Raw genomic sequence first — 57671 nt, forward strand, 5'->3', positions numbered from 1 at the left:
GAACTTTAAGACGACCCATGAAGGGCTTTGTGAATCTTTAGTCATAGTCAAATATTCTTCTTAGTAGATAAAGTTACGACTTCAAAATGAATTTATTACCGCAATATGGGCAGTGCCCCTGGTTGTCCTTTATAGGAATATACACTCGTGGGTGCTGACTCCATAAAGTAACGTCGGGCATGGGGCAACTTAAAGGCAAGTCATCGGAAGTAATCTCGATAACCTGATGCTGTTCTTTCTGCTCGGAACCTTTTTCGGTGGCGTCTTTATTTACACTAGCGTTATCCACGGTTGCTCCCTAAATTTCGTTTAAAATCATTGTACCTTGGCGTTTTTAAAAGTCGAATTCCATAGCTCCAAAACTTGCTCTCTTTCAAAGCGTAACTCACTCGTTGCGATTAGCTGTGGCTGACTTTGGAGTACATTCCGGTTGGCGATATCACGGAAAGTTCGATAATTATCTATCAGCTGGTCACGCACATCTTGCGAGATAAAGCCATGTTTCGCTAACAACTGTAGCCAGTCGACATTATTAAAAGGAAGCTGTGTCTTAGGATCAGTATCCATGATTTGCTGTGAGTGCTTTAGCGCCCAATATTGCACTAAAAACTCAATATCCACTAAGCCACCCTTGCCTTGCTTTATATCCCACAGCTTTGAATCCGTTTTATCAAGATTGGCGCGCATTTTTTGGCGCATAGACACAACATCTTCGGCCAGCTCTGAGTTTTGCGTTTGTGGAGATTCAGGCTTAGCCAATATCTGGGCTCTTAAATCCATGTATTCGCCTGTTAGCGGTTCATCGCCTGCAATTGGTCGCGCGCGAACCAAAGCCTGATGCTCCCAGGTCCAAGCTTCGTTATGTTGATACTTCTTAAAAGCTTCAATATGACTCACTAACATGCCAGCACGCCCAGAAGGCCTCAAGCGAGTATCGACTTCATACATGATGCCCTGCTGCGTGCGGGTTCCTAAATAATGCACCAAACGCTGCGCCACGCGTGTGTAAAACTGATGCAGCTCCAATGATTTTTGGCCAGAATGATCACGCCCAGACGTTTCCGACTGAGGATCACCTTGATATAAAAACACCAAATCTAAATCAGAGCCATAACCCAGCTCATCGCCACCTAACTTACCATAACCAAGCACTAAAAAGCCCGAAGCAAGCGTTTCGTTACAGTTAGGTGGTGCGCCATATTTAGCTACGGTTTCACGCCATGCATACTGCAATAAATATTCGACGATAACTTCCGCCAGGTCGGTTAGTTGCTGTGACACGGCACTTATATCAAAGCGCTCGGTTAGATCGCCCGCAGCTATTTTAAACTGGCTAGATTGTTTAAAACCGCCTAATGCAACTAATTGGCCTTCCAAGTCCTCAACTTCAACTCGAATTAATGATTGACGAAGCTGGTTAGCGAGATCACTTTTACTCAACTGCTTACCAAAGTTGCTCGGAAACAATAGTTCATCGAGCAACGAGGGATAAATAGATACCTGTTTTGCGAGCCACCTAGAGCGCCCGACTAGTTGTACTAAAAACTCTAACACCGGCAAGTTTTCAGCCAGCATTTCAAAATAAGCGGTGCGTCGCCCAATCCCCTGCAACAACTCAACACAGCGCTGCAAAGTAGTTTCCGGCTCAGGCTGACGGCAAGCTTCTAAAAGCAAATGCGGTAACAGTTGGTCTAACCGATTAAGGCCGCGACTGCCTATCTTGCGCTCGGAAAATTCCGCACGAAACTGTTGTAATAGCTCAATCATCGCCAGAGTAAGCGGTAACTTATCCTGTAGCGCTTGTTGGTTGGACTCTTCTAACCGCCCTTCTATCCAGCGCTTCGCTTGCTCATAGTCTTGATCGAGTTTGCCTTCTTCATGCGGATCATGGAATAAGCCCTTAAAGAAAGTATCCACATAGTTTTGATGCGCCTTTAGGGTGTCAGTTAGCGCTTGCCAACTGCTTACCCCCATCATGCCCACAATTTGCCACTGTTCAAGGCTATCAATCGGCAACTGCTGTGTTTGTTCTTCGTTTCGAATTTGTAGCGCATTTTCGAGCTTACGCAAGAACTCATAAGCTTTTTGTAGGGGTTCAATTTCTTCCGCGGGTATGAAATTCTGAGCTTCTAGTGTTTGCAGGCTGTGCCACCAGTTTTTAGTTTGTAATACAGGATGTCGCCCACCGCCAATCAGCTGTAGCGACTGCACAATAAACTCAAGCTCACGAATCCCCCCTTCACCCAGCTTAATATTGCCCGCGCTATCCTTGCGTAACAATTCGCTGGCGATCTTTTGCTTGAGCTGTCGTATCGACTCCAAAACGCTAAAATCAATATATCGGCGATAGCTGAAAGGGCGAATAATATCTTCTAAATCAGACGCTTGAGTATCATTACCACCTAGTACGCGCGCTTTGATCATGGCGAAACGCTCCCACTCACGTCCCTGCTCCACATAATAGTCCTGTAGCGCATTATAATTCGTCACCAAGGCGCCACTTTGCCCATAAGGACGCAGCCGCATATCCACCCGATAGACAAACCCATCAGGCGTAATATCACCCAGTAAACTGATGAGCTTTTGCCCTAAACGGGTAAAAAACTTCTGATTTTCAATGGCTTTTGGCTCACGATCGGTTTCACCCTCCTCTGGAAAAGTGAAAATCAGATCGATATCTGAAGAAAAGTTCAGTTCTCTGCCACCCAGTTTTCCCATGGCTAAGATGAGAAGTTGTTGTTTATCGCCTTTAGCGCACATAGGAACGCCATACTTTTGATGGCAATGGTGCTCGGCCCAACGATAGGCAGCTAGAATTAGGATGTCTGCTAGCGTCGACTGGAAAAAGGTGATGGCCTTAATGTCCTGTCTTTGGCAAATATCTTCAACCGCAATCAGCAACGACCAATAATGTCGCTCTAATCGAAGCTTTTGCTTAATATCAAACTCGGTCAGGCTGGCATCTAACTTACCACTTAAATCATTCAGCCCCTCTTCGATAGACTGACCATTTAGAGCGTCGAGTAGCCATTGTGGCTTTTTTATTGCCCATCGATAAACGTAGTCGCTCGAAGCGAGTACTAACTTAGCTGCAGCTTCTAGCTCTTCGTTACTGTAACTATCTGATTGCTCGAGCTCCCGACACCACTCGCTGTAGCGCCTTTTAGCAAGATCTTGTAACGCTTCTGGTAGTGTAAAGTCAGTTCTCATGGAGTTTTGGGGTGCCATTAATTAAGGTGTTTTTGATCTTACGACAATACTTGGAAGGGCCCAACAAATCAATTTCAATTCTCCAAGCAACAAACTGTAAGTTATTGATTATGCGATGATTACAGTTGTTTACAAAGTAAAAGTAGTTTAAATTAAGCGTCATTGCTAGGATTATAGAGTTATTAAAAGAAAGGAGCCTTTCCAAATGGGTACTATTATTACTTTGGCTGTGATAGCCGCATTGGTGCTGTTTTTAGTCGGCATTTATAACAAGCTAGTCACACTTCGTAATCGATTTAAAAATGCATTTGCGCAAATTGATGTTCAATTAAACCGTCGTTATGACCTAATTCCGAACCTCGTTGAAACCGCTAAAGGTTACATGAAGCATGAAAAAGAAACCCTAGAAGCGGTTATCAGCGCTCGAAATGGTGCTGTTTCAGCGAACCAAGCGGCGGCAGCGAACCCTGATGATCCTGATGCTATTAAGCACTTGAATCAAGCAGAAGGCCAATTAACCGGTGCCTTGGGTCGTTTATTCGCGCTGTCTGAAGCATATCCGGATTTAAAAGCTAATCAAACGATGGAACAGCTGATGGAAGAGCTTAGCACCACCGAAAACAAAATTGCTTTCGCACGTCAGGCCTATAATGATGCAGTAATGGAGTACAACACCTATCGCGAGCAAGTACCGAATAACTTTATCGCCAACCCATTCGGCTTCAAAGAAGCAGAGTTGTTTGAGGTTGAAGACGAACAAGTTCGCGAGGCCGTTAAAGTATCGTTCGATTAATCATCAAAACGATCTAACGTTTAAGTATGGACTTTTTTGAACACCAAGCAGCAGCTCGGCGCAAAACCAAGCTGCTGGTTTTTTACTTCCTCTGCGCCGTTATTCTTATCGTTACGGCTCTCAATCTTGCACTCTGGGGATTATTCAATCTCAGCGGTGGTTTTAGTAATAACGCACAATCCATCAGCCTCGCACAGTGGTTTAAGGAAAGCTGGTTCTTTTACATTACCATTGGTTCGATTGCTCTAATCCTACTTGGCAGTTTGTACCGCTGGCTCAGTTTGGCTGATGGCGGAAAAGCCGTCGCCCGAATGGTCAATGCTCGCGAAGTCTTACCTGACACCAACGATCTGCTAGAAAGACGCCTTCTCAACGTCGTCGAGGAAATGTCCATCGCCTCAGGAACCTCAGTTCCTACGGTTTACGTCATGGATCAAGAAAATGCCATCAATGCATTTGTGGCGGGGATTGAAAGCGCCGACACGGTAATGGTTGTCACTCGCGGGGCGCTAGAACAACTTTCTAGGCAGGAGTTACAAGGCGTTGTGGCGCACGAATTCAGCCACATTTTCAACGCTGATATGAAGATTAACGTCCGTCTAATTAGTATTTTGGCCGGTATTTTAATGCTCGGTCAAGCCGGTTACTTCATGATGCGCGCCTTTCGCTATGGTGGTTCAACGCGCAGCAACAAAGACAGCGGTGGTATTGTCGTTGCCATTGTGATGATTGGTATTTCCGTCTACGCCATTGGCTCTATTGGGCTCTTCTTTGGTCGCTTAATCAAAGCCGCCATATCGCGTCAACGTGAATACTTGGCAGATGCCTCAGCGATTCAATATGCACGCGATAACGAAGGGCTAGCTGGAGCCTTTATAAAAATACAACGCCAAAGTTCGTTATTAAATAACTCCCACGCAGAAGAAACCAGCCACATGTGTATCGCCGAGCCAATAAAGCTCAGCCTTAACAGCCTTGCCACCCACCCGCCAATTGAAAAGCGGTTATCTGCTATTATGCCTGGTTGGAGAAGTTTTAAAGAGCAGAAAGATCAAGAGGCTGAACGCGAAGCTCGCCGTTCAGTCCAAGAAGCGATACGCGAAGAAGCTCGCCAGCAGTCGCAAACACAACAGAAAGGCTTTGACATTGGTGGACTGGCTGATACCGTCGGCAAACCCACAACCATGCACATGCACGCCGCAGGTGCGTTACTACTCGCGCTGCCTGAAGTTATCACACAAGCCGCTCATGGCCATCACTCTAACAGTCACGCCATGCACTTGGTATTTGCTCTATTATTGAGCGACCATGGTCAAGTCGAAGAAGCCTCGCTGCAAGCCATAGAAAAGGTTTACGGTGCACAAAGTAGCGAACGCATTCTAGAGCTTGCTAGCCACATCACCAAAGATCAGCGCCAGCTCCGTCTGGCGATTTTAGATCTTGCGATACCGAGCCTAAGACGTCTTTCTAATGAAGAGCGTAAACAATTTTTCGGCTTATTGCGCCAGCTCATCCACCAAGACAATCACGTCAGCCAGTTCGAGTATGTGCTCTACTGCCTAATCCACAAGCACCTTATTGGTAATGGTGATCAGAGCAATAAATCAATAACGCGATTCAATAAAGTGGAAAAAGAGCTGCAATCTTTATTATCCGCGGTAATCCATGCCAGCGGCCAAGACCAAGCCACTAAAGAGAAGGTTTTCAAACAAGTCTTTTCCGGCTTCAGTTCAAATGAACTGACCTTACTAGCCGAAAATTTTGATGCAGAGCAGTTCCACCAAGCACTCAAAACCCTACGCCGCCTATCACCCATGCTTAAAAAGCCATTACTAAATGGTTTGGAAGAAGCGATAGAACAAGATGGCGTGGTAAAATATCAAGAAATTGAATTACTTAGAGCAATCGCCGAGTGTCTCGACTGCCCTATTCCACCGATTATTGAAAATTCTCAAAAAGAAGTCTTGGCTTCAGTTCAAAAGTAGACTTTCTTAAAGTATCAATAGCTGCATAAAGTTTCTCTATGCAGCTACTTTATTAACGCTAACTCAATTCCAGTAAGGATTTTTGGATAGAGCCTCTTCGCGCATTTCTTGCAGAACGATCAAGGTCTCAGCTTCGATTTCGGCAATTAACGGATCTTCTACACCTTTGTCTTTTAGGGTTTTGTCGAGATATGCCAGTTGTTCAAGTAGTTGAATGTTAGCGACGATGTCGGCCCAACTTTGTCGATACTCACGACGTGCACGGTCATCAAATAAACAGCCGAAAAAGAGTCCGATATCCAAGGTTCGAGACATCTTTGGCAAATAATTGATGTAGTCTTTGCTGGTGAGAGATACCTTGTCAGAAAGGTGGCGCTTTAAGTCACGCAATAAATGTTGCAATTGCTTTCTAGCGTATGGAAATACTTCTTTTTTCTGAATTTTCTCTAGATTTGACTCACCGATAGCTTCGCGCCATTTTTTTAAATACAGCCAGCGCGAAAATCGTAGTAATTTCAAGTTGTACGACGGTGTCTGTAGATATTCGACAAATTCTTGGTGCTCTGCGGCAAATTCTTGTTCTAGACGAGACTCTTCTGGGGTCAACTCTGAATATTGGAAGCCATAAAGTTTACTGTTTTTTAACCAATTAATTTCGTCAGCTAGAGCATTTATTTTCGTCAGTTTTTTGGTGATTTCGCGCCAGTCTCGACGCAGATCAAGCAGGCTATGACGCGGAATAACCGCAGCAAACACCGAATACATGGTTTGCATGAACATTAACGCCCGATTTAACTGCAATACTGCTTCGACGCTAGGTTCTCGTTTGATTTTTTTTATGTAATATTGCCAGTGACCTAAACCTTTATGCGCAACACTTTCGAAGGCAGCTTCTGCTGAGGTTTTGGAAGTAAGATTTACCAGATTGAGTCGCTTGGTATACTCCGGCGCGTTATGGCATAGACGATACCCCCGCTCGGCTTTACTTTCGCTATCAAGCGCTAACTCGAATCGCTCGATAAGTTCGTTGCCTAAATCAAAAAGTACGCTAGCATCGCCATCTTTTAACTCAAGCTCAACTTCACATAACTCAAGCTTTTCAGCGACCCTATCATCGCCGATGCAGTTGATTTGCCCTTGATCTAAAGCAACCTCAACTTCAGCCCCTTGATAATCGATAGTGACTTGATCGCGCGTAAAGTTGGTCGCAAATATCGGTGCTAGGGGGCCATCTTCTTCTTCCGCCTCTTCGAGCAGAATCATCAGGTATGGCTCGTCCACCAGCTCAAGCTGCAGTTTATTCTCAGCAATATCACTTTCAGATTCATTTCGTTGATACAAACCACCAACCACACGTCCAGCGGATTTTACAGACTGGATATAACGGTCACCATCTTTACGGATGCGAAGGCCGATGTCTGTCTCTCTCAGACGATGGTTTTTAGTGTCGTAGTAGATATTGTGGAGCTGCTTCTGTTCCCACTCTATTGCGGCTGTGTTGTCCTTGGAAGCTCCAACTTCGACTAACCATTGCTTAACTTTTTGAATCTTATCAGTGCTTGCAGACAGCTTTAATTCTACTTCAATCGACATTTTTATTGCGCTTTGATAGCAAACTCATGGCCTAAGTTTACAGCGCGAACCCCCTCTTGCCAAATTCCTATTCTAAGTGTGTATTTTTCGAACAAACAGTCGGCCTGAAATCCTTCGACTCTTCGTTTACTTTATCAGCAAAACCTATACAGACTGCTAAGAATAATACTACTTCCTGAACCTTATTCTTTAGGATTGTCGTCTTAAACCATGGAGTGCTTATTTTTTAAACACAATGTTCAAGGTAATTGTAGCCAGCAAATAGCAACTTAACTATAATGTGGCATCAATTTTCATTAATTTTAAACCTTTCTGGGGTAGATATGGCCAATTCGATACTTGATATGTTTGCGTCATCACCGATTCGCCCGATGCAGGATCATATGAGCAAGGTGCACCAAGCAGCCAAGCAATTGATCCCGTTTTTCGAAGCAGCTTTAGCTAAAGACTGGCAAGAAGCCGAAAAGATTAAAGATGACATTCGTCAATTGGAAAACGATGCGGATGATTTAAAACACGGTCTTAGAATGCAATTGCCAAAGGGCTTGTTCTTGCCTGTTGCTAGAACTGACTTATTATCGCTTCTCAGCAAACAGGACAAAATCGCCAATATTGCCCGCGATATTTCGGGTCTTGTATTCGCAAGGAAAATGGAGTTCCCAGAAAACATACACAGCGACCTACTTGGCTTGGTTAAACGCTCTGTTGATGCCTCTAAGCAAGCATTCAAAGCAATTAATGAGCTAGATGAGTTACTCGCTACTGGATTCCGCGGCCGTGAAGCCGATCTGGTGGAAGAGCTCGTTGAGCAACTCGACGTTATTGAGAATGACACAGACGAACTGCAAAGAGCCCTTCTGTTCAAGATTTTCGAGCAGGAAGAAGAGCTCCCACCAGTTGCTGTTATGTTTATGTATAAAGTGATTCGTCAAGTCGGAGACCTTGCAGATAGCGCTCAAAGCGTTGGCTCTCGCTTCGAAATGACAGTCGCTCGCTAAAAGACAAATCAAGTTCAGTAGGGGGAACTTTTGGATTTTATATTACAAAACTCAGATACCATTATCTGGATCGCCGTGGCCTTTGGCTTCCTTATGGCCTTCGGGATCGGAGCCAACGACGTTGCCAATGCCATGGGAACGTCTGTTGGCGCAAAAGCATTAACTCTAAAACAAGCAATCATTGTTGCTGCAATTTTTGAGTTTGCAGGAGCTTACTTAGCAGGTGGCGAAGTCACAAAAACCATCCGCAAAGGCATGATTGACCCCAGTTACTTTTCGGGGCAACCGGAACTCTTAATTTTCGGTATGATGGCCGCTTTGTTAGCCGCAGGCATCTGGTTATTGATTGCGTCCCGTCTCGGCTGGCCAGTTTCTACCACTCACTCGATCGTTGGTGCAATTATCGGTTTCGCGGCGGTTGGCGTCAGTTTTGATGCTGTGAGCTGGGGTAAAGTTGGCTCTATCGTTGGTAGCTGGGTCGTTACGCCTTTGTTAGCAGGTGTTATTTCCTTCCTCATCGTGCTCAGCGTTCAAAAACTCATCCTTAATACTGAAGATCCTTTCCAAAGAGCCAAGCGCTACGTTCCTTTTTATATGTTTTTAGCGGGCTTTATTATCGCTCTAGTGACCATCATGAAAGGTCTGAAGCATATTCTTAAGGAGCAAAGTATCGTCTTATCGACTGCGGAAATGTACTTTATCGCCGCAGGTGTAGGCCTGATTATTGCTATTATTGGTGCTATTTTTATTAGTCGCATCAAGGTAGATAAGCAAGAAAACAAAGAGTATCACTTCGCTAGCGTTGAAAAAGTGTTTGCTGTTTTAATGATTGTTACCGCTTGCGGCATGGCCTTTGCTCACGGTTCTAACGATGTGGCAAACGCCATTGGTCCTTTGGCTGCTATTGTTAGCGTTATCCAAAGTGGCGGTGAAATTGGCGCAAGCGCAACCGTAGACCCTCGAATCTTACTAGTTGGTGCCATTGGTATCGTGATTGGTTTGATCGTCTTAGGTAGCCGTGTAATGGCAACTATCGGCCAAAAAATCACTCACCTAACGCCAAGCCGTGGCTTTGCTGCCGAGTTAGCAGCAGCCTCAACGGTCATCATCGCTAGTGGTATCGGCCTACCGATTTCTACTACTCAAACCCTTGTTGGTGCGGTATTAGGTGTGGGTATGGCTCGCGGTATCGCTGCCTTGAACTTAGGCGTAGTTAGGAACATTTTCGTGTCTTGGGTAGTGACACTGCCTGCAGGCGCGATTCTGTCGGTTATTTTCTTCTACATCTTTAAGGCCATCTTCTCATAAGCTGAGCCGATGTAGTTTTAATAACCTAGCAGAAATCTCTAAGGTGGTTAGCTTGTCTGACCACCTTTTTTTATGTCTTGGATTTGCCTAGTTAGCATGCCAACTCTTTTAGTAAAAAACCTTTTTTATCAACATCTTGGGACCGGTAAAACCCGCCATATATGAATCCGACATTGCAGCTCCAAGATGCTCTACAGCGCTTGTAACACGGTCGTTTCGGGGGATTCCCTAATACTCTTTACGCGCTCTTCGTAGCTATAAACTGCGAGTTTTTATGGTGATCGCGATTTTGCGTTATCTAGAAAAGTTCTGAAACGCGAATTTACAGGTTGCCTGGGTAGAAAAACCTACTTATACTCCCCCCTTGAACCGTTTAATCTGACCAGGATTGATATGTTACGTATCCTGACTTTATGGGCAATATTCTTCACTTCTGCGTTATCAGTTGAACTGGTGAATGCCGCGGATGAAGGCACTTCTGAAAGCCCTCAAGCATCGACCAATTTTTATATCTCTGACGATATTGGCGTTGTCCTGCGTAGCGGGCCGACCAATCGTTATCGAGTAACAGGCAAAATAGCGGCCGGCACACCCATCACGATATTAGAGCGTGATGCTGCTAATAAAAGCAGTAAAGTCCAAGTCGCAAATGGTGACACCGGTTGGATTCAATCCGACTACATCACCGATCAGCCCACTGTACGCGCTAAATACCAACTGCTGTTAGAAGAGAACAATAAACTCAAGCAGCAGGTAGATGAGCTCGCGCAGGACGTCGCTGATAAAGCCAATATTATTCAACTTAATAACAATTTACAGCAGCAAGTCTCAGAGCTCGAAAATGAGCGCAACATATTAAGTCAGCAAGCGTCTTTGCAGAAAGACCGTTTTCATAAAGACGTGTTTTATGCTGGTGCTTTAGTATTGCTGTTCGGCATGTTTTTAAGTTGGGTGTTGTCAAGATTTAGTCAAAAGAAGCGCCAACGATCCGGCTGGCGTTAAGGTTTATAGGTTTATGTTTTAGGTATTTAAAAGAATGTTAAGAGCTAGTCATATATTTTCAGATAATTACAAGCACCTGTCACTGGACGAATGGCAGGGATTGATCACCAAAAATTACGCAGTCGATGAATCGGATTATCTGAATGAACTGCTGGCGCTAGCCAAGCCTGATAAGGACACCATTGAAAAAGTTACTCGTCAAGCCAGCGATCTTGTCACTGCTATCCGCAAAGACGAACGCTCTAAAGACGGTGTGGAAGCTTTCCTTCAGCAATATAGCCTGAGTACTAAAGAAGGCATTATTCTGATGTGTTTAGCGGAAGCATTATTGCGTATCCCTGATGCACGAGTCGCCAACGATCTAATCCGTGACAAGCTGAGTGCAGCCGACTGGGAAAAACACACGGGGCAAAGCGACTCTTATTTAGTCAACGCTTCCACTTGGGGCTTAATGCTCACCGGTAAAATTGTCGATACTGACAAAGACCGTGATGGTAAGCCTGACAGCATGATTCGCGGGCTGATTGCTAAGTTTGGCGAGCCTGTTATCCGCCAAGCCATGAACCAAGCCATGCGTATCATGGGCCGTCAATTTGTACTCGGTCGCACCATTAAAGAAGCACTTAAGCGTGGTTCTAAAAGCGTTGAAAAAGGGTATACCCACTCTTTTGATATGCTTGGCGAAGCGGCTTACACCATGCCTGATGCTCAGCGTTATTTCCAAGCCTATAGTAACGCCATCGAAGAAATTGGTAAGGTTAAAACCCAAGACGGGGTTAAAGCTCCTAGTATCTCGATTAAGCTTTCAGCGCTTCATCCGCGTTACGAAGAAGGTCAACGTGACCGCGTTTTAACAGAGCTAGTCGCCACCGTGAAGAAGTTGGTTGAACAAGCACGCCAGCTTGACGTTGCGGTGACAATTGATGCAGAAGAAGCTGATCGCTTAGAGCTTTCTTTAGAAGTTTTCGAAGCTGTTTATGACTCTCCGGTTTGTAAAGACTGGGAAGGTTTCGGACTCGTAGTCCAAGCTTACTCGAAACGTGCACTACCAGTGCTTGGATGGCTTAATACTTTATCCGCCAAGCATGGTCGCCAAATTCCTCTGCGCCTAGTTAAAGGTGCTTATTGGGATCAGGAGATCAAATGGTCACAGCAAGGTGGTTACGCAAGCTATCCAGTATTCACGCGTAAGTGTGGTACCGACGTTTCTTATTTAGCGTGTGCCAAATACCTACTACAAACCGAAGGTAAACTCTACCCTCAGTTCGCGACGCACAACGCGCAAACGGTGTATAGTATTCTAGAGATGGCTGGTAATAGCCGTCAATTCGAATTCCAACGCTTGCATGGTATGGGCGAGTCTTTGTATGACTTAGTATTAAAGCAATACCCTGACCTCAGCTGCCGTATTTACGCGCCAGTAGGCAATCACAAAGACTTATTACCTTACCTCGTAAGACGATTACTTGAAAATGGTGCAAACACTTCGTTTGTACACCAGTTGGTGGATGAGAATACGCCGATCAATGATTTAGTAGAGCATCCATGCGTGACCTTGCAGAATTTTGAAACTTTGCATAACGACCGCATTCCGCTGCCGCCACAGCTTTACAGAGACTTTGGCGAAGATCGCGAAAACTCAAGTGGTACTAATTTACATATTCATAGTGAGACAGAGCCTTTTATGAACCAGGTCAAACATTTCTTAGATAACCAGTGGCACGCCAAGCCAATTATTGATGGTCAAGAACACACCAGCACTGAAGAGCAAGTGATTTGTCCTTACGACCATAGCCATACGGTAGGTACTGTTCATAAAGCTACCGAAGAGCAAGCGCTACAAGCTTTAGACGTTGCCCATAAAAACTTCATTGCGTGGGACATGACGCCGGTACAACAGCGCGCAGCCTTACTCGATAAAGTTGCCGATTTGTTGGAAGAGCATAAACACGAACTTATCGCGCTATGTAGCCGTGACGGTGGTAAAAGCATCCAAGACGGTATCGACGAGATTCGTGAAGCGATAGACTTCTGTCGCTACTACGCTTACAACGCACGTAACCAGTTTGGCCACGAAATTCATCTTCCAGGCCCTACGGGTGAAAGTAATGACCTCTATTTACAAGGCCGTGGTGTATTCGCTTGTATCAGCCCGTGGAACTTCCCATTAGCTATCTTTATTGGTCAGGTTGCTGCGGCTCTAGTGGCGGGTAACACCGTTATCGCAAAGCCTGCGGATCAGACTACGCTAGTCGCATACCGCGCGGTTCAATTAATGCACCAAGCTGGTATTCCAGGTAGCGTGCTTCAGTTTGTTCCAATCCGTGGCTCAGTTCTAGGTAAAGTGATTCTAGCTGATAACCGTATCGCTGGCGTTGCCTTTACAGGCTCCACAAGCACCGCTCACACGATTAACCGCACCCTAGCAAGCCGTGATGCCATGTTGTCGCCGCTGATTGCTGAAACTGGTGGTCAGAACGCCATGATCGTTGATAGCTCTGCTCTACCTGAGCAAGTAGTTGAAGACGTCATCCACTCAGCTTTCACCAGTGCGGGTCAGCGCTGTTCAGCACTTCGTGTTCTTTATGTACAAGAAGAAATCGCCGACAAAATTATTGAAGTCTTGTCGGGTGCGATGCAAGAATTACGTCTTGGTAATCCTACAGACTTATCAACTGATGTTGGCCCTGTGATTGATATGGCTGCGCGCGAAGAGCTACAAGAGCACATTAATGAGCTTAAAGCAGCCGGAAAACTAATCGCCGAAACGCCAATGCCAGAAGGTTTAGAAGGCCACGGTAGCTTCCTATCACCGGTCGCTTTCGAAATCGACCACATCAACGATTTAACGCAAGAATGGTTCGGCCCAATCGTACATATCGTGCGCTACAAAGCCAAAGATTTGGATAAGGTTATCGACCAAATCAACAACTATGGCTTTGGTTTAACTCTAGGTGTTCATTCGCGTAACGAAGAAACAGCGATGTACATCGATAAGCGTGCTCGTGTTGGTAACGTCTACATTAACCGTAATATGATTGGTGCTACGGTAGGTGTTCAACCATTCGGTGGTCAAGGTCTATCAGGTACTGGTCCTAAAGCGGGCGGACCTTTCTACTTGTATCGCTTTGCAACTGAGCATACTCGTACCAATAACACTGCAGCAATTGGTGGTAACGCAACACTTTTATCACTGGGTGATGAAGATGTATCGCCAGAGTTTTTAAAGGACTCGTAATTGCTAGCTAGTTAAAACGTCCAAAAGGCACAGCTCGTCTGTGCCTTTTGTGTTTCAGAAGCACCCAAATACAGACAAACGCCTATGGCACAAATATCCCAACAATTTATAGAACACATCCAACAACAACTGCCAGAATCCGTTCCTCTCGATGATTTATTGAGTGCCTGCCAATGCCCACTGCGCAAGAGCATCCGCGCTAATCTGCTAAAAGTTTCGCCCCAGGAATTACGCCAAGAATTCGAATCTCATGGTTATAAGCTAGTACCAATTCCTTGGTGCGATGAAGGCTTCTGGGTTGATGAAAGTGAAAAGGCATTGCCTGAAAGCCTAGGCAATTGGCTACCGCATCTCGAAGGACAGTGTTACATCCAAGAAGCCAGCTCGATGCTTCCGGTCAAAGCTTTATTACATGATTTCGAATGTCACGAAGACTCAGCGTTCCTCGATATGGCTGCTGCACCAGGCTCAAAAACGACTCAACTCACCGCACAGATAAACAACCAAGGCTTAGTCGTGGCCAACGAACTATCATCATCACGACTTAAAGGGTTGCACTACAACCTTCAACGTTGCGGTGTTACTAACTCGGTACTTTGTCATACCGATGCTCGCAACTTTGGCGAAAGAACGCCTGAGTTTTTTGATGCGATTCTTTTGGATGCGCCATGTGGCGGCGAAGGCACAGTGCGCAAAGACGAGCAAGCGTTAGCCAACTGGAGTATCGATGCCGTACGCGCCATCTCTGAGCTACAAAAAGATCTTATTGTCAGTGCCTATAAAGCGCTAAAGCCGGGTGGTCGACTGGTTTATTCCACCTGTACTTTATCGAAGGAGGAAAACCAAGAAGTCTGTCAGCATCTACTGGACCTATATGGCGACACCATCCAAATAAAGCCTTTATCTGGATTGTTTGAAGGCGCAGATAAGGCGCTCACTACAGAAGGTTATCTGCACGTTTATCCTAACCTCTACGACTGCGAGGGATTTTTTGTTGCTTGTTTTGAAAAACAACCATTACACGGACTAACGACCGACAATATTAGCAACTCAAACACTCGCTTTAGTTTCACACCAATCTCCGCTGAAAATTTCGCAACAGCTTCAACACATAGCAGTTTATTCGGCTGGGATATTGGCTCTATCAAACAGCAGCTATGGCAAAAAGACAATCGTGGTAAGTCGGAAGAGATCTGGTTATTGCCTAAATCCACGGAAAAGCTGTGTCAGCATATTAAGCTCAATCGATATGGCATCAAGCTCATGGAAATAAGCAAACACGGTACAAAGCTGCATCATCAAGCCGCCACTAGCTTTGGAGAGAGGTTTTCTCAACAAAAAATTGAGCTTACGGGGCAACAAGCGGAAGACTATTATCAGGGCAAGGACATTTTCCTAGAGTCACCTATAAAAGCACCGAACCATAAAGAATATATGGTCACTTACAAGCAAACCCCGCTTGGATTAGTAAAGCACTTGGGAAATAAATTAAAAAATAATTTGCCTCGAGATTTGGTGCGAGACAAAACTTTCAACGAATTACCTTGATAAAAAACCTGACACTTATGACACCCCTTGTCATAAGTGTTCCAGAACTGAAACAGTTTTGTCTACAATTTCCATCCTAGTTCTCACCATAACTATGATCCTTTCCTCAAATCCAATTCAAAACTGCATTATCGTTACTTTATTAGCAACCTCTAAAGTGTCTATTTTTTCGACAGCTGTTTTTTCATTCACTATAGCGTTACATTTTTAACCGTAATTTAAATGTTTAAATTACATGGTAGTGAAAGCCTAGAACAATCTAGGGAAGCAATAACTCAATAATGAGTATCATGGAAACAATCCTATTTAGGAGGAAGTAATGAAACTATTAACAACATTATCTTTGGCTGCACTACTAGCTGTTGCTGGTTCAGCTGCAACAGCTCATGAGCGTGGCAAGCTTGTGGTGAAAAACGATTCCAGAGATGCTACAGCGGTTGGTGGCGAAATGATTTCTGAAAGTTTTTCTGCAGGCCTTTTTAGTGCTAGTGGATCATATCTAGAAATGGCTGGATCACGCGCAAATGCAGGCTCCGTGGTTGTAAACGGATGCCCTTGCCGTAAGAAAACTGTTATCCACAACAAAAGCCGTGGCGCACTAGCGGTTGGCGCAGCAAATGCTGGCTCAGTTGTTATTAACGCAGGTCTTTTGGACTAACGATTCTTAGACGGTAACTTTGCGATAAAGCAACCGTCGTTTCGACGTAAAAAAACTAACACTAATATTTTTGGAGATTACTATGAAATTATTAACTACTTTATCTATAGCTGCACTAGTTGCAGTAGCAAGCACAGCAGCAACAGCTCACGAACGTGGCAAGCTTGTTGTGAAAAATGATTCTCGTGATGCAACTGCGGTTGGCGGTGAAATGCTCGTAGCATCATACAGTAGCGGTATCCTTTCAACTTCTGAAAGCATCCTTTACGCTGCAGGCAAACGCGCAAACGCAGGCTCAGTAGTTGTGAATGGCTGCCCTTGCCGCAAAAAAACCGTTATTGACAACAAAAGCCGTGGAGCACTAGCGATTGGTGCAGCGAATGCCGGTTCTGTTGTAATTAATGCAGGGTATGGCTTCTAAGTCATATTCCTCAACCTGGTCACTACCAGCCGCATGGAAACATTAAGGAGACAATTATGAACACAAAACGCTTATCTTTTCTTCATGGAGGACGAGACAAGAAAATGCTTTTGAAGAGTATTTGTTTTCTTAGTGTCTTCCATGCACTTATATTTTTACCAGCCGAAACTCAGGCCAATGAACGCTATCAAGCAAAGGGCCTAAACGGTAAAGCTACAAGCTTTTACGGTCGCTACGGTGCCGATCTGGTAAACATTCAATACATCAAAGCCGATATTATCGGTACTGTAAAAAAATCAATCCGCGAGGGTAGTGATATCCTACAAGATTTAGACGAATACATCATACCGACAGCAAGTGGTAGTGTGTTTGTGTTACCTGGCGTCAATGCCGACGAGCTAATAATTTATAACGATGGCTCAGGTTTTCCGATAGCTATTAAACGTTAAGACTAGGGGGGGGAATGATGAAAAAAGGACTTTTAGTCATCAGTGTGGCTGCCGTGATTAATGGCTGTGCAGTGTCCACGTCAACGACAGAGTTTTCCAAAAAGTTGGAGATGCCAAAACCAACTAAAACCGTCGCTACAGACTACTTAAGTTGCTTTGGGGATATGCTCACTGAATATCGCTATGCGGCGGGCAACGGCACGATTGACCCTTTGCGCATCGCAATTGTTTCAGTAAATGATGCAACCAACGTATCTACCGTGCAATATCCTAACAGTGAGATTCCGAACGATTTCACCAACATGACCTTAAGTATTGCGTCCAAAATTGGTGGCCCGATTCGAATCGTGCATATTCCAAAGGATAATGAAATCATCAGCGCTTATCAGTACGGCGCGACCCCAGGCAAGAAAGACCCCTTTTTTAATACTTACGGAGCTAGTCACTACCGTCAAGACACCATCCAAATTTACGGTGCATTGACCGAATATGATCGCTTTATACGAAACGCACGCCGTTCTCGTGATGCCTCGGTCGAAGTTGGTGGTGGTAGCGGTGAGACTGATTTTGAGTTTAGTCGCTTTGATGACAAAAACACCGCCCGCATGACCATGGACTTTTATACCGCTCATGGTTTTGTCGGCGATATTGTCAATCACAGCAGCGCCACCAATACGGTTCAACTATTCCAGCGCGGTCATGATCGGAGCTATGGCATCAGTGTGGACGGTAACTCTCTCGGTTACGCCGTGTCGCACTCTATCGTCGATGCTCGCCACAAGGCTATCCGACTACTAATTGAATGGGGAATGATAGAAACTCTCGGTAAGTATGAATACATCCCCTATTGGAAATGCTTACCAAACGCTAACAACAAAGAAGTGGCCCACTTCAAAGATTTAATTGGCACAGACAGTGTGATCAACTTTGCTGAACTGCAAAAGCAGAAGGAAACGCCAGAGGCGTCAAAAGAAGAAACAGACTTGATCGATAAGCGTGACAAGAACTTATTATTATCTGTTCGCTCAAGCTACGAATACGCTGAGTACGTTGATGATAAAGTCAGACAGCATGTGCCACGTCCATTAGAGCCATCGCAAACTGCAATCAAGGATGGACAGACAGGAAAAACATTTAAGGTTCAGTTTACGAGCAAAAAAGAATTGCTCTCTGGCTTGCTCAAGTTATACCAAAAAAATAATGCCCAATATAACTCACTTGGTTTAGACGTTGTACTCGACATGTTACATGAGGACTTTGTTAGCAAAGGTGTTTTATCAAAGCAAGATGACAAGTTTAGCAGCGATATGTATCTTGCACTTTGGCTGAACGCACCGGTAAGACGCAACGCCCGTTGGACCTATTAATTTGTATTAGTCGTTTACGTTAACATCTTCAAGGCTAGGCAGTGTAAACTCCTGGCCTTTATACACAATCATCAAATCATTCTCTAAAATTTCTTTAATCACAAAACCTTCCTGCGTTTTATCGCCTTCGGCATAAGCTCGACCATTCAGCATCACAAAGCGATCATCAGGTTGCGTGGCATAAATATGCGTGGTGTAGATAATTTTAGGCAGATCAGACTTAGTCACTTTCTTTGCGACTTGCACTCTTTGTGGAGGCGTTTCTTTCACTCGTGCAGAAACGTTAGGTCTCGCCACTTTTTGTACCACCGGCTCAGCTACCTGCAAAGGTTTGTTAACCACAACGGGCTCGTTAGTGGTAGCATCATTCGACATAGAAGTATCGCTACTGCTTGATGGGGTTACAGTAACCGTACTGCTTTCTGATTTTATAGAGCCAGCTTTAGTATCGCTAAAGCCACTCAAGTTTTCATTGTTACTAGCAACATTGCGCTGAGCCATTTGTTGATACGCTTCATCGGCAGAAGGGTTTAGCAACATAAAGGTCAAAATAGCAACGATTAAAACTAAAACCATAACCACACTAGGCCATAGCCAACGCTTTAATGAGTTCTCTTCATCAAAATTACTGTAATCATACTCTGAGGCATGATCGCTCGATAGATCAGGAACTTGATCCTTATCATTCTCAGGCTTATTTTTTTTCAGAGCATCAAGAATATAAGACATTATTGCGCTCCTCGTTGCGAAGTCGATAGTTCATTAATCAGTTTCGGGATATTCGCCACCACATGATTATTGATCATAATTACAGAGTGTTTACCAAGAATCCCATCAGACACTAAACCATTTTCCATTTGAAACAATATTAACCAGTCTTCTACTTTCTGACTAAAATAATCAGCGGGAGAAATGTTTACCTGATCAATGCTATAAATCGCATCTGTCAGCCAGCGCACGGTAGCGCCAGAATCCCCTTTTTTAGCATGCTCACTAAAACCATCAGGAGCTTTCCAGAACAGCTGGTACTCGCCCTGCCACAATGGATTTAGACGGCGCGGCAAAACCCTGACTTCATTATCAGCAAACTGTAGCACCAGGTATTCACCATCGATTTCTTTGAGTGTTCCCCAAAATTGCCCCGAAGTTTCTGTGCTAAATTTTAAATTAACAGGGCGATTTAATTGCTTAATATACGCCCAATCCGCTCGGCCTGAGTCACAGTTCAAATTATAGTTGAGCGCATACTCACAGGGTTCCCCCGATTGATAGGGATAATAGTTAACCCCCCATAGCGCGAATAGGTTCCGCGCAGAAACCGCTCCTGTTCGATCCCAGCTTTGCTCTTGCCAAAACTGTGTAGCGACCTCATCATTGGTCATGGTGCCAGCAAGCAAAGTGCCACTATGACTAGCTGCATTGGATTTATTGGAGCTAAGAGTCTCGCTTTGTGAGTTTTCTACAAGCTGCTGTTTTTCTGACAAGTCAGTCGGCTTAAGAAATTGTTTTATAATGATATAACTCAGTAATATCACAAAGACAACAGATGCAGCCACAAACCACCAACGACTTTGCCCAGCTCGAGGCTGCCTCTTTTCTTCGTATTTCCCCAAGACCTCATTGACCGCCTTTTTCACTACAGCTTCATTGATGGTGTTTCTACGTTCAACGAAAGCGCCAAGCAGAGACCGGTCAGTAATAATATTAATTAGTCTAGGGACACCACCACTGGCTTGATAGATTTGCTTGATGGCGTTGCTCTTTATCAATGGGCGCTGAATACCCGCCACGCGTAAGCGATGCTCAATATAAGAAGCGGTTTCCTTTAAGCTTAATGGTTTAAGGTGATATCTTGCTGTGATCCGCTGAGCTAATTGGCGTAACTCTTTTTTGGCTAGCAGCTCTTGTAACTCTGGTTGCCCAATTAATATAATTTGTAGAAGCTTCCGTTCGTTAGTCTCTAAATTGGTCAGCAATCGAATTTGCTCCATCACCTCAACGCTAAGATTCTGTGCTTCATCGATCATCAAAACCGTATTGAGCCCCTGCTCATGGTTCTCTAACAAACGGTCTCTTAATAAATCAGTGAAAGCCTTTAGGCTTTTTTCACCCGGCTCATATTCGATTCCCAGCTCGTCGCACATTGTCGCCATGAGCTCAATTGCATCTAGCTTTGGGTTCAAGATATAGGCTAGACGAACGTTGCTTGATAGCTGCTCCAATAAACAGCGGCATACGGTTGTTTTACCGGTACCCACTTCTCCTGTCAGCATAACGAAGCCACCACCGCTACTGATTCCATACAGCAAGTGGGCCAAAGCATCACGGTGACGCTCGCTCATGTACAAAAAGCGGGGATCGGGCGCAATGGTAAATGGTTTTTTCTTAAATCCAAAAAAGTCGTTATACATAAAAATTGGCTCACACTCTTTGCGAGCGTTTATTGTCTATTATTTCAGCTTTGACTATGATTATGGGTAATATATGCTAAAGCCAATGTTGGTACAATTGCTATGATTACAAGCAGGCTCGCAGGAAGTCGAGCATTACTATTTATAATTATGAGTCTGATAGCGTTTAGCTGTCCAGCTAAAATCTATAAATGGGTTGATAAAGATGGAAATACTCACTTTTCTGACAAGCCACCAAAAGACAAAAGGCTCAAGGCGTCTCAACAAAACCTCGACAATATGAATATTGTGGATATGCCACGGCCGATAAAAACTCAAACCCTATCAAGCACCATGTGTCAGCAAGCCGTTGATAACTTTAGTAAAAATTTCCCAGCCCATAAAAAGCAACTTGAGCGAGAACTTGCGCAAAAGACGATTAATGATATGCAGTTTGCAGACAAACTTTCAGCTTTAGAAACCCTTAAGAAGCGCATAACGGTAAAAAACTGCCATAAAGCTGATCCCAAGCTCAACACCCTGCTACACTGTATGGCAAAGAATCCAAATACCCAGGTGTGTCGTTAGTTTATGCAAATATTCCTAGTTGGTGGCGCTGTACGCGATCAATTACTAAACCTTGAAGTGACCGACCACGACTATGTAGTTGTCGGTGCCACCCCCGAAGAGATGAAGCAACAAGGCTTTAAAGAAGTCGGAAAGGACTTCCCTGTATTTTTGCATCCGCGCTCTGGCGAGGAGTACGCCCTAGCTCGAACTGAACGCAAGTCTGGGAATGGCTATAAAGGGTTCGAAGTTGATTTTTCTAAAACAATCACCTTAGAACAAGATTTAGAACGTCGCGACCTGACCGTCAACGCTATGGCGCAAACTCAAGATGGCGCTATTATTGATCCCTTTGATGGCCAAGATGACTTGAAACATAAAGTTTTGCGCCATGTTTCCCCGGCCTTTGCGGAAGATCCTTTAAGAGTCTTGCGCGTAGCACGCTTTGCAGCTCGATTCGCTCATTTAGGATTTACTGTTGCACCAGAGACCTTGGCTTTGATGACCGAACTAGTGAACCAGGGCGAACTGGAATTTTTAACGGCGGAGCGAGTGTGGCAAGAAACTAAGAAGGCTTTAGCCACTCAATCCCCCCATGTCTATTTTGAAGTCTTACGCAGTTGTGGTGGGCTAAAGGTTTTATTCCCTGAAATCAATGTGTTGTGGGGAATCCCCAATCCAGAAAAGTGGCACCCTGAAATTGACACGGGAATTCATACCATGATGGTGTTGGAGCAAGCTGCGCGGAAGACTGACGATGTGTGCGTACGTTTCGCGGCGGTGTTGCACGATCTCGGTAAAGGCGTGACCAAAAAAGAATATTGGCCCCAGCACCGCGGACACGAAGAAGCTGGAGTGCCGTTAATTAAAAATTTATGTCGCAGAATCAAGGCGCCTAAGGACTATGAAAATCTCGCAGTTCTAGTTTCGCGCTTCCACCTGCACTGCCATAAGATGTTTGAGCTACGGCCAAAGACCATTCATAAAGTCTTAAAGTCCATTGGCGCTTATAAAAGAGAGTTCATCCTTGAGCAATTTATTGTTGCCTGTGAAGCGGATTTTAACGGGCGCTTAGGGCTCGAAGACAAACCTTATAAACACGGCGACTTGCTAAGAGAGTGCTTTAAAGCATCGCACAAGGTAGACGCGCAACCACTCATCGAGCAAGGTTATGAAGGCGCGAAACTTGGTACTGCAATAGAGCGCGAAAGAATAAAGCGCATTCAATCCACAGTTGAGAACATAAAAAAAGCGGCTGATGAATAAGCCGCTTTTTCTGATTCATTTAAATAGAGTAACGAATTAGCTATAAAAAAGCACCAAAAGTCCAATCCCCAAAGCTAAGCGATACCAGACAAAAGGCATAAAGCCTATTTTCTCAAGCCACTTCAAGAATAAGTGAATACAAGCAAAAGCACTAATCGCCGAAACAACAATACCCAAAATTAAGAAGTTCCAATCAAACTTGGCACCTTCTTCGACAAGCTGATACCCCTTGAGACCACCTGGAAGTAGAATTGCTGGAATCGATAGAAGGAACGAATATCGAGCGGCTGCGGTTCGAGAAAAACCTAACATCGCCGCAGCTGTCATAGTAATACCTGAGCGCGAAGTTCCTGGAATTAACGCCAAAGCTTGCGCTATACCGATGGTCACAACATCACGCAACCTTAAGTCATACTCACTCTTGAAATCCTGACGTTTCTTTCCGCTATAACGAGTTTCAGCATAACCTAACAGCAAGCCAAAAATAATCGTTGTCGCGGCAATCACAGGGATCGTGCGTAAATAATTATCGACTATATCAAAAGCTTCTAAAAACAGACCAAACAGACCAACCGGAACCGTACCCCAGATCACAGCCCATGCTAATCGAGAATTAGGCGTCGAACCTTTACCCGTAATTGAACCAAACCAAGCAACGACCATCTCCGCAATCTCCTTACGAAAATAAAGCATCACCGCCATCAAGGTTCCCACATGAACCGCCACATCAAAGGCCAAGCCCTGATCCTGCCAACCTAAAATTTTCGACGTCAAAATCAAATGCGCCGAACTCGAAATCGGCAAAAACTCAGTTAAGCCCTGAATTAATGCTAAAAATACTGCTTGAAGCCAATCCATACTTATTTCCAATGATTAAATGTAGCCAAAGGTTACGCTCTTACCTCCCCTAATGTTGAGTTGAGACAAGTGATAGCTATAGCGATTCAAAACAGGAAGTTTTGAATAGTGACATACAGTCCATGGATGGACTGTATGTCGCGGTGCGTAAAGTAGCTAGACCTTGTCGAAAGTAGTCATGCGATGCATGACCTCAATATCGGGGCATCTTTCTTTTGGTTCCTTTTCTTGGATGAGCAAGAAAAGGAACATTAAAACTATAACTCACAAAACATATGTAGGTTTTACTTCGTAAGACCTACATAAAACCCATACACCATCACCTCAATAAAAATAATAAACCAAAACCAAGCCCCAAAGCCGACGGCTTTTAAGGTGAAGGTATTGAGTTTTTTACTTTTCCATACGAGCAATGTTGATAGGCTTGCTGATATTCCGACCGCAATAACTAACAACCAATACCAGCTTATTCCTTTGCCGGAAGCGGCTAGTGCTAGTGGTGACATAAATAGTGCAAAACTAGCGAAAATTATTTTTTTCATACTGTTTGTCTTCCGAAGGAGCTAAACCCTGAGAGTGCTCCTGAAAAATCTTTGCTGAGCCCAAGGACTTTAATGTTTTGCCCCATTTCGTTAGGCATCAACAAGGTCTGCAGCTGCTGTGCTACGGATACGTGGGGCATTGTATCAGAATCTTCTTTTTGCGCCACAAACTGCTCGATACCGCTCAGGGTCAAAAACTGTGCCTGAGAGGTAAAGCCTAACACCTTTGCTCCTGAGTCTAGCGCTTGTTGCGCTAACTGGGTGAAGTTTACTGAAGCCGTAATATCTTGAAGCCCCAACAGAGTCAATGGCATCGAATGTTTTTTCTGACGATAGTAGCACTGCAAGGTGCCCTGTGGTCGATATGGCGAGTAAAGCTCTTCTTCTTCGTAACCATAATCGAGTAATAGAAGACAACCTTGATTTAGTGTGCTTAATAAAGCACTCAGCCAATCCCCACGAAGATCGTAGGTTTCTGCCAAATAGCCATCAGGCCACTGCTGGCAAATTTCCTGATGTTGTTTTTGCCAGCCACGACTAAAGTCGGTTGGCACAAACGTAAGACTAAAGCCTTGGTCACTCGTTTGCACAAACCCTTGAGCCAGTCCTTGCTCTGTTTGCATCAGTAATTCGAACGGAATAGCATCTACCACTTCATTAGCAAGCATAACGCCATCGAAAGACTGTGGTAAATCTTCTAGCCAAGTTACTCTTGAATAAAGGTGTGGCAGCTCTTCTCGTAGCAAGTCTTGTTGACGCTGCTTTAACTCCGCGGACACTTCCAACACAAAGTAGCGGTCTGGCAAACACTGTTCAGCCTCGCACTGGCGTAAAATATCGCACATTAAACGACCAGAGCCTGCGCCAAATTCGAGAATATGTTTAGCCGTGTGTTGCCACGCTTGTTGCACACTTAGCGCTAACGTTTTGCCAAAGAGCGGTGATATCTCAGGTGCCGTGACAAAGTCACCAGCCTCACCTAGCTTGCGGCTGCCCGCGCTGTAATAACCTAGGCCAGGCGCATACAAAGCTTGCTGCATAAACTCTGAAAAGGGAAGTTTGCCGTGGAAGTGAATCTGCTGTGCGATGCGCTGTGCTAACTGATAGCTCACCTCTATTGCATAGTCATCAGGCCGCGGAACTTCTAGGATCTTGCACTGCTCTGTGAGTAATCGGCAGTAATCCTCAAAGTTTCGACAAAACTGTGGCAACGATGAACTTTCCAGTTCCACTACGAAAACTCACCGCCATCAATCGGCAAGACAGCACCTGTAATAAATTCTTGGCCGACTAAAAATGTGACAGCTTCACCAACCAGTTTCGGCGAACCTGTTCTGCCAAGTGGGATCTTCTCACTCATACGTTCGAAATGATCTTGATCGGCACCCGGCGGTGGCATGATAGCCCCTAGCGCAACACCATTGACTTGAATGTTCGGCGCCAAATCTAACGCTAACGATTCGGTCAAGTGCCACAAACCTGATTTTGACAGGCGATACACCAGATGGTCGCCAGCTGGGCGATTAATCCGAGCGTCTAAAACATTGATGATATGACCCGATATAGGCGTGTTAGCGACAAAGGCTTCGGCTAGTAAAAGTGGCGCACGCAGGTTTAAGCTCATGACCTCATCCCAATCGCCTAGGCCGTCTAGGATTGAGTCATTCTCTGGAAAAATAGCGGCACTGTTGACTAAAATGGTGAGGTCGTTTTCTTTGCAAACGCGTTCCACTAAAGCTTTGCATTGCTGTGGTTCGGCCAAGTTGGCTTGATAAAGTTTAGCGCTGACGCCAAACTTTTTAATCTCTTCCGCGGTTTGTACTGCCTCATGCGAAGATCGGTTGTAATGCAAAGCAATATTATAGCCCTGCTCAGCCAAGGCTAAAGCAATCGCCCGCCCCACTCGAATGGCACCACCAGTAATTAATGCTGTTCTACGAGTCATGACTCCCTCACTCCTTAATGTTGCCAATCAAAATCAATTGCCCACAGTGGCTGCTGGTCTTTATTGGTGAATGATTGCCACAAAGCCTGATACGCTTCGCCGACGACCGGGTGCTTTAAATCTGGTGCAATCTCAGCCAAAGGCAATAGCACAAAAGCATGGTATAACACTTCTCCTCGCGGCAGGCGCACAGGCTTTTCGCACACTAAATCATCATATAATAATAGATCGATATCGAGCGTCCGGTTACTAAACTTAGCTTCGCCACGAATTCGTCCTGCGGCTTTTTCAATCTGCTTAAAGGCTTGATCGACTTGCGACACCGTCATTTGAGTCTTGGCCGAAGCCACCAGATTCAAAAAATTATCGCCGTCAAAACCCACCGCCTCGCTTTCGTAAACCGAAGAAAGTTCTAGGTCAGAGAAATAATAACCGAGTTGCTTCACGCCAAAACGAATCCGATCCTCAGCGTCTTGATTACTGCCTATACTGATATATATCTTTGGCATAACAATCCTAGTGGGCGTCTACCCTTTTGCACCACGCTCAATTAACACGCCTACGTTTTTAGAACCGCGCACCGCCCCTGGCTTGCTCAGTTTTAATTTTAACCACGGAACATTGAACTCAGTTCGAATGATTTCTGCGATCTTTTCCGCTAACGTCTCGACCAGCTGAAACTCAGACTCTTCAACAAAACTAATGACTCTTTTAGCGACCGACTTGTAGTCCAGACACTTGTCAATGGTGTCCTCTAACGCTGCTGGCTGAATATCATGCGCCATCTCTAGGTCGATACTGATGGTTTGGCGAATCTGACGTTCCCAGTCATAAATACCAATCACCGTATCGACTTTTAAATCTTCAATAAAAACAATATCCAAGCGATTTCTCGAACTGTTGTTGTTAGTAGTCTGATAGAATATCAAATTCCAGCCAATTTGTTATCAATCCTCGAATTTTTTGTATACACTAAAGAAAATTGAGGCCAGACGCCCTGTGGCGCAAAACCATTAATCTTTGCCAATCTGCGAAATGGAGCTAGTCGCAACTATGTGTATCGCAAGTACAGCCGAAAACATCGCTGTTACCGTCTACGTTAGCCTGAAGCTAGAGGTTAATTGATGGATTGGAGTGTTGTTGGACTATGGATATTGGCTTACTTAACGGGCTCAATATCCAGCGCAGTTATCGTATGTCGCGTCATGCAACTCCCCGACCCACGTAATTTCGGCTCTAATAACCCAGGCGCTACCAACGTATTAAGGCTGGGTGGCAAAAAAGCCGCACTATTTACCCTACTCGGTGACATGCTCAAAGCAATCATCCCTATCCTCATAGGTTATGCCCTAGATTTGCATAATCGTAACCTAGGCTGGGTTGGCTTTATGGCATTTATTGGACACCTTTACCCGCTGTACTTCAATTTTAAAGGCGGCAAAGGCATGGCCACCTATTTTGGCGCATTAGTTGCTCTTTCACCGCTTTTGTTGGGGTTCTGTGTGGTCACTTGGGTCGTTACCGCATTTTTTAGCCGATATTCATCTCTTGCATCCCTACTATCCAGTTTTGCTGTTGCAGCCTTTGGCTTTTACATGGATCATAGGTACTTCTTCCCGCTCTTTGCCATGTTTTTAATTTTGACCTGGCGCCACCGCCAAAACATTAAAAACCTATGGCACGGTACAGAACGGAAAATTACGGATAACAAAAAGCACCCTAAAGAAAAGGCACCTAAGACCAATCCATGAGTCAAACTAAAGCAATAAATCCACTTCGCCTATTGCCGTTATTAGCTTCTATCGTTGCAATTTCACCGCTAGCGATCGACATGTACCTTCCGGCAATGCCAACCATTGCCGAAGAGCTCAACACGACCCCAACGGCGGTACAGAACTCGCTGAGTATCTACATGGCTGGGTACGCGCTAGGTATGCTAGTGTTCGGTCCGATCGCGGATCGTATTGGTCGTCGTCGAGTGGTGATTATTGGTTTACTAGGCTTCGCCTTCTTTTCCGTGGCCCTAGCTTTTGCCCAGTCTATCGAGAGCTTTCTGACCTTACGCTTTTTCCAAGCGGCTATTAGTAGTGGCGCTACTGTGGTTGTGCCCGGAGTGATCCGAGATATGTACGGACGACACACCGCAAAAGGGCTGTCTTACGTCAGTATGATCATGATGATCGCGCCTATGATCGCACCGAGTATCGGTAGTTTTATCCTGCACTTTACAGGCTGGAGAAACATTTTCTTGGTGCTCGCGGCCTACGCCATCCTGATTCTTGGCTTTGTAATGTGGAAACTGCCGAGCAGTATGCCCAAGAAGAAAAACCGTAAGTGGCTTCGAGAATTTGCCAACAATTACAAAGCAGTCTTCGCCAACAAATCCGTACGACTCGATCTATTTACCTCGATGTTCGCGACTTTTGCCTTTTTCTGTTACCTAACATCGATCTCTTATCTTTACATCAGCCACTTTGGCGCTGACGAACAAACATTCAGCATCCTGTTCGCGGTTAATGTTATCGGTTTATTTATCAGTAATATCATCAACAGCCGCATCGTCGAACGCTTCGGTTCACGCAAACTCCTCCGTTTTGGTTCAATCTATGCCTTGTTTACCGGCACCGCTTTCTTCACCGTACTACAACTCGATCTTGGCCTGTACGCCACAGCAGCCTCAATTTTCCTACTGCTTGGCTCACTGGCTTTTATCACCACCAATTCAGACGCACTTGTGCTCAATACTTTCGCTGAAAAAAGTGGAACCGCGACTGCCGTCATTGGTACTTTGCGTTTTGGCTCAGGCGCTTTAGCTGGCCCACTACTCGCCCTCCTGTTCGACGGCACACCGAGCAACTTTGCGTGGTTGGTATTAGGGTCTGTTGTGCTAGTATTAGCAATGCAAGTATTGAATAATGTACAAAACATTCCGACTATTAGAGCTAGCTAGGAAAATACAGGAAGCTAAATACAATACAACCATAACAGGGGGGCGAATGGAGTGGACGAAGACTGCAGTCCATGGCAAATCGGTACCGCGCTCAAAGTAAGTGCTGGGTTACGCCACAGCTAAACCAACTTACCTACGACTGCACTTGTCTAGTTTAATTCACCCAGCTCAGTATATTATTTAGTTGTTGTTATTAGATCTCAATGAAGGAACATATCTTGATAAATAAATATCAACCTCACCATCTTTCCTATAATGGTAGGTAAAAGGTGCGATCATCACTTTATTATCCACACTAACTGAATTTGCTATATCTTTAATGCGCTCATCGGATACCCCTTTTGCTAATGATCGCAGATTCACTTTACAGACACTTTTTTTACAGTTAACTTCATCTAAAGTCAGACTTTTATCCCCTAATTCAGCAAATTTGCTATAAACTTCTGATGAAATTTCAGACTCTCTTTGAGCAGCCCAGTTATGGTCCCTTACTTCGCTGTTATACGCCTTTCCAACAGAGTTGGTTGAAAATGCTGACTTAGCATTGATATTAGTACCATTTTCATCCTGCCAAGAATAGTATGAACGTATATTCCCAATATCATCATTTAACTTTATTTTGTTGGCAACTTCTAATTCTTTAGAAAGAGCATGATAATCTATATTATCAAGATACTTTTCTAATACTTTTAATTTGGTTTCGGCACCTTCGTACTTCCTAATAAGCTGCTCTCTTGAAATAACTTCCTCAGGTTGACTTAAAAAAACGTCGTTATTAATTTCATCAGTACTTTCCTTTTTAACCTCTCCTTTAACTATAGCTTTATTTTGAGAGCTAGAAATTATAGGTTCTCGACTAGTTTTTACTTGCTCATTACTATTATTCTTATCACCGTCGAAAAGCTGTCCTTCCCAAATTCCAACTACAATTATTGACAATAAAACAGTAACCGCAAATAAGGTTACGACTAATATTCTTCTCATTTAATGCTCCTATCTTTCACTCCGAACCAAGATTGCGGCTACCATTACATTACGTTAATTTTTACGGTGCTTCTGGCTTATCTGAGTCCTCATTTGGCCCATCTCCATTTTCCACCTCCTCAATTGTAGGCTTACGTGTACTTATACACTCACCACCTGGCCCGTCACACACCAATCTAGGAACACCAAAAAACCAAGAGATAGGGTCATCATTTTCTACAACACACCCATTGGTACAATAAACAATACCACCATCTATCGTAATTGATCCCCAGGAAGGCATTGAAATTGCCATCATAAACACTATAACTATAAAGCTTTTTTTAAAATCCATTATTTCTCCTTAATAATTTATATAATTAACCTTTTAACCCTGAAGCCACTCCAACAGTGCAGGGTATAGCAACCTTACAGTAATCTTAAAATAAATAAAGAAAATTTTGAGATTTTTTTTTAAATTCTCATGATGGGTTTTTATAGCTAGTTTAAACCGGCTCCGTTAACTAAAGCTAATCAACCTTTAAAATTTTAAAGAGTTTATTTCATAATTAACCCTGCTCTCCAATCGGCCAACGTGGTTTAGCTCTAACCGCTGGCTCTTCGAATTCACCTTGGCCTTTTAGAATTGCCTGATAGCGACAAAATCCCGCGTAAGCGATCATGGCACCATTATCGGTACAGAATTTAGGGCGTGGGTAATAAGCTTTACCGCCTTTCGACTCAAGTAAGTCGGTGAGCTTTGCTCTTAAAGCAACATTCGCGCTAACACCACCCGATACAACAAGTCTCTTTCTGCCTGTTTGCTCTAGCGCTCTTCGGCATTTGATAAAAATGGTATCAACCACCGCTTCTTGAAACGCATAAGCGATATCGGCTAGGGATTGCTCAGACTTATCAGAGCTATTGTATAAATTAGCCACCGCAGTTTTTAGACCACTAAAACTAAAATCTAAGCCAGGCCTATCGGTCATCGGGCGTGGTAACTTATAAATCCCTGCTTGGCCTTTTTCCGCGAGTTTCGCAAGTGCTGGCCCACCCGGATAACCAAGCCCCATAATCTTTGCTGTTTTATCGAAAGCCTCACCGGCAGCATCATCAATCGATTCACCTAGAATGTTGTATTGCCCCAAACTTTCCACATCGACCAAAAGCGTGTGACCGCCAGAAACCAGCAGTGCCACAAACGGAAATTCAGGCTTATCGTCTTCTAGCATTGGCGCTAATAAATGCCCTTCCATATGATGCACGCCAATAGCAGGGATATCCCAAGCATAGGCCAAGCTTCGACCTACACCAGATCCGACAAACAAGGCTCCAATCAACCCAGGTCCTTTGGTATAAGCGATTGCATCAATATCTTCTTGGTTACAATTGGCTTGCTTTAATACTTCTTTAACCAGCGGGATTGTTTTGCGTACATGATCGCGCGAAGCCAACTCTGGCACTACACCACCATACTCAGCGTGTAATTCGACCTGACTATAAAGTGCATCGCCAATGATTCCCTTTTCAGAATCATATATAGCTACGCCAGTTTCATCACAAGATGTTTCAATCCCCAGTATTTTCAATGCAAATTCGCTTTAATTAATCGTAAAACAATGCAGGAATTATATAGAATTTGAACGGCTATAGCGAGAGTGTGTGAAACATCCTACAAAACTCAAGTTACATTGTATCAACCCGACTGATATCACAGTTTATGGCGGTTCTAACCGCTACCTTTATGCTTCTACCATATAGGGGGAAATCATGAAAAAAACCATAATTCACGCGGCAATAATTACCGCTTTAGCAACAACATACTCCACCACCACTCAAGCCGCGCAAGAAAGTAGCTCGAAAGAGCACACTGCAAAGGACTCTAAAACCATCATTGTCACAGGTACCCGAGTCAGCGGCCGAACGATTGAAGATACAGCCGTTCCGGTTGACTTAATCACTAGCGACATCATCGAGGAATCCGGCGCCAGCGAAGTTGGTGAGCTTTTGCAAAAATTAGCGCCATCCTTCAACTTTTCGCGCACCACCGTCAGCGATGGTACCGATATCATTCGTCCAGCGACGCTAAGAGGCCTTGGCCCCGATCAGGTACTGATATTAGTTAATGGTAAACGTCGCCACAGCCAGGCGTGGGTTAATATCCAACAAACCATCGGTCGCGGTTCTGCGGGTACTGATATCAACTCAATCCCCGTTTCCGCAATTGAGCATATCGAAGTTTTACGTGATGGCGCAGCCGCTCAATATGGCTCCGACGCTATTGCTGGTGTAATCAACATCATCCTCAAAGGCGGAAGCGCTGGCACCACAATTTCTGGTAAATGGGGCCAAACTAAAGAAGGCGACGGAACAGTTAAGCAAGTTTCCGCCAACAGTACCATCGAGCTAGGTGATACTGGATTCTTAAATCTCACCGCCGAGTTTCGAGATCGTGACGCAACCAACCGTGCCGGAATCAGTAATCGCAAAGATCGCGTGATTATGCGACTGGGCGATTCTTCTGCTGAAAATAAATACCTGTTCTTTAATGGTGAAGCAGGCATTGCCTATTTCTTCGGTGGCGTTTCATCGCGCTCTGGTCAATCTGGTGGCTTCTACCGTTTTGAAGATCGCGCTGATCGCAACGTGCCACAAGTGTATCCCGATGGCTTTTTACCATTACAGAACACCAGCGTCGACGACACCTCCCTAGCATTTGGTATTCGCGACTTTATTGGCGAATCGTGGGAGTATGACTTAAGTGCGGTTTATGGCAAAAACGAATACGGCTTCATCGCCTCAAACTCTTTGAACGCCTCCATCGCCGCTCAGTATGTGGCTAACAATCCTGGCGCAACGGACGCGGAAATTGCCGCTAACGCAGGTCCAACACGTGCCGATAGTGGTGGTATCGAATTTCAGCAATTAACCTATAACTTTGATTTAAGTAGTCCGTTGGACTGGGGATTGCACGACGATGTGTATTTTTCCACGGGTATCGAGTACCGCGAAGAGGACTATGGTATCAACGCTGGTGAGCTGGTTTCATACTCTTGTGGTTACACAGGCAGCACCAACAATCCATTCCCTTCAGTTATCGATCCAAACGTTGCTGCGGCCTGCGGCATGCAAGGCTTCCCAGGTTACAGTCCTGAAATTTCAGCGGCAAGTCAGCGCGAGCGTGACAACTATGCCTTTTACATCGACATGGAGTCCAACCTAAGCGATAACTTCCTGCTTGGTATTGCTGCCCGCTACGAAGACTTCAGCGATGCAGGCGACGCTACCACCGGAAAAATATCAGCTCGTTGGGATCTTACTGAAACCTTTGGCTTAAGAGGTGCGGTATCGACCGGCTTCCGCGCACCAAGCTTAGCCCAACGCGCATTCACAACTGTTTTTACCGATGTTGACGGCACTGAATTGTCGCAAACTTATCATGCCCCAGAGGGTAGCGAATTCGCAGCCGCCTATGGTGTTAATAAACTTGAGCACGAGTCTTCGGATAATATGAGCCTTGGCGCAGTGTATAGCCCAGGTAACGGCCTCAGCATGTCGCTCGACGCTTATCAAATCGATATCGAAGACCGAATCGTGCTGGGGGGTGGCTTAAATGGGCAAAATGCTGATGCTAATGGCAACCCTGTGGTAAACCAACCAGCTTTGGATTATCTCAACGCCAATGGTTATAACAAAGGCCAATTCTTTTCCAATGCAATTGATACTGAGACCTTCGGGGCAGACTTTGTATTAACTTACGATTGGGGAACTGAAGGCTTGGGCGATTACACCTTCACCTGGTTAAGTCATTACAATCGCACTGAAGTCAAAGAAATTAATGCACCACAAGGCGTTTTGCCTGAAACACTATTCTCGCAAGCACAAGTCGATAATATTGAAACCGGTCAACCACGCCAGCGCTTGATGCTTGGTTTAGACTGGGCGCTCAATAACTGGTCGTCATCATTGAAAGTTAACCGATACGGTAAAGTCAAAACCTCCTTCTTTACCTGCCAAGGATTGGGCATTCCAACCTCTAACCCTGACGTTTGTAATGGTGCCTTGGGAATCGACCCATCACCTTCAGTCCGCTCAAGCGCCAAGTGGTTAGCAGATCTAGAAGTGCGTTATGACTTCGACAACGGTGTCCGATTAACGGTTGGTGGTAACAACATCACCGATGAATATCCAGATAAATTACCAGAGAACGCCGTTCACCGTTTTATTAGTGACGCTCCGGAGTTTGGTAACTATATCTACCCTTGGGAGTCCACTCCATTCGGTATAAATGGTGCTTTTTACTACGTCAAATTAGACCTCAGCCCATCAAATTAAACAAAGATCGCAAATAAATGGCCTCGAAAGGGGCCTTTTCTTTGCTTTTTGCCTGAAAAATGTTTAAAATTTGCGCCCTTCTTGAGTCAATAGTTTCATTTCAAGAAGTTAACTTTCTGATTTTATTAACATTAACTTAAAGGTTAGGTGATTTTTAATGCCAAGCGTAAGAGTAAAAGATAACGAGCCATTTGACGTTGCATTACGTCGCTTCAAGCGCTCATGCGAAAAAGCAGGTATTTTGGCTGAAGTTCGTAAGCGTGAATACTACGAAAAGCCAACATCTGTACGCAAGCGTGAAAAAGCAGCGGCAGTAAAGCGTGCAGCGAAAAAAGTAGCTCGCGAAAACGCTCGTCGCATTCGCTTGTATTAAGAGCTTATTGAAGCAATTCTTTTTAAGAACGCATTAGATAAGTGAGAGGATAGCCGTGTCAGCAATACATGATCGTCTAAAAGAAGCCATGAAAGATGCCATGCGCGCTAAGCAAAAAGAGCGCTTGAGCACTATCCGCTTAGCTTTGTCTGCTATTAAGCAGGTCGAAGTAGACACTCGTGAAACGTTAGATGACGCGGCCATTCTTGCTATCTTAGACAAGCTCGTAAAACAGCGTCGTGACTCGATTAAGCAGTACGAAGATGCCGGCCGTCAAGAACTCGCCGATATCGAAAAAGCTGAAATCGAAGTTCTACAAGATTTCCTTCCAGCACCATTGACTGACGAAGAAGTCAGCGCCCTGATTGAAGATGCCGTAAACAAAACTGGCGCAGAATCAATGAAAGATATGGGCAAGGTCATGGGGCTATTAAAACCACAACTTCAAGGTCGCGCAGACATGGGCGCCGTGAGTGGTAAAATTAAGGCTCGTTTGTCTTAATTAGACTTTTCTGTTTTAAAACAATTTTTCTACAAGACTATTTTCTTACAAGCTAGGTAAAATAAGCGCCCTCTGCTATGATTGGGCTAACAATTTGTCGTGTCCTAATAAAACGTTTCTCTCTAAGAAAGAATAATGGCCCTTATCCCTCAGCAATTTATTCAAGAGCTTTTAGCTCGAGTTGATATTGTCGACTTGATCGATTCGCGCCTGCCATTAAAAAAAGCAGGGAGCAACTATAAGGCTTGTTGCCCTTTCCACGGCGAAAAAACCCCTTCTTTCTCGGTCAGCCAAGATAAACAGTTTTACCATTGCTTTGGTTGCGGTGCTCATGGCAACGCCATTGGCTTTATCATGGAGTACGATCGCTTAGAGTTTCCGGATGCTGTCGAAGAGCTGGCGTCGAGCCTTGGAATGGAGGTTCCGCGCGATGAAAACGCGCCCAACCGCCCTAAGGTCGATGTGTCTCTTTATGACTTAATGGAGAAAATTGCTAAGTTCTACCAGCGTCAATTGACCACACCTCAGGGCAAGCCCGCCGTTGAGTACTTAAAAAAGCGCGGCTTAAGTGGCGAGATAGCTAAACAGTTTGGTATTGGCTTCGTGCCAAATGAATGGCGCAATCTAGAGAAAATTTTTCCAAAACTGAAAAGCGACAAGAAGCTTCAGCAGCAACTCGTCGATTGTGGCATGTTGATCAAAAAAGACAACTCAAGCTACGACCGCTTCCGTGACCGCATCATGTTCCCGATCAAGGATAAACGTGGTCGCGTGATAGCTTTTGGCGGCCGCATTATCGATCAAGGGGAGCCGAAGTATTTAAACTCTCCTGAAACTCCTATTTTTCACAAAAGCAACGAACTCTATGGCCTTTACGAGGCACGCCAAGCGAACCGTAAACTCAAACGCTTGCTGATTGTCGAAGGGTATATGGACGTGGTAGCGCTTGCTCAATTTGGCTTCACCAACGCAGTAGCAACCCTTGGTACGGCGACCACAGAGAGTCACTTGCAACAACTGTTTCGTACCACACGCGAGTTGGTGCTGTGTTTCGACGGTGATAGAGCCGGTCGTGATGCCGCCTTACGCGCCCTGGAGCATGGCTTAAGCCAACTTCGAGATGGTCGTGAAATTAAGTTGATGTTTTTGCCCGATGGCGAAGATCCAGACTCAATGGTACGCAAGGTGGGCCAAGAAGCCTTTACCCAGCAAGTCCAAGAAGCGACGCCACTGTTCGAGTTTTTACTCGAACATCTAGCCTCGCAGGTGGATTTAGACTCGGTTTCTGGTCGTGGGCAACTGGTTCATCTAGCTAAACCCTACATGGAGAAGGTTACTGATCCGATTTATCACGAATTCTTTAGCCATGCTTTGGCTAAAAAAGCTCAGTTGTCGGTTGAAAAATTAGAGAAAATCATTGCCCAGCCCGAAGAAAAGCCGAAAACGACGCCAAGACAGCAGTCAACGCAAAAATCTGGTAAAACCAATAAAACGATCCAGTTAGCCTTAACCTTACTGTTACAGCAACCATCGTTAGGCTTGGCGATTAACAACTTCGCATGGCTAAAAACATTACCCGATAAGGGCCCTAAGCTGTTACAGCAGCTCCTTGAAATTATTCACAGAAACCCCAATATCACTACAGGTACCCTGCTCGAGCATTGGCGAGAACATGATAAGCTCTATCAAAGGCTTTCTCAGCTCGCAATTCACCAACGAGAAGAGCGGATGCGGGGTAATGAGCAAGCAGAGCTCCAAGACTGCATGAAACAACTCCTTCGCCAGGCCCAAACTCAACGTTTGGATTACCTCCGATTAAAGGATGAACAATCAGGTCAGAAACTAACGGCTACAGAAAAATCCGAATACCAGCAATTACTATTGTTGGCCAAGCAAAAGCCTCAAAAATCAGGGTAAAGCTAACGCTTGCTGAAAAGGGGGCAAATTCTGTATAATTTGCGGTTCGCCATGCGTTAACCGCGAGGGTTATGTGCGCCTAACGCCTAGCCAATTATGAATTCGCGTATATACGCAAATGGTGTGTGATCACAACAAAGGTATTCTAGATGTCAGAGAATTCGCAACAGTCACAGCAGTCACAATTAAAGTTACTCATCGCGAAAGGTAAAGAACAAGGGTTCTTAACCTATGCGGAGGTGAACGATCACCTGCCGCCAGATATTGTCGACCCAGAGCAGATCGAAGACATAATCCGAATGATCAACGACATGGGTATTCAGGTTTATGAAACAACGCCTGATGCCGATGAGTTGATCATTAACGATGAGTCAGTGACTGACGAAGAAGCCGCTGAAGAAGCTGCTGCCGCTTTAGCCAGTGTCGATGGTGAGTTTGGCCGTACAACTGACCCAGTTCGTATGTACATGCGTGAAATGGGTAGTGTTGAACTTCTTACTCGTGAAGGCGAAATTGATATTGCCAAGCGTATTGAGGAAGGTATTCGCCAGGTTCTTACTGCGATTGGTAACTACCCTGACACGATTCGTATTCTACTTGAAGAATATGACCAGTATAAAAACGAGTTTATCCGTCTTACCGATATCGTAAACAGCTTCCTCGACGGTGAAGAAGCGGAGTTCGTTCAAGAAGAATCTGAAGCAGCTAAAATAGCGAGCGCTAATGCCGAAGCGGAAGCTGAAGACGAAGATCTTGATGATGTCGAAGATGATGAAGATGACGCGGATGATGAAGAAGCTGCAGAAGTGGATACTGGCCCAGATCCAGAAGAAGCCGAAGAGCGATTCGCTGCACTTGCTAAGCAATATGATAAAACAGTAAAAGCCATTAAGCGCTACGGTCGCGACCACAAGTCAGCGATTAAGCAAATTGAAGCGATGTGCGAGCTGTTTATGAATATCAAGCTGGCACCACGTATGTTCGACTACTTAGTACAAAACCTTCGTACTAAGATGGACAGCATTCGTGAGCAAGAACGCTATATCATGCACATGGCTGTGAAAAAAGCACGTATGCCGCGTAAGACCTTTATTTCTACTTTCTCAGGCTCAGAAACCAATCCTGAGTGGTTAGACGGTCATCTTGCAAAGAAAAGTAAATACTCAGAAGCTTTAGCAGAGTATGCCGAAGATATTCGCAAAGCTCAGCGCAAAATGCAGCTAGTAGAAGAAAGCTGTGACTTATCGGTGCTTGAAATCAAAGAAGCTAACCGTGAAATGTCGATTGGTGAAGCGAAAGCTCGCCGCGCGAAAAAAGAAATGGTTGAAGCAAACCTACGTTTGGTTATCTCAATCGCTAAGAAATACACCAACCGTGGCTTACAATTCTTGGATCTGATTCAGGAAGGTAATATTGGTTTGATGAAAGCGGTCGATAAGTTCGAATACCGCCGTGGTTATAAGTTCTCAACTTATGCAACATGGTGGATTCGTCAGGCGATTACTCGTTCGATTGCTGACCAAGCTCGTACCATCCGTATCCCGGTACACATGATTGAAACCATCAACAAGCTAAACCGTATTTCTCGTCAAATGCTTCAGGAAATGGGCCGTGAGCCACAGCCGGAAGAGTTGGCAGAACGTATGGAAATGCCGGAAGATAAGATCCGTAAAGTCCTTAAAATTGCCAAAGAGCCGATTTCGATGGAAACGCCGATTGGTGATGATGAAGATTCACATCTTGGTGACTTTATCGAAGACTCAACGATCGACTCTCCAGTGGACGCTGCGACAGGCGAAAGCTTGAAAGAAGTAACCGACGAAATCCTAGCTGGCTTAACCGCCCGTGAAGCGAAAGTACTTCGTATGCGCTTCGGTATCGATATGAATACAGATCATACGTTAGAAGAAGTCGGTAAGCAGTTCGATGTAACTCGTGAACGTATTCGTCAGATCGAAGCTAAAGCCTTGCGCAAGCTACGTCACCCAAGTCGTTCAGAAAAGCTTCGTACTTATATTGATGAGTAGGAAATAGGAATCTTAATTAGTTTTAATTAATTCAGATTTATTATTGCACGCGCAGAAGATTTTTCGTAAACTCCTGCGCGTTAGCATTTTTAGAACACCTCTTTTCAAGTTGTATAAATGGGCCTTTAGCTCAGTTGGTTAGAGCACCCGACTCATAATCGGTAGGTCCCCAGTTCAAGTCTGGGAAGGCCCACCATTTATACAAAATATACATTTCTCAATACCAAGCATTTAACTTCCGCTTCCTTTAGACACTACCCTCTGCTTAGTATTCTTGGTAATCCAACTCCCTGCATGCCACAAGACAAACCACAACTTCATTGATTCCGAAGCACTTTTAGCCAACAATAGCAAAACGCTTTAATCATAAGGATGGTCATGAAGTCTTGGGTTTCAAAGCTCTATAACCTTTGGGAGCTAACTAGAAATAGTTTATTTTATGTACCGGTAGTCATTTCGCTGTGCTTTATAGCAGGAATTATCGGGGTGTTTCTTTTCGAGCTGCGCTATACAGAGTTGGTGCATAAAATCGATTATCTCTACGCCGGTAGCACCGAAGACGCAAAAAGTATTTTACAAACCACGCTTTCTGGGATGATAACCATGACCACACTGGTCATATCGATCACCATGGTGGTTCTTAGCCTTTCGGCATCACAGCTAGGCCCTCGCTTGATAAACACCTTTATGAGTAGTCGTGTCACCCAAATCTATATCGGTTTCTTTTTTGGTAGCATTGCGCTTTGTTTAACCCTATTGATTTTATTGCATGACAGCTCAACCTTTGATCAAACACCTCGCCTATCAATCAGCACAAGTTTTGCCATAACCTTTATCAACCTGTTTATCCTCTTAGGCTATGTCAATCACGTTGCTCGCTCGGGTATTGCTGACACCACTATTACTAGGGTCAGTTGCGAAATTCAGCAGTCGTTAGAGAGACTATCAATTTCCGATGAAAAACCAGCTAATACGTCTAAATCGGCGGTAAAGCCCAGTGACTTCGAGTCAAACTGTCGTGCCATCTTTAGTGCTCGTGATGGTTATATTCAAAACATTCAGTACCCAAACTTATTAGATGTGGCGACCGAGCACGACTTGGTTATTGAGCTAAATTGTATGGCCGGTGATTATCTTTTTAAAGGACAACAAGCTGGCAAAGTCTACCCAGAGCATAAGATCACACCAGACATTGAATCAGCACTTTTTAATTGTATTGATGTGGGTCAGAACAGAACTGGGGCGCAAGACATCGAGTATTCGGTGCGTCACTTAGTTGAAATTGCTCTTCGTGCTTTATCGCCAGGCATAAATGATGATTTCACAGCGATTACTGTGCTCGATAAATTTTCTGGCCTGCTAGCGCAACTAATGGATTCCAATTTGCCAAGTCATATATTCCATGACGAGTCTGATCAGCTAAGAGTTGTGGGCAAGTCTTGTCACAAGCCAGAAGTATTCTTTCGTGCTTTATCGCAAATTAGGGATGCAGGTAAGCAAAAGCCAGGTATTTTAATGCATTTAATCTTTGTCTTAGGGGAGCTGAAAAATTCTGCGTATCCAAACAAAGAACATCAAGCTATCGATCTACAAGTTGCTTATATTCGCCAGCATATCAAAGAATTTTTTGCTGACACTGAAGAGCAAAAAGCGCTAGAGAAAGTGCTGTCAGACTATCGACTGGGGGTTTCATAATAATGGGCTCGAGTCTTCGCAACAGACTCAAGCCCTTTTGTTTTAAGCGATTTTACGTCTAAAGAACTGCTTTACGTGAGCCGCTTTGTAATACATCAAAGGTACTAACACCAGAGTTACCGCAGTCGATAATAGAATACCGAACCCTAGTGACACCGCCATTGGGATTAGGAACTGGGCTTGGGTCGACTTTTCAAAGATTAGCGGCATCAGGCCAGCGAAAGTCGTTAATGAGGTTAACATCACTGGGCGTAAGCGTCTTACTCCAGCGTGTAACACAGCATTTTTCAGGCTTTCACCGTGGTTCCTGCGCTGTTGGTTAATGTAATCCACCAATACCAGCGAGTCGTTCACTACAACCCCTGTCAGGGCCAACATTCCCATCATACTCATGATCGACAGCGGCATCCCCATGATCCAGTGACCAATCGTCGCCATCGCTGCACCGAAAGGAATCACTGTCATAACAACAAAAGGCTGCACGTAAGACTTAAACGGAATGGCCAGTAAGATATAGATGGCAAACAACACAAAGCCTAAGCTTATCATCAAGCTAGTATTAGACTCTTCTTGCTCGCGAGCCTCTCCTTCTAAGCTGAATGACACGCCAGGATATTTAGCAACGATAGCCGTTGCCTCATCAATAATTCGGCGTTTAATCGCTTCAATATCCGCGTTTACTTTATCCACATCGGCGGTGATGTTTAAAGTTCTTTGGCGGTCGATACGGTAAATACTCGATGGGCTTTTGCCATAAGAAAGCTCAGCCAACTGAGACAGTGGGATTTTGCCGCCCGCAGGTGTATTGATCAGCAAGCTGTTTAAGCTCTCTAAACTGCCTCGCTCCTCTTTCGCCAAGCGTAGCATCACACGCACATCTTCACGTCCTCGCTGTATTCGCTGCACTTCCACACCAAAGTATGAACTGCGCACCTGACGAGCTAAGTCACTCAAGCTAAGCCCAAGGGTTTCAGCCTGTGGTTTCAGCTTAAATTGAATTTCCTGCTTACCCTTAGAGAAGCTATCGGCGATATCAAACACGCCAGAAATTTCACTCAAACTTTCTTCAACTTCTTTAGCCGCACTGTTTAAGCGCGTAATATCCGACCCTCGAAGCTGGATATCAATCGGATCGCCACTTCGCCCAATTTCCGCACGGAAGGTTAAGGTTTCCACGCCAGGCAATGGGCCAATTAACTTACGCCACTCGGACACCACCTGCATACTGGTAATATCATCATCGCGACTTTCAGGAGGCATCATTTCCACCATAACGCGACCAATATTAGATGACGCAGAGCCACCGCCCCAAGTCGAGCCACTCGATGAGAAGATGTGCTGGATAAGCGACTCGCCCTCATCGTTGCGGTACTTTTCTTTTAGCTTTAAAGCCGCATCAGTAATTTTCTCAACGTAAGAATCGGTTAACTCAAAAGGCGTGCCCTCAGGCATTTTTAAAGACACTCGCGCGATCTCACTCTGAATCCGAGGGAAGTACACAAAGCGCGTTAAACCACTCGAAATACTAGCCCACACCAGCAAAAGGATGCCAAGGAAGATGACTAAACTTAACTGCCAACGATCAAGCACGAAATCCAAAATAGGTTTATAGAACTTTAAGATAGCGCTTTCAAAACCTTTGGCGAACCTCTGTTGATACTGAATAATTTTATTCGGTTTCTTTTGTTCACGGCGCGGTTTCGTGTGACCAATATGAGCAGGCAGAATTAACTTCGATTCCACCAGCGAAAAAATTAAAACTGGGATCACAATGTATGGAATCTGCGAATAGAACACTCCCCAGCCACCGCCCATGAAAGCTAGCGGTAAGAAAGCGACCATAGTGGTTATCACGCCGAAGGTCACTGGCACTGCAACTTCTTTGGTGCCATCAATAGCGGCGTTTAATGGACTAGCGCCTTTATTCAGGTGGTTGTAAATATTTTCACCGGTCACAATGGCGTCATCAACCACGATCCCGAGCACCAAGATAAAGGCAAACAAACTGATAAGGTTTACGCTAATCCCGAGCTCAGGCATGAAAATCATACCGCCGGCAAACGCAATCGGAATACCGAGACTGACCCACATGGCGATACTAGGACGTAGGAACAATGCGAGTAACAATATGACCAGCAAGCCCCCTTGGATAGCAGAGCTGACCAAAGTGCTAAGGCGCGCCTCGAGAGGCTTAGCACGATCGCGCCACACGGAGAGACTAACCCCTGTAGGTAGTGAGTCTTGTTTTGACTCGACGAAAGCCTTTACCGTTTCCGAAACATCAATTGTACTTTGCGTGCCGGTTCGATAGATTTCCAGCTCGATCGACGGCTTACCATCGAAACGAGTGTTAATACTTTCTTCCTCAAAACCATCACGAATAACAGCTAGATCGCCAAGCTCCAGTATGGTGCCATCTTCTCGGGTGAGGATTGGAATTCGAGTAAACTCATCGCGTGTATAGGACTGGCCTTTCAATCGCAACAAGATATCCCCGCGCTCTGAACGAACTTGTCCTGCGGATAAGTCCAATGACCGGTTGTTGACCGCGTTAGCCACATCCTGCAACGTTAAATTATATTCGTTAAGCTGACTTTGGTTAAACTCAATCGCTATTTCATAAGCGCGAACACCTGAGGTTTCAATTTGGGAAAGACCGGGCAATGAGGCAATTTCTTGCTGGATAATCTCTGCATAACGTCGTAAGTCTTTTTCTGGTAAATCACCACTGATAACCACGCTTATGGCTTCTCGGCGTCTTATCGACTGCGATATGATTGGCTTTTCGGCTTCTCGCGGTAACGTGTTCAAGGCATCAACGCGTGATTTAACTTGATCGAGCAAGTCTTTCACGTCATAGCCTTCGTCAACCTCAATGGTGACGCGCCCAATACCTTCCGAGGACGTTGAAGATATTTGTTTTATGCCTTCAAGGTCATATACCGCTTCTTCGATACGGGTTGATACTGTTTGCTCAACTTCTTCTGGAGTCGAACCACGAAAAGGCACCGAGACATTAATGTAATCAAACTCAATACTGGGAAATGTTTCTACGGTAACCCGCTTCCACATGGTGAAAGCACCAGCGATAAGAATGACAAACATTAATAGGTTAGCGGCAACCGAGTTCCTTGCAAACCAACTAATCATAGTACCTACTCCACACCATTAGTTGACTTAGTCGCCAGACCATCGTTTGCATTCTGACTAGCTACAGAGCTCTGTTCGCTAATTTTGGCTTTCGCGCCATCGGCGACAAAGTTCAAGCGTGATGTCACCACTAAATCTCCAGGCTCAAGTTCAGTTTCTGCGCCGTCTGGATCGATAACAGTATCTTTATCGTCTTGCCACAGTATTTTTATGTTATGACGGTAGACAGCTCCATCAACAAATTTAAAAACACGATTATCTGAAGTTAATACTGTTGAAGGCACTATAACTACATCTTTCAATAGGCGTCCTTCAATTTCAGCGCTAACAAACTGCCCCACCTTTACTTGCGGGTTATTTTGCAAAAAGTCTTTCGGTAATTTTGCCGTGACATACCATTGGCGAGTATCTTTATCGATTACGCTATCGCTTCTGTCCAAAGGCACGATCCAAGACTTTGTATTACCAGCAAAATCAGCCTCGAGTTTGACTTGGGCAGCCTCTCCCGAGCCAGTCTTTAGAAACTGTACCTTATTACTCGCCACCGGCAAGCGCACTTCCAACGAGTCGCTGGCAAAAATATCAGCTACCGGCGTATTGCTATTAATTAATTCACCCTCGCTGACCAAGCGTTTTACAATATACCCATCGTAAGGCGCCACCACCTGCGTGCGGCTGAGCGCTAACTTTGCTTTTTCTAGGCGTGCAATAGCTGCGTCTAGCTTAGCTTGTGCCGATGCCATTTGTGGCTCGCGCAACACTAATGAGCTAGCTTTTTTATTAGGGTTAATTTTTTTCCAATCTTTAAGCGCCTGCTCGGCTCGTGCTTTTTCTTCGTTTAGCGCTAACTGTGCATTAGCAACTTCAGCTCGTGCTATTCGTACTTCAATTTGATAGTCACGATCATCGATCTGCAATAACTTTTGCCCTTTCTTAATCGGCATACCGGTTTTGAAATTTGGAGCTACGGCAGTGACTTGTCCTGACACCTGCGCCACTAATTGGCTCGATGTAGCAGCTTCTATGTTGCCATACGAGTCGATTAAGACCTGATAATCGGTATATTCCACAGGCTTCACATTAACCGTCTCTACGCGCTCAGGCGCTTTTCGGCTAAATGCTTTAGGCTTACTACTGGTCATCACATTAACCAAAATAATGATAGCCACCAGTAATGCGATAGGTAATATTGTGGACAGCCACAAGTTTTTCTTTTTGCTGCTCATAACTCAATGCTTATAAGTTTTTGAAAATAAAGGATTAATGCAGAATCCGTGCTTGCTCTTTAATATAGCGCCTACAGTGTAAACATTTCGTCGACATTCTACTCTTAAGTATAGCTTTATAAATGTAACAGAATATTACGACTGAGGTATGAACAATGGAAGCTTTATGGCAAGAAACTAACAGTATGTGAAGGCCTGCAGAAACAATAGCATAAAAAAAAGCACCTCGGTTGAGGTGCTTAACAAAGAAAATTCACTAAGAAAAGTTAGAACTCATAGGATAGTGATAGCCAGAAACTACGAGCCTTTTCAGTTGTATTATAATCAGATACACACTCATATTCGTCTTGAGTTGCAGCTAATACACAACTTCTGCTAGATAAATCATCACCTAACAGGTTGCTAACTCTCGCATTTAGGGTTAAACCATTTTCAAACTTATAGTTACCTGCCAAGTGATAAAGCTCATAAGCTTTATAGTAAAGTTTTGTAGTTTCAGGACCCTGAGGACCTTGTACATCAGCAGTACCACGGAAACGCTTACTACGTACTTCGGAAATTAATGATAATGCAAACTCTTGATTTACTTGCCAGTTTAAACTTGCGTTAAACATATTTTTTGGTGTGTTCACTAACGGTAAACCCGCATCAGCACCACTCAACACTTCACTATCTGTATAAGTATAGTTACCTTTCAAGTTAAAGTTATCTGTAAATCTATATTTAGCAGCGAACTCGATACCTTTAGTACGCGCCTTATCTACATTATCAGCTTGTCTAAAGCTTACGCTACCTAAATCCGCCCAACCTTCACCAACATCAACGCAAGGCTCATTACCTACTGCAACTTCGCAATTTGGTAAACGATCTTGAGTAATGATTTTATCTTTAAAGTCATTAAAGAATAATGTGATATTACCGCTAAATGGTCCATTACCCTTATAGTAAGCAGCAACTTCATAGTTCACGCTGGTTTCTGGCTGTAAATCAGGAGTACCTACAAAAGGAATCGTACCTTGACCGCCAAAGCCAACAATGCCTGGGAATAACTGATCCGGACGAGGCGTTTTATAACCAGTACTAATACCACCTTTAACAGTCCACTCGTCAGCAGGACGATAGTTCAAATACAAACGAGGACTAAACTGACCACCAAAGACATTATGATCATCATAACGTGCGCCAGCTGTTAACGTTGCATTATCTGAGAAGTCCCAGCTATCTTCAGCGAACAATGCTATCTGGCGGTGAGTTTGCTCAGTACCAGCAATATAGTCATCACCATAGAAACCAAAGGCACCATCTTCCATATCGGCTTCAAAAAACTGTGTAACGATAATGTAGTAATGGTCTTCCCAGTTCGATTCATATACAGAGTTTAAGATCGTATTATCAAGGCTTAAAGGGCGCTGTGGTCGTGGTAAAAATGTGTCTTCTAACTGCTGATAAATTGCATCCGTTAACTCAGGATCACTAGTACCTTGGTCAATAACAGCTTGATCCCAAATATCCTGAACTTGTAAACGCTCTTCCACCGTTAAAGGTAATGAACGCCCCAAATTATCACTAGTACTACGCGTTAGATTCGTAGTTAAAGTTCCATTTTCAAAACGTCCTACATGAGCAATAACAAACTGTTCACGCTCAAAACGCTGATAAGGCGCATAGCCTACTCGAGGATTAACAATACCACCTCTTAACCGCCATAGACTAACAGGGCTATCAAGCGTACCAACTTGGCCTTCAGTATTATCATAGCGTTGCTTTGCTGTATCGTACTCAAAAGTTAAGTCGTGATTATCATTAACAGCGTAATTTAAAGTAATACCAGCATTCCAATTTTTTGCTGCAACAATCTTCTTATCACCAAAGCTTCCCTCATCTTCCCATAAGCTACCATCAGGTAAAGGCAAACTTTCGCTATAGCCTGGCTCACTATTATCACGATCATAAAAGCTGCCTCGTAAAGTGTAGCTCAAACTATCAATTCCTGTAGGTCCTGTTAAGAAGAAATCAAATTTAGAATCATCACCATATTGCGAATCTTCTTGAAAGCTTTTACTCACGGTCACACTGCCATGAGTTTCAGTGGCGTTCTTTTGAGTAATAATATTAATCACACCACCAATGGCATCAGCACCATATAATGTTGACATAGGCCCACGAACAACTTCTATTCGTTCAATAGCCTCCAACGGTGGCATATACATAAATTGGCTATTGCCAAAATTGTTAGGGCCAATGTTACCGATATCACTTTGACGGCGGCCATCGATCAATACCAATGTATAATCTGACGGTAAACCACGCATGGTAATACTGATATTACCGTTTTTATCTTGGCCGCTACCAACATCGATACCCTCAATATCGCGTAACGCATCTGCAAGACTCGTATAAGGCTTCATGCGTAAATCATCACGACTGACAACCGTTACACTTGCCGGTGCCGAAGCCAACTTCTGCTCATAACCAGAAGCTGTAACAACTATCGTTTCTGGATCATTATCATTAAAACTTTTTTCAGCAAATGCTGATGTCGATATCCCTGCCAAACTAAGTAAATATACAAAATTTCTAACGTTGTTATTCATTATTCATACTCATGGTTTACGAAAGCACGCGAATGATAATGGTTTTCATTTAGAATATCAATAACAAATCGGAGAAATGTTAAGGTCTTTATAAACAGAGAGTTATGTAGGGAAAATCAAGGTGTGCTTAATGGAATTAGGAAGCTAGTGGCAAGGTTCTTCACCAGAGCCACTAGCAATAGATTATATAGATTTATAGCGGAAGAACTTCAAAAGTGGCTAAGTAACCAAGATAGGTTTGTTTAAACTTTGGTTGCTCAGAAGTGTCTTTTTCATAAGACGCTTCAACCAAAAAGCGGCCGGCTTGGTTTAAATCAAAATTAACCTGCCCTTTTTCATCAGTGGTAAGTGTTAATTCATTTTCTTGATCACGATAACGAGTGCCACCCCATACAATGACAACGTCTACACCTTCCGTTGGCTCGCCATCGACCAAAAACTGTAATGTCGCCTTCTCACCTTGGTAAAGATCGTTAGGGTGAGTTACCGGAGAGAATTCTAAGCCGCTTTTTTCAATGCTAAAGACTTCATTCGTAGGTTCCCCTACAGTTACATAGGTTTCTAGGCGGTTAATAGAGCGAGCAAACTTAATATCTTTCACATCGCTTGGAACTTTTTTATCCAAGTCTTCTAAACTCCAAGCACGAATTCGAATATTTTTACGTTCGCCTTCTTTGTAGTCAGGGTTAGGGTAGCTAGCAAAATACATATCACCTTTAACACCAATCTTATAAGTACCATCTTGGTCTAGATTGACATCAAAAACACTTCGCCTCTTTCCTTCCAGAGCATTCTCAATCCCTTGTTCTTTGCCTTGAGGGTTTATTACCTTAATTCCCTCTAGAGGCCAGCGACGGTCTGGGTAAAACAGGTTATTTGATACCGAGGCATCCACTGTAATCCACTGATGCTCTGAAACACTAAAATTTGAAGGTAATAACCAACGCTTATGTGCTTGTGCGGTTAATGATAAGAGCGCTGTTAGTAATACCGCTGATAATGATAATTTAATACACTTCATAAACTCACCTATGATTTAAAAAATTTTCTACTTAATGATTCGTAATGAATAATTATCTAGGACTAATCGTCAAAGTCACTTTTCCTAATTCATTTTCCCCAGAAGCAGACACTTCAGTAGACTCGGTTATTGGCCATGAAAAAGGTAATGACAATACTTCACGCCCACCAACCTCTCTTGCTGCTTCGATGTAAAGAACGTAGTCTCCATCTTCCAGAAGCTCACTGGTGTCTTCACTTCGTAATACCAACTGATGTTCGCCAGGCCTTCTTGTTGCTCCAGTAACACCGTCATAAGGTTTCTTTTGGCTGCGACCGGTTTTACGCCACCAACGACGGATATCTTTCAGCCACTTTTCTTGATCGTCATACCATAAGCTGGTCGACGCTACGGTTTTTCGTTTATCATTTTCAATCCACGTCGCAATATATGGGGCGTGATACTCAACAACACTTTTTTTCGGAATCGTGATAGTTAATACAAACTCTCCCTTATCCACAGCTTTAGCTGAAATAGATAAAGTAAACAAAAAGATTCCTGCAAGCAGTTTCTTGCTATTAATAAAACATTGACGATTAAACATATAACAACCTTAAATTAGAAAAATAGCTAAAATAGCTGGCACAATAATTCCAGCAGCAGTGACATACCAAGTAGAAGGTCTATTTTTGGAATGCAACTGTAATAGAACTAATCCTGTTAAGCAGAAAATTAGCGTTGCGATGGCAAAAATATCGATAAACCAAATCCAAACAAGACTGGTATTACGCCCTTTATGTAAATCATTAAGCCAAGCAATAATCCCTCGTTCAGTATGCATATAAACCAGCTCACCACTGGGTATATCAACCGACATCCAAACGTCACCACCAGGCAGTGGTTTTTGTATATAAATCTCTTCTTCACTCCAATCTGGCTGTTCTTTTAATAAAGACAAATCATGAGGAATCTTGTCTTCCAAGTAAGCAATGAAACCGTTAGAAAACTCTAAGTTATCCAACGAGCCTTGCTCAATTGCTCGCTCGGTTTGAAGCTGTAGAGACACCAAGACCTCTTGTGGGATCACTGTTTCTACCACTTTCTCCTCAGGTTCTGATTCAAAAAAACTAGCGTGGTTAAGTGTAATCCCCGTAATCGCAAATAAAATCATGCAAATCAAGCAGATAGCAGAGCTAATCCAATGCCATGTATGCATCTGCTTCATCCAAAAGGATTTTTTATTCTTTCTCTTTTTTGACATGTTTTTTAACTCAAAACCCCAGCCAAACTCTAAACGTTAATGCGAATCATAATCGTTTATATGCATATTGCAAGAAATCTTTTTGTCAAAGCCAAAACAGGTTCGCTAGTCACCGTTTTTCTAGTCGCAAAACAATATTTTATGTATGCTATGGACTCTTATAATTAGGATAGGTCTACTTTGGGGTAAACTATGAAATATCAGTGGTTTATAGCAACATTTTTGTCGCTTGTAGTAATCAGTGGTTGTGAGCAGGAAGAAGTACAAAAACAAGAAGTTGTAGAGGCGAATACAACGGTCATTAAATCGCTTAAAGAACAGCAAAGTGAGCAATTAGAGCGGGAAAAGAAAACGCCAACCGCCGACTCTCTAGAGTCAAACTATCCAGACGATATCCCTAGAGGACGTTTGCCAGCGAGCATTCAGCCCACGGCTTACGATATTCATCTCAAGGTGAATCCCGATAAGCCAACCTTTACGGGTACTGTTACCATACAGCTCAATATTGATGAGCCAACTTCGCACATCTGGTTGCATGGCCGTGATATTACCGCAAAAAACGTCACACTAACCCTCAAAGGAAAAGAGCCACTAAGCGCGACTTACGAAGAGGTGGATGTTACAGGTGTAGCTAAACTCAGTTTCGAAGAGGTCATCCCTGTCAGCCAGGCTCAATTAGTGATTGACTATGAAGCCCCTTTTAACGAAGCATTAGAGGGTCTCTACCGCGTAAAAGACGGTGAGCTGAACTATGCTTTTACTCAATTTGAAGCAACGGCCGCACGCTTGGCCTTTCCAGGTTTTGATGAGCCTGCCTTCAAGGTTCCTTTCACTTACAGCATGACCGTACGTAATGAGCATAAAGCCTTTACCAATACGCCTGCGGTTTCTGAGACAGACCTAGGCAATGGTTGGAAAAAGATTGTCTTTGCCAAATCTAAGCCTTTGCCGACCTACTTAATCGCTTTTGCTGTGGGTGATTTTGATGTGGTTGAGTGGCAAGACATTCCAGAGTCAGACGTGCGTAATTTCAGCATTCCTTTGCGCGGTATCGCGACCAAGGGTAAGGGCCATCGCCTAACCTATGCCCTAAAAAACACCAAAGACATTCTTAATGGCTTAGAGCAATATTTCCAAATCCCATACCCTTATAAAAAGCTCGATATCGTCGCAGTGCCAGACTTTAACGCTGGTGCCATGGAGAATGCCGGATTAATTACCTACAGAGAGCAGCTGCTACTATTCGATAACACCATTTCCTTAAGTCAAAAACGTGCTTACATGAACGTGCACGCGCACGAGCTAGCGCACCAGTGGTTTGGTAACTTGGTGACGCCAGTATGGTGGGACGACATTTGGCTCAACGAGGCTTTCGCGACTTGGATGGCGCATGTATCTAACGATAAGGTTTACCCGGAGCAAAAATTTAAACAAGCACTACTCGATCGCTCTTTAAACGTGATGACCTCAGACAGTTTAATTAGCGCACGCCAAATCCGCCAACCGATTGAAAGTAATCATGATATTCAATCCGCTTTCGACGGTATTACCTACTCTAAAGGTGGCGGTGTGTTAAGCATGATCGAAGCTTTCTTGGGCCCTGAAAACTTTAGGGCGGGTATTCAGAACTACATGAAAAAGTTTGAGTTCGGAAATGCTACGGCTCAAGACTTTATTACAGCGATTGGTGAAAAGTCACCGGATATCCCGCTAGAAACGATCCAGCAGGCATTCAACAGCTTCTTAGAGCAGCCAGGAATTCCTTACCTTAAGGTGGAATTAAGTTGTGACGAGTCGAAAAATAGTAGTGTAGCTATCGAACAGTCTCGCTATTTGCCTATTGGCTCGAAAGGCTCCACTGACCAAACTTGGAAAGTGCCGGCTTGCTTTAAATACGCCATCGATGGCAACGAACATCAGCTATGTGAAGTACTAGAAGAGAAGCAGCAGACCATTGAACTTCCTGAGCAGGGTTGCCCTGCGTATTTTATGCCTAATGCTGATGGCGCTGGGTATTATCGCTTTAGCATGAGTAGCGATGGCTGGCAGTCGTTGTTAAATCATAAAGCAAGCCTTAATACTCGCGAGATGATGTCGCTCAACAATAGTTTGCTAGGCGCCATTAATGCCGGCAACTTATCCTTTGAAGACTTGGTGAAAGTTGCTCCTCGAATCATATCCTCGGACTCTGAAGCGATAGCCATGGGCCCGAGTAGCTTACTCAGTTTTGCTTATAACGAGATCGTCAAGGACGAAGAACAAAAAGCGAAACTGGCCAAGCTAAATCGTGACCTTTATGGGCCTCGTCTAACAGAGCTTGGTCTAGAGACCAAGAAAAACGATAGCGTAAATACGATTCAGCTGCGTAATTCACTCGTCGATTTCTTGGCCCAAGAAGGCGAAGACAAAGTGGTTCGTCAATATTTAACCACTATGGCGGTGTCTTACACAGGTTATAAAGAAGATGGTAACCTCCACCCCGAAAAAGCTGACAGTAACGTCATTAGCCTCGCGCTTAAGGTTGCGGTAGAGGATTTAGGCACACCTTTCGCCAAGCATCTAAAAATGCTCTTTGACGCATCTAACGACGGTACTGTTCGCGGTCGTTTGTTAAACGGTTTAGGTGCAGTGAAAGATCCTGAATACGCCACCGAGCTGCGCGAGTTAATACTGTCCGAGTCGTTACGCGATAATGAAATTTACTCAATTTTAGTTGGGCAACTGAATATTGATGAACTTCGAGAGCCAATGTGGGAGTGGTTTAAAACCAACTTTGAAGGCGTCAAAGAGCGCGTGCCACCTTTCGGTCAAAGTCGCTTGCCGGTCGTGGGCCGCTTCTTCTGCTCTGCACCTATGAAGCAAGATTTCAAGAAGTTCTTCAGTCCCATCATTAAAGATTTGGCCGGTGCGCCACGCGCCTATCAGCAAAGCATCGAGTCGATTGAGCTTTGTATGGCACAGGTGAAGCACCACCAAGAGGATGTTAAGCAATACCTTAGCAAACAGTAACGCTGTGATGCCGCAAAAAAGCGCTCTTATTGAGCGCTTTTTTTATTACTGGATAGAATCCCTTTAGCTTAAAACTCCCCTTTCCTTATTTACTCTTTTACTTTGTGTTTTGCTCTGCCAGTAATTTCTTTTGAATTAAGAGGCTAGCGACAACGCCATAACCTATGGCGAAGGTCAAAAATGTTTCAATGCTATCGAACAACGAAAATAGATAAGGTGCGATCCCAGTTGAAATGATCATTGTTGCAGAAACAAGCGCGCGGATGGCACCAAGGTGAGAATTTCCAAACACTTCAGCGTAAAACGAATTAATTACCGGCCCACTAGAAGCCACCGTTAGTCCAGCCAAGACCATAAAAGCAATCAACCAAATTTTATCCTGCCCCATGTAAAGGCACACCATGCCCGCCACCAGCGGCAATAGATACCAACGCATATATACTCGCGGATGCGAAGCGTCAACTAAAGGCCCAGTCGCAATAGCCCCAGCGAAATGAACTAAGCCATACATCATTAACCCAATCGAAAGCCAGTTCAGTGTCCAGCCCTTACCATCAATAAGTAGGGTTTGGTGAAAGAAAAGTCCTGTAATTAAAAATGCAGGCGCGATAATTGCCGGTAGTATCAACCAAAAGCGCCAGTCCGCCATTACTTCTGCTCGAGACCAATCTTTAGTTGTTACCTCTTCCTTGTTTGCTTCAGACGCTTGATGAACAGGCACTAAATCGGCTTTCTTCAATAACCATAGAAGCAAAGGAAATATCACCACCAAAGCTACCATTGCATAAGTCATCCAACTGGCAGTATGACCATAATTTTTAAGCAAGATTACCGCAAGCAGAGGCATTACCATTTCACCAAAAGCCATGCCTTGAAGCGATAAACTCACTGCCTTGCCACGGTGCTGTGGGATATACCGCATCAGCGTGGTAACAGCAATATGCGTCATCAAGCCCTGACCACAGAGACGGATGCCGAGATAGGAAAAGAATAACATCACAAGGTTCGAGCTATTGGCGAACAGCACACAAGAAGCAATTAGCCCAATGATGACCATAGACATGAACTTTTTCACTTCAATATCGTCAATCTTGGCGCCAACAAAAAATACGGTAAAACCACTAATCAAAGTCGCGAGGGAATAAACTAGGCTTAGGCTATCCTTTTCTAGTAATAAGTTGCCTATAAGATCTTTGTTAAAAAGCGAAATAAAAAACGTTTGCCCTAAGTTTCCTACAAAAACACAGAGAAAACCGAACAAAAGCAAATACTTATTACTTTTAACAAATTGCAGGTAGTTCATGGCTTATGCCGTGACTCTTAAAAAATGTGGTGGGCATTATACTCTTAGCAAGTTTAAGTTACAGCCCACCAGAGCTGTGCGTAGTTACTGCTGAACCTCTTTCAGGCCTAATGCCAATAACGCGGCAAAAAAGCACATAACTGCCATAACGCCGAGCACTACAATATTGCCAAAATATTGGGCTATGGCGCTGAAGCCAACGCCGGTCAGCAAGATAAGTCCTATAATGGTGTTGGACAGTGCGGTGTATGCGGCGCGATTTTCTGCGGTGGCCATATCGACTAAATGGGTTGAGCGGCCGAGACGTACGCCATGGTAAGCAATCATTAAAACAAACAGTAGTATTGCTAAAACAAGACTTTGACCTATCAGATCATAATAAGCACAAATCACAGTTGCGGTTAACGCTATAGTCGCTACTACCGAAGAAAACAATAATACCTTACGACTCGATTTATCGGCTAACCAGCCCCAAACATAGCTACTTAAAAAGCTTGCCAAAGATGAAGCCAAAACGAGTGCTCCTAACCCACCTAGCATTGAGTCAAGACTTTCAATACCGCCAGAGCCGTTTAGTGTCACCATAAAAGGTGGCGCTAAGGCCGTAGCAATAAGCAGTGCACGAACGCTGATGAATAATAATAGCTGTTTGTCTTTTAGCAGAGCGAGGTTTTCTTTGGCAACAGTTAATGGGTTGCCGCCGCCCTCCGTCGCACCGGAGGCTTCCTCTAGCTTTGTGAACATTAAACTGGCAAAAATCCACAATGTCGCAGCCAAGCCTAGCGCAATCAATACTAAGGTCATGCGTTCAACGTAGTCTGAAGCTAAAACCAGACCGAAGATTATGACAGCTGCCGAAGCGACACTTGCGGCGAGTCCGGTGACTTTGCCTCGCATGGATTTTGAAACTGTTTTACCGAGCACATCTTTGTAAGACACGGAGCAAACACTGCGCGCAATAGCTAACACACCCAGCAGGCTGACAATAACTATTCCAGCGGTTTGGCCTTTGAGGAATATGGCGCTTAACAATATGCCGACAACCGATAAACCTTGTACAAGGCTACCTAGTGCCCACGCCCACTTACGCTGTGGTAAGCGTCGTAACGCACCCGCCGTAAACAGTTGTGGCAGTAAAGCTCCAGCTTCACGAATAGGAACTAATAACCCCACCAGAAACGTTGATGCGCCCAAGGCAGAAAGTAACCAGCTCAGGATAAGCTTTGGATCAATCAACCCATCAGCGACCTTAGTAGCCGCTAATGAGATGACATGTGTTGTGACATTTTTAGGCTGATGGTCACAGGCCTGCTCGGGAATATCTTTGCAGACCCGCCCATCGTCGCCACTGTTGATAGCCTCGTAAACCTGTTCAACGGTGGACTCTTTTGACATGCGTCTTAATCCTTATCCTTTTCTAATAAAGTCTCTTAAGACGTAATGCAGAATACCGCCATTTCTGTAGTATTCCAGCTCAACTTTTGAGTCTAAGCGTGACAAGGCTTCAAAAGTTTTAACTTTACCATCGCTGGATTTCGCTTCGACTTCAAAGGTTTGGTTCACTTCTAAACCACCTGATTTACCTTTGATGGTGAAACTCTCTTCACCCGTTAAGCCCAAGGTTTCAGCGTCTTCACCATTTGCAAACTCTAATGGCAAGACACCCATACCAACTAAGTTACTACGATGAATTCGCTCGTAGCTTTCTGCGATGACCGCTTTGATCCCTAACAAAGTTGTACCCTTGGCCGCCCAATCTCGAGACGAACCGCTACCATACTCTTTACCCGCCAATACGATTAACGGTGTGTTTTCCGCTTTGTATTTTTGCGCCGCATCAAACACTGTCATAGTTTCGCCAGTAGGAATATAACGAGTATAACCACCCTCTTTATCCACTAGCTGGTTCTTGATGCGAACGTTAGCAAAAGTACCACGCACCATGACCTCGTCATTACCACGGCGTGAGCCGTAAGAATTAAACATGCGAGGCTCGATTCCACGACCTTTTAGGTACTGACCTGCTGGCGAGTCTTCAGAGAAGCCACCTGCTGGCGAAATATGGTCAGTAGTAATCGAATCACCTAATTTCAAAAGAACTTTCGCACCTTCGATATCTTTTGGCTCGTTAAGCTCAGGTTTAAGCCCTTGGAAAAATGGCGCTTGCTTGATGTAGGTCGAAGAGTCATCCCACTGATAAACCTTATCTTTGGACACTTTCATCTCACGCCACTGTTTATTACCATCGAAAATTTTGCCATAGTTTTTAGCAAAATCCGCTGGCGTTAAGACTTTCGCCATAATCTCCTGAATTTCTTCGTTCGACGGCCACAAGTCTTTGAAATACACAGGCTTGCCATCTGGTGTATGAGCTACTGGCTCGCTATCGAAGTCAATATCGACGCGACCAACTAAAGCATAAATCACCACCAACATTGGCGACATTAAGAAGTTCATCTTAACGTCTGGGTGGACTCGCGCTTCAAAGTTTCGGTTACCTGACAACACCGAAGCTACCACTAAATCGTTCTCGGTTACTGCTTTGCCGATAGCGTCAGGTAAAGGCCCTGAGTTACCAATACAAGAAGTACAACCATAACCCACCAAGAAGAAATCAAGCGCTTCAAGGTCATCCATAAGACCTGAGTTTTCTAAATAGTCGGTCACCACTTTAGAACCCGGAGCCAGCGAAGTTTTGACCCATGGTTTTACTTTTAAGCCCAGTTCATTCGCTTTTTTCGCAACCAAACCAGCACCAATCATGACGCTAGGGTTTGATGTGTTGGTACATGAGGTAATCGCAGCAATAGAAATCGAACCATCGTGCAGCTGATAATCCTGGTCGCTATCTTTATCATCGACCACAATCGTCTTTAACAAGCCTTTATCGTTATCGGCTGGGCTACGCTCTTCTAGAGGTTGATATTGGCGACCATAGTTCAGTTCCATCAAGGATTTAAACTGTGCTTTTAAGTTACTAATCGCAATTTTATCTTGTGGACGCGACGGACCCGAAGCAGTCGGCACTACCGTGCTTAAATCCAGTTCAACGACACTGCTGTACTCAATATCATCTTCGTTTTCACGCCATAACATATTGTTCTTGGTATAGGCTTCTACGCGCTCGATAGTCTCTTCACTGCGATTGGTGTCGCGCATATAATCTAATGTGCGATCATCAATCGGGAAGTAAGTTACAGTACAACCAAACTCTGGTGACATGTT

The 57671-nt window shown here is 44.3% G+C and carries 46 protein-coding genes and 1 tRNA gene (2 of these 47 only partly in view); 23 read left to right on the forward strand and 24 right to left on the reverse strand.

The genetic code is table 11. From position 1 onward, the window contains the following. The 3 genes in view from DL796_RS01695 to glnE are tightly spaced (at most 28 nt apart) and all read right to left on the reverse strand, a layout consistent with a single transcriptional unit that may run on beyond the window. Positions 1-45: the 5' portion of an aspartate kinase gene (locus DL796_RS01695; RefSeq protein ID WP_110199361.1), read on the reverse strand. 1347 nt of this gene lie to the left of the window's left edge; 45 of the gene's 1392 nt are visible here — the first part of the coding sequence; it begins with the start codon at positions 43-45; the stop codon falls past the left edge of the window. Positions 46-73: 28 nt separating this feature from the next. Next, a complete protein-coding gene (locus DL796_RS11685) occupies positions 74-289 on the reverse strand; it encodes a zinc-finger domain-containing protein (RefSeq protein WP_227592929.1) in 216 nt (71 codons plus the stop codon). 26 nt (positions 290-315) lie between these two features. Further along, complete coding sequence (gene glnE / locus DL796_RS01705; RefSeq protein WP_110199363.1) at positions 316-3210, reverse strand: bifunctional [glutamate--ammonia ligase]-adenylyl-L-tyrosine phosphorylase/[glutamate--ammonia-ligase] adenylyltransferase; 2895 nt, start codon at positions 3208-3210, stop codon at positions 316-318. A gap of 205 nt (positions 3211-3415) precedes the next feature. Here glnE and DL796_RS01710 point away from each other — a divergent pair, with 205 nt between their 5' ends. Continuing rightward, the gene (locus tag DL796_RS01710) at positions 3416-4003 is read left to right on the forward strand and encodes a LemA family protein (protein ID WP_110199365.1); all 588 of its coding nucleotides are present in this window, start codon (positions 3416-3418) and stop codon (positions 4001-4003) included. Between the two features lie 26 nt (positions 4004-4029). Then, on the forward strand, positions 4030-5988 hold the full coding sequence (locus DL796_RS01715; RefSeq protein WP_110199367.1) for a M48 family metallopeptidase: 1959 nt from the start codon (positions 4030-4032) through the stop codon (positions 5986-5988). 63 nt (positions 5989-6051) lie between these two features. On the opposite strand, the gene DL796_RS01720 is transcribed toward DL796_RS01715, so the two are convergent. Further along, positions 6052-7581 carry a CYTH and CHAD domain-containing protein gene (locus tag DL796_RS01720; RefSeq protein ID WP_110199369.1) on the reverse strand — a complete coding sequence of 510 codons (1530 nt, stop codon included), beginning with the start codon at positions 7579-7581 and terminating at the stop codon, positions 6052-6054. Positions 7582-7904: 323 nt separating this feature from the next. Between DL796_RS01720 and DL796_RS01725 the strand changes: the two genes are divergently transcribed. From DL796_RS01725 to DL796_RS01765, 9 genes are all read left to right on the forward strand, one after another. Next, positions 7905-8579: a TIGR00153 family protein gene (locus DL796_RS01725; RefSeq protein WP_110200687.1), complete on the forward strand. Its 675-nt coding sequence runs from the start codon at positions 7905-7907 to the stop codon at positions 8577-8579. A gap of 30 nt (positions 8580-8609) precedes the next feature. Continuing rightward, positions 8610-9887 carry an inorganic phosphate transporter gene (locus DL796_RS01730; RefSeq protein WP_110199371.1) on the forward strand — a complete coding sequence of 426 codons (1278 nt, stop codon included), beginning with the start codon at positions 8610-8612 and terminating at the stop codon, positions 9885-9887. Between the two features lie 393 nt (positions 9888-10280). Continuing rightward, positions 10281-10889 (forward strand): TIGR04211 family SH3 domain-containing protein, encoded by a 609-nt coding sequence (locus DL796_RS01735; RefSeq protein ID WP_110199373.1) that lies wholly within the window; start codon positions 10281-10283, stop codon positions 10887-10889. A gap of 34 nt (positions 10890-10923) precedes the next feature. Further along, positions 10924-14127 (forward strand): bifunctional proline dehydrogenase/L-glutamate gamma-semialdehyde dehydrogenase PutA, encoded by a 3204-nt coding sequence (gene putA, locus DL796_RS01740; RefSeq protein ID WP_110199375.1) that lies wholly within the window; start codon positions 10924-10926, stop codon positions 14125-14127. A gap of 84 nt (positions 14128-14211) precedes the next feature. After that, entirely contained in the window at positions 14212-15675 is a 1464-nt protein-coding gene (gene rsmF / locus DL796_RS01745) for a 16S rRNA (cytosine(1407)-C(5))-methyltransferase RsmF (protein WP_110199377.1), read from the forward strand. Positions 15676-15994: 319 nt separating this feature from the next. Continuing rightward, entirely contained in the window at positions 15995-16333 is a 339-nt protein-coding gene (locus DL796_RS01750; protein ID WP_110199379.1) for a hypothetical protein, read from the forward strand. An 82-nt stretch (positions 16334-16415) separates the two neighbouring features. After that, positions 16416-16754: a hypothetical protein gene (locus tag DL796_RS01755; protein ID WP_110199381.1), complete on the forward strand. Its 339-nt coding sequence runs from the start codon at positions 16416-16418 to the stop codon at positions 16752-16754. A 56-nt stretch (positions 16755-16810) separates the two neighbouring features. Further along, positions 16811-17203: a hypothetical protein gene (locus DL796_RS01760; RefSeq protein ID WP_110199383.1), complete on the forward strand. Its 393-nt coding sequence runs from the start codon at positions 16811-16813 to the stop codon at positions 17201-17203. Between the two features lie 14 nt (positions 17204-17217). Beyond that, the gene (locus DL796_RS01765) at positions 17218-18570 is read left to right on the forward strand and encodes a hypothetical protein (RefSeq protein WP_110199385.1); all 1353 of its coding nucleotides are present in this window, start codon (positions 17218-17220) and stop codon (positions 18568-18570) included. A gap of 6 nt (positions 18571-18576) precedes the next feature. Here the strand turns inward: DL796_RS01765 and DL796_RS01770 are convergent, their stop codons facing one another. Then, a complete protein-coding gene (locus DL796_RS01770; RefSeq protein ID WP_110199387.1) occupies positions 18577-19299 on the reverse strand; it encodes a general secretion pathway protein GspB in 723 nt (240 codons plus the stop codon). Beyond that, positions 19299-20981 carry an ExeA family protein gene (locus tag DL796_RS01775; protein WP_110199389.1) on the reverse strand — a complete coding sequence of 561 codons (1683 nt, stop codon included), beginning with the start codon at positions 20979-20981 and terminating at the stop codon, positions 19299-19301. The genes DL796_RS01770 and DL796_RS01775 overlap by 1 nt, the downstream gene beginning before the upstream one ends. 150 nt (positions 20982-21131) lie before the next feature. Here DL796_RS01775 and DL796_RS01780 point away from each other — a divergent pair, with 150 nt between their 5' ends. Next, on the forward strand, positions 21132-21548 hold the full coding sequence (locus tag DL796_RS01780; protein ID WP_170114199.1) for a DUF4124 domain-containing protein: 417 nt from the start codon (positions 21132-21134) through the stop codon (positions 21546-21548). A gap of 3 nt (positions 21549-21551) precedes the next feature. Then, positions 21552-22793: a multifunctional CCA addition/repair protein gene (locus DL796_RS01785; RefSeq protein WP_110199391.1), complete on the forward strand. Its 1242-nt coding sequence runs from the start codon at positions 21552-21554 to the stop codon at positions 22791-22793. A 36-nt stretch (positions 22794-22829) separates the two neighbouring features. Here the strand turns inward: DL796_RS01785 and DL796_RS01790 are convergent, their stop codons facing one another. From DL796_RS01790 to folB, 6 genes are all read right to left on the reverse strand, one after another. Then, positions 22830-23651 carry an undecaprenyl-diphosphate phosphatase gene (locus DL796_RS01790; protein WP_110199393.1) on the reverse strand — a complete coding sequence of 274 codons (822 nt, stop codon included), beginning with the start codon at positions 23649-23651 and terminating at the stop codon, positions 22830-22832. 284 nt (positions 23652-23935) lie between these two features. Beyond that, positions 23936-24193 (reverse strand): hypothetical protein, encoded by a 258-nt coding sequence (locus tag DL796_RS01795; protein ID WP_110199395.1) that lies wholly within the window; start codon positions 24191-24193, stop codon positions 23936-23938. Beyond that, positions 24190-25425: a class I SAM-dependent methyltransferase gene (locus DL796_RS01800; protein WP_110199397.1), complete on the reverse strand. Its 1236-nt coding sequence runs from the start codon at positions 25423-25425 to the stop codon at positions 24190-24192. Before DL796_RS01800 ends, DL796_RS01795 begins: the two co-directional genes overlap by 4 nt. Further along, positions 25425-26138 carry an SDR family oxidoreductase gene (locus DL796_RS01805; RefSeq protein ID WP_110199399.1) on the reverse strand — a complete coding sequence of 238 codons (714 nt, stop codon included), beginning with the start codon at positions 26136-26138 and terminating at the stop codon, positions 25425-25427. The genes DL796_RS01800 and DL796_RS01805 overlap by 1 nt, the downstream gene beginning before the upstream one ends. Positions 26139-26152: 14 nt before the next feature. Then, on the reverse strand, positions 26153-26647 hold the full coding sequence (gene folK / locus DL796_RS01810) for a 2-amino-4-hydroxy-6-hydroxymethyldihydropteridine diphosphokinase (RefSeq protein ID WP_110199401.1): 495 nt from the start codon (positions 26645-26647) through the stop codon (positions 26153-26155). A gap of 18 nt (positions 26648-26665) precedes the next feature. After that, positions 26666-27022 (reverse strand): dihydroneopterin aldolase, encoded by a 357-nt coding sequence (folB, locus tag DL796_RS01815; protein ID WP_110199403.1) that lies wholly within the window; start codon positions 27020-27022, stop codon positions 26666-26668. Between the two features lie 240 nt (positions 27023-27262). Between folB and plsY the strand changes: the two genes are divergently transcribed. Both plsY and DL796_RS01825 read left to right on the forward strand, forming a co-directional pair. Next, positions 27263-27889, forward strand: coding sequence for a glycerol-3-phosphate 1-O-acyltransferase PlsY (gene plsY, locus DL796_RS01820; RefSeq protein WP_110199405.1), 627 nt, complete (start codon positions 27263-27265; stop codon positions 27887-27889). Then, positions 27886-29088, forward strand: coding sequence for a multidrug effflux MFS transporter (locus tag DL796_RS01825; protein WP_110199407.1), 1203 nt, complete (start codon positions 27886-27888; stop codon positions 29086-29088). The genes plsY and DL796_RS01825 overlap by 4 nt, the downstream gene beginning before the upstream one ends. Positions 29089-29268: 180 nt before the next feature. Here DL796_RS01825 and DL796_RS01830 read toward each other — a convergent pair whose 3' ends face one another. From DL796_RS01830 to tsaD, 3 genes are all read right to left on the reverse strand, one after another. Further along, complete coding sequence (locus DL796_RS01830) at positions 29269-30072, reverse strand: hypothetical protein (RefSeq protein ID WP_110199409.1); 804 nt, start codon at positions 30070-30072, stop codon at positions 29269-29271. 61 nt (positions 30073-30133) lie between these two features. Continuing rightward, the gene (locus DL796_RS01835) at positions 30134-30406 is read right to left on the reverse strand and encodes a hypothetical protein (protein ID WP_110199411.1); all 273 of its coding nucleotides are present in this window, start codon (positions 30404-30406) and stop codon (positions 30134-30136) included. 214 nt (positions 30407-30620) lie between these two features. Further along, positions 30621-31643 (reverse strand): tRNA (adenosine(37)-N6)-threonylcarbamoyltransferase complex transferase subunit TsaD, encoded by a 1023-nt coding sequence (tsaD, locus tag DL796_RS01840; RefSeq protein ID WP_110199413.1) that lies wholly within the window; start codon positions 31641-31643, stop codon positions 30621-30623. A gap of 181 nt (positions 31644-31824) precedes the next feature. Between tsaD and DL796_RS01845 the strand changes: the two genes are divergently transcribed. From DL796_RS01845 to DL796_RS01875, 7 genes are all read left to right on the forward strand, one after another. Then, complete coding sequence (locus tag DL796_RS01845; protein ID WP_110199415.1) at positions 31825-34389, forward strand: TonB-dependent receptor plug domain-containing protein; 2565 nt, start codon at positions 31825-31827, stop codon at positions 34387-34389. Positions 34390-34546: 157 nt separating this feature from the next. Beyond that, a complete protein-coding gene (gene rpsU / locus DL796_RS01850; RefSeq protein ID WP_110199417.1) occupies positions 34547-34762 on the forward strand; it encodes a 30S ribosomal protein S21 in 216 nt (71 codons plus the stop codon). Between the two features lie 55 nt (positions 34763-34817). Continuing rightward, entirely contained in the window at positions 34818-35264 is a 447-nt protein-coding gene (locus DL796_RS01855) for a GatB/YqeY domain-containing protein (protein ID WP_110199419.1), read from the forward strand. 135 nt (positions 35265-35399) lie between these two features. Beyond that, the gene (gene dnaG, locus DL796_RS01860; RefSeq protein WP_110199421.1) at positions 35400-37181 is read left to right on the forward strand and encodes a DNA primase; all 1782 of its coding nucleotides are present in this window, start codon (positions 35400-35402) and stop codon (positions 37179-37181) included. 149 nt (positions 37182-37330) lie between these two features. Further along, positions 37331-39208, forward strand: a complete 1878-nt coding sequence (rpoD, locus tag DL796_RS01865) for an RNA polymerase sigma factor RpoD (protein WP_110199423.1) — start codon at positions 37331-37333, stop codon at positions 39206-39208. A 119-nt stretch (positions 39209-39327) separates the two neighbouring features. Beyond that, positions 39328-39404, forward strand: a tRNA-Ile gene (locus DL796_RS01870). A 182-nt stretch (positions 39405-39586) separates the two neighbouring features. Further along, a complete protein-coding gene (locus tag DL796_RS01875) occupies positions 39587-40903 on the forward strand; it encodes a DUF2254 domain-containing protein (RefSeq protein WP_170114200.1) in 1317 nt (438 codons plus the stop codon). Between the two features lie 42 nt (positions 40904-40945). Here the strand turns inward: DL796_RS01875 and DL796_RS01880 are convergent, their stop codons facing one another. The 6 genes from DL796_RS01880 to DL796_RS01905 all read right to left on the reverse strand — a co-directional run bounded on the left by DL796_RS01880 (position 40946) and on the right by DL796_RS01905 (position 50134). After that, positions 40946-44053, reverse strand: a complete 3108-nt coding sequence (locus DL796_RS01880; RefSeq protein WP_110199427.1) for an efflux RND transporter permease subunit — start codon at positions 44051-44053, stop codon at positions 40946-40948. Positions 44054-44058: 5 nt separating this feature from the next. Continuing rightward, positions 44059-45279 carry an efflux RND transporter periplasmic adaptor subunit gene (locus DL796_RS01885; RefSeq protein ID WP_110199429.1) on the reverse strand — a complete coding sequence of 407 codons (1221 nt, stop codon included), beginning with the start codon at positions 45277-45279 and terminating at the stop codon, positions 44059-44061. 266 nt (positions 45280-45545) lie between these two features. Next, positions 45546-47873 (reverse strand): TonB-dependent receptor domain-containing protein, encoded by a 2328-nt coding sequence (locus DL796_RS01890; RefSeq protein ID WP_110199431.1) that lies wholly within the window; start codon positions 47871-47873, stop codon positions 45546-45548. A gap of 193 nt (positions 47874-48066) precedes the next feature. Next, on the reverse strand, positions 48067-48894 hold the full coding sequence (locus DL796_RS01895; RefSeq protein ID WP_110199433.1) for a DUF4198 domain-containing protein: 828 nt from the start codon (positions 48892-48894) through the stop codon (positions 48067-48069). A gap of 52 nt (positions 48895-48946) precedes the next feature. Further along, the gene (locus tag DL796_RS01900) at positions 48947-49477 is read right to left on the reverse strand and encodes a DUF2271 domain-containing protein (protein ID WP_110199435.1); all 531 of its coding nucleotides are present in this window, start codon (positions 49475-49477) and stop codon (positions 48947-48949) included. Positions 49478-49486: 9 nt separating this feature from the next. Beyond that, complete coding sequence (locus DL796_RS01905; protein ID WP_110199437.1) at positions 49487-50134, reverse strand: PepSY-associated TM helix domain-containing protein; 648 nt, start codon at positions 50132-50134, stop codon at positions 49487-49489. 192 nt (positions 50135-50326) lie between these two features. Here DL796_RS01905 and DL796_RS01910 point away from each other — a divergent pair, with 192 nt between their 5' ends. Continuing rightward, positions 50327-53143: a M1 family metallopeptidase gene (locus DL796_RS01910; RefSeq protein WP_110199439.1), complete on the forward strand. Its 2817-nt coding sequence runs from the start codon at positions 50327-50329 to the stop codon at positions 53141-53143. Positions 53144-53240: 97 nt separating this feature from the next. On the opposite strand, the gene DL796_RS01915 is transcribed toward DL796_RS01910, so the two are convergent. The 3 genes from DL796_RS01915 to acnA form a co-directional block, all read right to left on the reverse strand. Continuing rightward, positions 53241-54446, reverse strand: a complete 1206-nt coding sequence (locus tag DL796_RS01915; RefSeq protein WP_110199441.1) for an MFS transporter — start codon at positions 54444-54446, stop codon at positions 53241-53243. 84 nt (positions 54447-54530) lie between these two features. Further along, the gene (locus DL796_RS01920) at positions 54531-55841 is read right to left on the reverse strand and encodes an MFS transporter (protein WP_110199443.1); all 1311 of its coding nucleotides are present in this window, start codon (positions 55839-55841) and stop codon (positions 54531-54533) included. 12 nt (positions 55842-55853) lie between these two features. After that, positions 55854-57671, reverse strand: partial view of an aconitate hydratase AcnA gene (acnA, locus tag DL796_RS01925; RefSeq protein WP_110200688.1) — the 3' portion only. It continues 894 nt past the right edge of the window; only the last 1818 of its 2712 coding nucleotides appear in the window; its start codon lies off the right edge, out of view; its stop codon occupies positions 55854-55856.

The organism is Kangiella spongicola (assembly GCF_003194565.2).
In the GTDB taxonomy this organism is placed as follows: Bacteria; Pseudomonadota; Gammaproteobacteria; order Enterobacterales; family Kangiellaceae; genus Kangiella; species Kangiella spongicola.

What these genes read in the sequence shown, in the direction of transcription:
- glnE (WP_110199363.1), bottom strand. Translation starts at nt 3,210, where the DNA reads ATGAGAACTGACTTTACACTACCAGAAGCGTTACAAGATCTTGCTAAA.
- DL796_RS01710 (WP_110199365.1), top strand. Translation starts at nt 3,416, where the DNA reads ATGGGTACTATTATTACTTTGGCTGTGATAGCCGCATTGGTGCTGTTT.
- DL796_RS01715 (WP_110199367.1), top strand. Translation starts at nt 4,030, where the DNA reads ATGGACTTTTTTGAACACCAAGCAGCAGCTCGGCGCAAAACCAAGCTG.
- DL796_RS01720 (WP_110199369.1), bottom strand. Translation starts at nt 7,581, where the DNA reads ATGTCGATTGAAGTAGAATTAAAGCTGTCTGCAAGCACTGATAAGATT.
- DL796_RS01725 (WP_110200687.1), top strand. Translation starts at nt 7,905, where the DNA reads ATGGCCAATTCGATACTTGATATGTTTGCGTCATCACCGATTCGCCCG.
- DL796_RS01735 (WP_110199373.1), top strand. Translation starts at nt 10,281, where the DNA reads ATGTTACGTATCCTGACTTTATGGGCAATATTCTTCACTTCTGCGTTA.
- putA (WP_110199375.1), top strand. Translation starts at nt 10,924, where the DNA reads ATGTTAAGAGCTAGTCATATATTTTCAGATAATTACAAGCACCTGTCA.
- rsmF (WP_110199377.1), top strand. Translation starts at nt 14,212, where the DNA reads ATGGCACAAATATCCCAACAATTTATAGAACACATCCAACAACAACTG.
- DL796_RS01750 (WP_110199379.1), top strand. Translation starts at nt 15,995, where the DNA reads ATGAAACTATTAACAACATTATCTTTGGCTGCACTACTAGCTGTTGCT.
- DL796_RS01755 (WP_110199381.1), top strand. Translation starts at nt 16,416, where the DNA reads ATGAAATTATTAACTACTTTATCTATAGCTGCACTAGTTGCAGTAGCA.
- DL796_RS01760 (WP_110199383.1), top strand. Translation starts at nt 16,811, where the DNA reads ATGAACACAAAACGCTTATCTTTTCTTCATGGAGGACGAGACAAGAAA.
- DL796_RS01765 (WP_110199385.1), top strand. Translation starts at nt 17,218, where the DNA reads ATGATGAAAAAAGGACTTTTAGTCATCAGTGTGGCTGCCGTGATTAAT.
- DL796_RS01770 (WP_110199387.1), bottom strand. Translation starts at nt 19,299, where the DNA reads ATGTCTTATATTCTTGATGCTCTGAAAAAAAATAAGCCTGAGAATGAT.
- DL796_RS01775 (WP_110199389.1), bottom strand. Translation starts at nt 20,981, where the DNA reads ATGTATAACGACTTTTTTGGATTTAAGAAAAAACCATTTACCATTGCG.
- DL796_RS01780 (WP_170114199.1), top strand. Translation starts at nt 21,132, where the DNA reads ATGAGTCTGATAGCGTTTAGCTGTCCAGCTAAAATCTATAAATGGGTT.
- DL796_RS01785 (WP_110199391.1), top strand. Translation starts at nt 21,552, where the DNA reads ATGCAAATATTCCTAGTTGGTGGCGCTGTACGCGATCAATTACTAAAC.
- DL796_RS01790 (WP_110199393.1), bottom strand. Translation starts at nt 23,651, where the DNA reads ATGGATTGGCTTCAAGCAGTATTTTTAGCATTAATTCAGGGCTTAACT.
- DL796_RS01795 (WP_110199395.1), bottom strand. Translation starts at nt 24,193, where the DNA reads ATGAAAAAAATAATTTTCGCTAGTTTTGCACTATTTATGTCACCACTA.
- DL796_RS01805 (WP_110199399.1), bottom strand. Translation starts at nt 26,138, where the DNA reads ATGACTCGTAGAACAGCATTAATTACTGGTGGTGCCATTCGAGTGGGG.
- folK (WP_110199401.1), bottom strand. Translation starts at nt 26,647, where the DNA reads ATGCCAAAGATATATATCAGTATAGGCAGTAATCAAGACGCTGAGGAT.
- plsY (WP_110199405.1), top strand. Translation starts at nt 27,263, where the DNA reads ATGGATTGGAGTGTTGTTGGACTATGGATATTGGCTTACTTAACGGGC.
- DL796_RS01825 (WP_110199407.1), top strand. Translation starts at nt 27,886, where the DNA reads ATGAGTCAAACTAAAGCAATAAATCCACTTCGCCTATTGCCGTTATTA.
- DL796_RS01830 (WP_110199409.1), bottom strand. Translation starts at nt 30,072, where the DNA reads ATGAGAAGAATATTAGTCGTAACCTTATTTGCGGTTACTGTTTTATTG.
- DL796_RS01835 (WP_110199411.1), bottom strand. Translation starts at nt 30,406, where the DNA reads ATGGATTTTAAAAAAAGCTTTATAGTTATAGTGTTTATGATGGCAATT.
- DL796_RS01845 (WP_110199415.1), top strand. Translation starts at nt 31,825, where the DNA reads ATGAAAAAAACCATAATTCACGCGGCAATAATTACCGCTTTAGCAACA.
- rpsU (WP_110199417.1), top strand. Translation starts at nt 34,547, where the DNA reads ATGCCAAGCGTAAGAGTAAAAGATAACGAGCCATTTGACGTTGCATTA.
- dnaG (WP_110199421.1), top strand. Translation starts at nt 35,400, where the DNA reads ATGGCCCTTATCCCTCAGCAATTTATTCAAGAGCTTTTAGCTCGAGTT.
- rpoD (WP_110199423.1), top strand. Translation starts at nt 37,331, where the DNA reads ATGTCAGAGAATTCGCAACAGTCACAGCAGTCACAATTAAAGTTACTC.
- DL796_RS01875 (WP_170114200.1), top strand. Translation starts at nt 39,587, where the DNA reads ATGAAGTCTTGGGTTTCAAAGCTCTATAACCTTTGGGAGCTAACTAGA.
- DL796_RS01880 (WP_110199427.1), bottom strand. Translation starts at nt 44,053, where the DNA reads ATGATTAGTTGGTTTGCAAGGAACTCGGTTGCCGCTAACCTATTAATG.
- DL796_RS01885 (WP_110199429.1), bottom strand. Translation starts at nt 45,279, where the DNA reads ATGAGCAGCAAAAAGAAAAACTTGTGGCTGTCCACAATATTACCTATC.
- DL796_RS01890 (WP_110199431.1), bottom strand. Translation starts at nt 47,873, where the DNA reads ATGAATAACAACGTTAGAAATTTTGTATATTTACTTAGTTTGGCAGGG.
- DL796_RS01895 (WP_110199433.1), bottom strand. Translation starts at nt 48,894, where the DNA reads ATGAAGTGTATTAAATTATCATTATCAGCGGTATTACTAACAGCGCTC.
- DL796_RS01900 (WP_110199435.1), bottom strand. Translation starts at nt 49,477, where the DNA reads ATGTTTAATCGTCAATGTTTTATTAATAGCAAGAAACTGCTTGCAGGA.
- DL796_RS01905 (WP_110199437.1), bottom strand. Translation starts at nt 50,134, where the DNA reads ATGTCAAAAAAGAGAAAGAATAAAAAATCCTTTTGGATGAAGCAGATG.
- DL796_RS01910 (WP_110199439.1), top strand. Translation starts at nt 50,327, where the DNA reads ATGAAATATCAGTGGTTTATAGCAACATTTTTGTCGCTTGTAGTAATC.
- DL796_RS01915 (WP_110199441.1), bottom strand. Translation starts at nt 54,446, where the DNA reads ATGAACTACCTGCAATTTGTTAAAAGTAATAAGTATTTGCTTTTGTTC.
- DL796_RS01920 (WP_110199443.1), bottom strand. Translation starts at nt 55,841, where the DNA reads ATGTCAAAAGAGTCCACCGTTGAACAGGTTTACGAGGCTATCAACAGT.